The organism is Paenibacillus sp. FSL M7-1046 (genome assembly GCF_038007405.1).
In the GTDB taxonomy this organism is placed as follows: Bacteria; Bacillota; Bacilli; order Paenibacillales; family Paenibacillaceae; genus Paenibacillus_AQ.
On record NZ_JBBOXB010000001.1, the window covers coordinates 1 to 57,671 of the forward strand.

A 57,671-nucleotide genomic window follows, 5' to 3' on the forward strand; every position below is an offset into this window, starting at 1 on the left:
GAAGTAACCCCGCGCTAAGCCGTCCCCCGCTATACATAGTTCACCCGCGACGCCTATCGGCTGCAGCTGCCGCTTGTCGTTCACAATGTACAGCTGCGTATTGGCGATCGGCCCTCCGATCGGCACCGCCGCTTCCGCGAAGGTCGGAGCGCTGTCGTAATACGCGACATCGACCGTGGCCTCCGTCGGCCCGTACAGGTTGTGAAGCGTGGCTCCACTCCCTTCCATTAACTTGTAGAACCCGCTCACATGCTGCGGCTTCAACGCTTCTCCGCTGGCAAATACCCGGCACAAGCTGCCGAGCTTCTCCGGGCTAAACGCTTGCCCGGCCTGCTCCAGGAAGACGCTCAGCATCGACGGCACAAAATGCATAACCGTGACCCCGTGACGCTTGATCGTTTCGGCCAGCAGCGCTGGATCTTTCTCTCCCTGCGGCGGAAGCATGCAGACCTTGGCCCCGGTCATGCCCCACCAGAACAGCTCCCACACCGAAACGTCGAACGTTATCGGCGTCTTCTGCAGAATGACGTCCTGTTCTCCGATGGGGTAGCGATTCTGCATCCATTGCAGGCGGTTGATGACCGCGCGATGCTCAATCATGACCCCTTTCGGGTTGCCAGTGGTCCCCGAGGTATAGATCACATACGCCAAACGCCGGGAATCCGGCTCTAGCGGCGGATTGGCCTCGGATTGCACCCGCCCTCCATGCGTCAACTCGATGACCGTCCCCTCAAATCCGCATGAATCCTGGCCGGGCTGAATCAGCAGTACTGCCGCGCCGCTGTCCCCGAGCATATACCGGATGCGTTCGGCCGGCAGCGCCGGATCAATCGGCAAGTATGCCCCGCCGGCCTTCAGGATGCCATAAAGCCCTACCATCAGCTCCAGCGAGCGTTCCGCCATAATTGCTACAATCGTTTCCGGCCCCACACCTTGCCCGCGCAGCGTCCACGCCAGCTGGTTCGCCCGCGCGTTCAGCTCCGCATAGGTCAGCTGCTGATCCCCGTACACTACCGCCACCTTATGCGGCGTCTTCTCCACCTGCTCCTCGAACAGACCGTGGATCGTTGCTTCCTGCGGATACTCCGCCGCCGTGTCGTTGAACGCATGCAGCAGCTCTTGCTTCTCCTCTGGCGTAACAAGCTCATACGACCCAATGCTTGCTTCCGGCTGACCGGCCATTTGCGACAAGAGCTGCACAAAGTGTATCAGGTACCGCCCGGCTGTCTCCTCGTTGAACAGCACGCTGCTGTATTCCAGCAACAGCTGAAGTCCTTGCTCACTCTCCGCAACGTTCAGCGTCAGGTCAAACTTCGTCGCCCGGTGGTCCAGCTCGACCGGATGTACGTCAACATCCGCCAGGGTAAAGCGCGCCTGCTCCATGTTCTGCAGCACCAGCATCGTGTCGAATAAGGGATTGCGGCTCATATCGCGCCGTATGTTCAGCTTCTCGACCAGTTCCTCGAACGGGTAATCCTGATGCTCGAATGCCGTCAGCGTCCGCTCCTTCACTTCGCGCAGGAAGTCCATAAACCGCTTGTCCCCGGACGGGGCGTTGCGCAGTGCCAGCGTATTCACGAACATCCCGATCATCGGCTCTGTATCACCATGGGACCGCCCAGACACCGGCGTCCCGACCACAATGTCGGTCTGCCCCGTGTACTTGTGCAGCCACACGTTATAGGCGGCCAGCAGCACTATGTACAGCGTGGCTCCGGTCTCTGCGGCAATTCGTTTTAGGGCCTCAGCTACGTCCGCGCTGATCTGCGCATGAACCTGCCCGCCTTCGCTGCTTGGCACTGCCGGACGCGTCCGGTCGGCCGGCAGCTCCAACACCGGCACTTCCTCCGCATAGGCCGACAGCCAGTACGCCTCATGCGCCCCCATCCGCTTCACTCCGAGTGTGCCCTGCTGCCAGACCGCGTAGTCCTTGTACTGAATCCGCAGCGGCGTCAGCTCCTCACCGGCATACGCCGCCATGAGGTCCGACACCAGAAGGTTCAGCGACACGCCGTCCGAGACGATATGGTGCATGTCCCACACCAGCCAATGGTGCTCCTCTGCCAGTCGCAGCAGCCCGGCCCGCAGCAGCGGCGCCTGATCCAACGCGAACGGCCGCACGAAGTTCCGGATGAGCTCCCGGGCTTGCACTTCATCTGCCTCCCGGCATCCCCATTCAAACGACACGTCTTCGTGTACCTGTTGTCTCGGTTCTCCGTCGATCCACCTGAACGACGTGCGCAGCGATTCGTGACGGGCGATGACCGAGCGAATCGCTTCCTCCAGCCGATCCGCATCCACCTGCCCTGTTAGCTCCATGACCCCCGGCATGTTGTAGCGCGTGCTCTCCGGCTCTACCTCATGCAGCACGTATAGCCGCCGCTGCGCCGAAGACAGCGGGTACGATGCCTGCGCCGATGCCGGCTCGATTCGGCCGTAGCCGCTTTCCTCCGTGCTGCGCACATAGACCACCAACGCCTTCACCGTCGGACGCGCGAACAGCTCCCGCAGCGGCAGCTCCACCGCCAGCTGCTGATGAATGCGCGACACCAGCGTCATCGCTTTCAGCGAGTGACCGCCGCGCTCGAAGAACGAATCGCCGATGCCGACTTCGTTTACCCCCAGCACCTCTGCGAACAACTCCGCCAATTGCGTCTCCAGCGCATCCCGCGGCGCTTCATAGCCTTCGCTGTACGCCTCCCGGTCCGGCGCAGGCAGCGCCTTCCGGTCGACCTTGCCGTTAGGGGTCAGCGGCAGCTTCTCCAGCTCCACAAAGTAGGACGGGATCATGTAATCCGGCAGCTGTGTTGCCAGTTGCGCCCGCAGCTCCGGTACCGGAACGACTTCGTCGCTCACAAGATACGCGCACAAGTACGCCTGTCCTTGCTCATCCTCGCGGGCCATGACCACCGCTTCGCGGATATGCGCCTGCACCAGAAGCTGTGCTTCGATCTCCCCGCACTCGATCCGGTAGCCGCGGATCTTCACTTGATGGTCGATCCGGCCCAGGTACTCCACGTTGCCGTCCGGCAGCCATCTCGCCAAATCCCCGGTCCGGTACATCCGCGTCCCCGGCTCGAACGGGTTGTCTACGAATTTCTCCGCCGTCAATTCCGGCCGATTGAAGTAACCCCGCGCCAGACCGTCCCCCGCGATGTACAGCTCTCCAGCGGTGCCCATCGGCTTCAGCTGCAAGTCGTCATCTACAATGTACAGCTGCGTATTGGCAAGCGGCTTGCCGATCGGCACCGCCGCTTCCGCGATGAGTGGCATGCAATCAAAATAGGAAACCTCAGCTGCTTCCGTCGGCCCGTACAGGTTGTGAAGCGTGGCTCCGCTCCCTTCCATTAACTTGTAGAACCCGGCCACATGCTGCGGCTTCAACGCTTCTCCGCTGGCAAATACCCGGCGCAAGCTGCCGAGCTTCTCCGGGCTAAATGCTTGCCCGGCCTGCTCCAGGAAGACGCTCAGCATCGACGGCACAAAGTGCATCACCGTGACCCCGTGACGCTCGATGGTTTCGGCCAGCACCGCTGGATCTTTCTCTCCCTGCGGAGAAAGCATGCAGACCCGGGACCCGGTCATTCCCCACCAGAACAGCTCCGACACCGAAACGTCGAACGTTATCGGCGTCTTCTGCAGAATGACATCCTCTTCTCCGATGCGGTACCAATTCTGCATCCACTGCAGGCGGTTAATGACCGCGCGATGCTCCATCATGACCCCTTTGGGGTTGCCTGTGGTCCCCGAGGTATACATCACATACGCCAAATGCCGGGAATCCAGCTCTAGCGGCGGGTTAGCCACGGATTGTGCATGCCTTCTGGAAGTCAACTCGATGACCGCGCCCTCAAATCCGCATGGATCAAGGCCAGCGTCAATCAGCAGCGCTTCCGCGCCGCTGTCCCCGAGCATGTATTGGATGCGCTCTTTCGGGTATGCCGGATCGATCGGCAAGTACGCCCCGCCGGCCTTCAGGATGCCATAGATCCCTACAATCAGTTCCAGCGAGCGTTCCGCCATGATCGCCACAATACGGTCCGGCCCCACACCTTGCCCGCGCAGCGTCCACGCCAGCTGATTCGCCCGCGCATTCAGCTCCGTATAGGTGAGCTGCTGTTCCCCGTAAACAACCGCTACCGCATCCGGCGTCTTCTCCACCTGCTCCTCGAACAGACCGTGGATTGTCGCTTCCCGCGGATACTCCGCCGCCGTGTCGTTGAATCCAACTGTAAGTTGACGGGTCCCCTCTTCATCTAATAGACGGATATCTTGCATCATGAGACTAGGCTCCCCAAGGATATCCTGAAGCATGACATTAAAAGAGTTAAATATCTGTTCTACAATTCCATCCGAATGGTCAGCTTTGTAATCAAAAGCCAATTCGAGTTCACCAGTCAGAGACCAGTCTTTAATCATAAGCTGAAATGGATAAAATTGATGCCCATTGTAAACCTCGTTCGCTTTTACAGTCAGGTTTGCCAAATTCGTCACAAGTCTGGTGCCAAGATTATTTACAACAACAGAAAATAGCTGATCTATTCCCCTTTTGCGCAGTTCTAATTCTTGCACCAGATTATCGTAAGGATATTTTTGATGAAAGTAACATGACATCAATTCCCGCTGTACTTCCCTGCTAAACGAGTCGAAGCTCTGCATAGCATTGATCTGAACCCGAAGCGGCATTGTACTTACAAACATACCTATTGCAGATTTTTCTTTCGATCCGGAACGATTCAGGACTGGAGTCCCAATTACTAAATCGCTTTGCCCTGTCGTCCGATACAAATAGGCGAGCATTAACGAGACAAACCAGGCGTTTAGTGAAACCCGGTTCTCATCAAGTCTTTCTCTGATCCGGTCAGAGAGCTCTTTGTTCAGCTGGAATGATCTCCGTGTTCCGGCCGAATCGCTGGTGACAACTCTGGAAGTTCCCATAATCGTGGGGGACTCATAGTCCTGATAACGGTTTAACCAAAACTGCTTGTCTTTTATGTACCGGTTAGACGTTAAATAATTTTCATCATGATCTGCAAAATCAAGAAAATTGCTGGACCTGCCAACCGGATTGTTTTCGCCTTTCGCCAGCTTTTCATAAATTGCCAGTGTATCTTGAAGCCATGCTTGCCCTGACCATCCATCAGCAATGATGTGATGTGCCTTGATTAAATATCCGAACTCATCGTCACTGATTTTGAAGAGGGCTACGTAATATAATGGGTTATTCTCGAATTGGAAGGGGATTGCCGCTTGCTGCTGCGTCCAAAGCTCAAGCGCCTCATTAGGGTTATTTGAAGTACTGAAATCGATTAGTGGGAACGGGGTTTTATGATGGGGCACATAATATTGATAGGGCTCACCGTCCTGGTTGCGGGAGATTCGCAATCCAAAGCCTGCGTGGTTGCTAAGATTATAGTGGATGGCTGCTTCAATCCAATCTAAATTCGCTTCTCCTTTAAAAATAAAATACAGCGTTATATTATTGAGCGAAGTGTCAGGATAATGCTGCTCCATCATCCAAATTCTCTTCTGTGCGTGCGTTAATGGAAATGCAGATTTGCTCCCGCTTAACGGTCTCATACAAGTAAGTCCCCCTCATTAATTATGCTGACTCTGAATGAACTGCATGCTTCTGAAGGCAACCGCAAACCAATCTGAGAAAGTGAGGTCGAATTAGGCAGTATGATGATTGGCCTGGATTATAGGTTCTTGTTGTAAAAACACATCTTGCTGCGATTAGCGGAAATTGAGAGCCTTCATAAGAGCCTCTATAACCAATTGCGAATGACTATGAATAAAAAAATGATCTCCATCAAAACCAACATACTTGCAAGCGTTGTCAGAAACTTGGTCCCACTCTTCTATATCTCCTGACAGGGTGTCATCCTTGTAACCGAAGAATATGTAGACGTCACACCCAAGTTTACTGTTTCTTTCTTTGAACATATGAGTCTCTGACAACCGGAAATCCGACCTGATAATAGGCAAAAAAAGATCCATCAATTCCGTATTATCAAAAAACTGCAGCGGCGTTCCGCCTAATTCCATTAAGTGCCGCTTAAACTCTTCATCCGGGAGCGTGTAAACGATAGTTTCATCCTTGTCTGGTACATGCGGAGCAGATCTTCCTGAGAAAAAAACGGCATCAGGCTCCTTATACCCCCTACTTTTCAGTTGATGAATCGTTTCATAGGCAAGAATTGCCCCCAAGCTATGCCCGAAAATCCCATAGGGCTCTCCACTTAATTGCGGCACAATAATCGATGTAATATCTTCAACTGCTTCTTCAAAAGATCGATAAAACGGCTCGTGCACTCTCCTGCCTCTGCCAGCCAACTCCACAGGAATAATCTCAGCGATTCCGTTTAAGTGGCTTGACCATTGACTGTAGAAGAAGGCCGAACCACCTGCATAAGGTATACAGAATAATTTCATAGTCCATCTCTTTCATGTTTTTTAATAATTGAAAGAAAATCCCAATTAACTAATTAGAATAAAATAACCAGGGTAGTTCGAAGTAATACTTACTAAACTTAGAATGAGGATATCCAGACTAGACCCCTCCAGCCCGCATCAGCGGGGTTGGAGGAATCTTGATGTGAGGCAACATGCTGAAATTCCGCTATCCGCTGCCTGCCTGGAAAGATACGCAACTTATTTTGAGGTTCTTCGGAACAACTCTACTGCATTTGTTCCGGACTGTCCGCTTCCGGATTTTCAGCTTGCCCGTGAAAAGATATCAGCGATTGCTTCAAGCTCTCTGCCAGTTCCTCCAGTTGCTTGGACAGCGCCACCAGTTCGCCGCTAACCGTCAATTGCCGGGAAGACATCGCCGCCACTTCTTCCGTAGATGCACTGGTCTGCTGCACCACGGAACGGACACTGCCCATCGACTCGCCAAGGCGCGCCTGGAAAATGGTCAACTCAGAAACCGCAGCCGACGATTGACCCAGGTATTCAATGAAGTCTTCCATTTCCTTGCGTACAGCCGCGAAAATCTGGGACGATTCCCGCACCGAGCCGATCTGCTCGCTGAACAGCGGCACGGCCTCGCCCACCACCTTGACGGTGTCCTCGATACTCCGCCCGATCTCCTCTGTAATTTGCGAGACGGAGGCAATCGATTGGCTGGACTGGCCGGCCAGGGCGCGGATCTCGTCGGCGATAACAATAAAGCCTCTGCCGGCTGCTCCGGCACGGACTGCTTCAATGGAAGCATTAAGCGCCAGAATATTGGTCTGCTTGTTCATGGCAATCATTGGCGCCAGAATATTGCGGATCAGATGAGTGCTTTCCTGCAGCTTGGCCGAATTCTCTTCAATCAGCCGCATCATCTCCACCGTCGACTCACTTTGCGCAACCAGTGTCTTCATCAGCGCCGCTCCCTGCTCGCTGACCGCGATCACTTTCTCCGCTGCCGCATCCATCACCCGGTTAATCTGGTCCACCTCATGCATCTTGCCGCCCATCAGCTCCACATCATGGTTGCTGCTCTCGGCTTCCGCCGCCAGACTGGCAGCACCTTGGGCAATTTCATCCGTGGCTACCGCCAGCTCACGGGCGTGGTCCGAGATCGTTGCCGAAGCATGAACCAGCTGTTCGGATGTCGCCAGAACCTCTGTCGCCGAAGCGCCGCTTTGGCCGGCCAGCCGGGAAATCTGCTCCATCATCCGGTTGAAGCTATGTCCAAGCCGGCCGATTTCATCGCGGCCCTTGAAGTTGGTACGAACATTAAGGTTGCCTTGCTCCCCTTCCTCCATCAGCCGGGCCAGCTTACCGAGCGGCCGGCCAATCAGACGAACCAGCACATAGCCGATCAAGAGAGCAATCAGCGCCGCCGCGAATACTACGAGCAGTGTAATGTACAACAGGCGGTCGGCCGACTTGGTGAAATCACTGACCGGCGCATAGCCAAGCAGTGTCCAACCACCTGTGGTCAGCGGCTGGTACACCGCCAGTTGCTCTATTCCGGCTTCATCGTCTGCCATAAAGAAACGATCCAATTCTTGGCCCGGCTGCGGCTCGACCTCTGCCCTCGACGGCTTGATGAATGAAGGCTGCTCCAGCAGAGCATCATCCTTCGCATACACAACCTTTCGGTCAGCATCAAGGATGCGCAGCTCACCGTCTTCTCCGATGCGCAGATTCGCTAACATGTCATTGAGAGAGCTTCGCTTGATCTCAATCAGCATATAATATTCCGCTTGCGGATTTTGCATATTGCGCAGAAGCCGCCCCATCGTGAGAGAAGCTTCCGAGTATGTATCGAAGAAACCCGTCGGCCGGACCGGGAACCACACTGGATTGCCCTTGGCCTCGTCAATCTGCTTGAATCTCGCCAGAATCCCCTCATCGGTGCGGATCCCCGTAAGGCCCGAGGTTTTATAAGATTCAACTTCGGCGAGGCTACGGGAAACAAGCCGGATGCCCAATAGACGCTCATCGGAGCCTTTGACTGCATCCAGCTTGCTGCGGATACGCCCTTCGGCGGCAACCTTAGCCACGATCCCGATACCGGGATCATTTACCGCCTCCAGATCTGCCTTGAGCGCCTGATCCACGGCAAATTGCCGCGAGAGCGCTTCATACTCGACAAAGAGGAAATCCAGTTTATCAGCGGCCTGGACAATCGCTTGCGATGAAGCAGCAGCTACTTCATCGGTAATAATACCTTTGGCGGCGTAATAAGAAGTCACACCAAGCACGGAGGACAACAACAGAATGGTGCTGAACAGGATTACGAATAATTTGACGCCAACCGATTGCAGATGCAGGCTTCGTTGCCCTTTCATAAGTTTACTCTCCCCATAGAATAAAATAACGCCACATTAGTGGGTTTTATCCTTGAAGCCTAATCAGGTGCCCAGCTGAAGTTCCTGAATAACCCCACAAAGTGGTGATTTGCCTCGATGCCGGTTCAGATTTTTTGCAAGGGCCCCGCTATTAAACCCCATAAATTAAATAAAAATACATAAGACAAGGTACACCCTTCGCAGTCAAATGAAGGCTGTACCTTGTTTTCGTTAAATCACGCAAAGTGGCAAAGGGCTAGATTAACCCTTGCTCGCCCCAGCCGTCAACCCTTCGACGAGCAACTTTTGCAGGAAGGCAAAGAGAATCATGATCGGGATAGAGATCAGTACAGCCCCGGCTGCAAAGGTAGTAAAATTGGTATTCTGGTTTGAATTCACCATATCCCACATACCGACGGCAACGGTCCATTTCTCCTTGGTCCGCAGAATCAGTCGGGCAAAGATAAAGTCAACCCAAGGTCCGACAAATTGCGTAAGTGCCATGTAAGTAATCATCGGTCTCGACAGAGGCAGAATAACTCTCCAGAAGATTCCAAAGTTGCTTGCTCCGTCAATGCGGGCAGCTTCGTCCAGTGAACGCGGTATCGTATCGAGGAACCCTTTCGCGATCAGTGTCCCGCCTAGCGGAGCTCCGGCTGCATATACGATAATCAGAGCCATATGTGTATCCAGCAGATCAAACTCTTTCAGCAGCAAATAGATGGCAATCATACTCATGAAGCCTGGAAACATTCCAAGCACCAGCAGTCCGGACATGGTAGTCTTGCGCGCCTTGAATCTGAACCGGGAAACTGCATAGCTTGTAAGCAATGTCAAGAAAACGCCCAGGAGCATTGAGAACAAGGCAATCTTAAACGTATTAAGCCACCAGGTAGGGAACAGCAGGGTGTTATCATAGAACAGCGCCCGGTAATGTTCAAGCGTAAACGTTTCAGGAATCAGTGTTTTACTGTAAAGGGATTTGCCCGGCCGCAGCGACGATAACAGAATCCAAATGGCAGGATAGAGTGCTGCAACAGACAGAATCAGCAACGTCAAATAACTTAATCCAAGCCGTATTTTTCTTTTAATATTTACTCCGCTCATTGGATCATGTCCTCCTCCTGGAATGATTTCGTCCGCCGGTAATTGTAAAGCGAGAAGCTGGCTACGATCAAGAAGATAATGATTCCGACCGCAGATGCCATGTTATATTTGTTCTGGTCAAGCGTGAGCTTGTAAAGCCACGTCACGAGCAAGTCGGTGGAACCGGCGTACTGATAATCCCCGTTGACGGGACTACCACCTGTTAACAGGAAGATCGCATTAAAGTTATTGATGTTGCCTGCAAACTGGGCAATCAGTGTAGGCGCCGTCGAGAACAGCACCATAGGCAATGTTATGATGCGGAATTTCTGGTAGTTGGTCGCCCCATCCACTTCGGCCGCTTCATACATATCGCGCGGAATCGTTGTCAGAACCCCCATAATCAGCAGCATGGATACCGGAATACCGACCCACATGTTAACCACGATAACCGTTACTTTGGCCCAGAACGGATCCGTTAGCCAAGGAAGGCCACCGAGCCCGAAAAATTTTAGATATTGGTTAATCGGACCAAACTGGCCGTTGAACAGGTTACGCATGAGCAGAAGGGAGATCATCTGCGGAATAGCATATGGAACAATCAGAATGGCTCTCCAAATGCCCTTGAAACGAATGCCTTGCTGGCTGACTAGCATCGCGACCAGCATGCCGAAGAAATAGGTAGTAACCGTGGACAAGATCGCCCAGATAATAGTCCAAGTAAGTACCCCGTAAAAGGTCTGGCTCCATGATTTAAGTGATATCAGATTATGGAATGTTTCAAAGCCAACCCAATCTACCAGCTTGGCCGGAGGCATATGGTTAGGCGCAGAATAGTTCGTAAACGCCAGCATGATCATGAAGATGATCGGCATTACTGTAAATAACAGAATACCTACAGACGGCAGGATAAGAAATGTCTGCGCAAACTTGTAGTCGAGGATATAACGGATGCTCTGTTTAAATGTAGCCGGAGTATGGCCTGCGTCTCGCGCAGCTCCAGTCTTTCGGGCATCTCTAATGTTCATATACCACGCAAGCAGAAACAGAAGAAAGAATATAATCGTAATCAAACTCTGAATTAGAATAAATATAGAATGATCACCTTTGACCAACTTGGCAATCCCTTTGACCTTCTCAAAATGTTGGGAGGTTGTACCCAAGGTAATGATACCCCAGAACGCCCGTCCCAGCTTCTGAATAAAGTAAGTTAAGCTTAATGCCTCTACAATCAAAAAAATAAAACCTTTGATAAATTGGCGGTTATATATTTGTCCCAATCCCATAAACAATGTAGACAGTATCGTTGCTGTTCTAGTATGGTGTCGCTGCATTTCCCTTCCGTTCTCCTCTCCTGGGAAATCAGAGAATCGCCCGCCGCTACCAGGCGGCGGGTGATTTGATTTCATAAATATACTTTTGGAATAGACCTGCAGATGTTTACTTCGAAGCGCCGTTGTTCAGATCTTTGATCTGTTGGGCTGCTTTGTCCATTGCAGTCTTAGGGTCTACGCCTTTGTCCCAGATTTCCGGCAGGGCTGCATTTACAGGACTCCACACATTGCCCATTTCAGGAATGGATGGCATTGGCTGGGAGTTGTTAGCCTGTTCAGCAAAAACGGATACATAAGGGTCATCCTTGATTTGCGGGTCTTTCAGAGCCTCCAAGTTGGTTGGAATCGATCCGACAAGTTTGTTCAGCTTAAGCTGGGCATCCTTGCTGGAAGCAAACTCAGCATAGAGCTTGGCGGCATTTGGATATTGCGTATACGCGTTAACCGCAAAGATCTTGAAGCCGGCCAAGGAGATGGCAGTTTTTCCACCGACAGTCGGCAGCGGTGTCAGTCCCAGATTGTCGCCCAGAGCCTTTTTGTATCCGGCCAGTTCCCAAGGTCCGTTGATATCCATTGCGACATCGCCGGAGTTGAAGAGACTGCGCTTAATATCCGGGTTAATATCGCCACTGTTGATTGGCAGAATTTCTTTCAGTTTCTTAAATTCACTCAAGCCTTGGATTGCGCCGTCGGTATTGATCCCGATATCGTCTTTGTTCGTGCCGTTATCCCCGAAGAGGTAACCGCCGTTGGAAGCGATGAACGGATAGTCGAAATACATGTTGCCGACTTCCCACATGATTCCATACCGGTTTTTAGGTTTGTCGGTGAAGGTTTTACCGAAGGCGAGTACATCATCAAAGCTCTTAGGCGCTTCAGTAACAAGAGACTTATTGTAGTACAAGGCATAAGTTTCAGCTGCACGCGGGTAGCCGTACAGGAGACCGTCATAGCTGGCACCGGTAATCGAGGATTCTGTATTGTTCTTTACTGTTTCTTGCTCGAACACATCGTTTGGAAGCAAAAGTTGTGCGCTTGCTGCTCTGCCCAGGTTGTCATGCGGAATCAGAATAACGTCGGCAGCCAAACCGGAAGGACCGTCTTGGGACAGCTTGGTAACTTGCTCTACCGGTGACAACTCTTCAATTTTTACCGGAACATTGTATTTTTCAGTGAATTCCTTCGCGATTGCGTCTGTAAAGGCTCTTTCTTCCTTACTTTCCCATACGGTCAGGGTTGCGCCATCTTCCGGGGTGATTTGTACGGTTTCGGCGCCAGTGTTGTCTGTGCCTGCGTTTTCGGCCGGAGCCGTGCTTTCTGATGGTGCGTTCGTTGCGGTTGAGTTGCTGCCCCCGTTATTTCCGTTGTTGTTAGATCCGCAGGCAGTAACAGAAAGTGCCATAGACGCTGCGGCGGTAAGAACCATAAGCTTTTTCAACTTCATGCTTTAACCCCTCCTAATTTGTGTACGCTTGCCAACAATGATACTGCAGAACTTGCGCAAACGATTTCAGAAGATCCAAAAAAAAATGTCTGTTTTATTCTTTCAACCTTCTGTATCCGCTTTAGTCAAGTTCTAGAAAGCGCTTCATTACTTAATTTATAATACAACAGGAATCTTAATTGTTAAAACGTTTGCACATGGTATATTCGTCCATTTTCGGCTAATTATCCATGATAACAATACAATATATCCCTTATTCGCAAGATTACTCTTATTTACTTTTATTTTCGTAAATATCGACTCAATTATTTGTTTTCATTAACAATTTATAGCCGCACTTATCTTCTGTAATGAATCTTTTGAAAATTAGGTCACCGTAAAAGCACCTGATCGCAAGTGAATAATTGTGCAATGGTTTGAACAATAGTATTGAACGGCTATTTATTCCGTGCTATAATCCAAACCATTATGAGCAGCTTGATCTGCTGGAAGCAGCAGAAGCATCCGCCCTTTGTTCTTTCATAACTAAAAGGCAATGTTACTTGACACAGGTACAACCTCGGAACTATCTCTTCGGCGGCGGTTGTGCCTCTTTGCTATGGGCGAATGTAAGGGCGATATTGTGCAATCGTGGCACAATGTTTGCGCACCGCGGGCACATGTCCGTATATCACCCCTAAAGTTCCTTATATATCCACTTCATGCAAATTGCGCATAATGCACCGTCTTAGTTCTGCATTGGGATTCCACAACACAAACCAACTTTTTAGGAGGAATTATCATGTTATTGGAAGCAGTATATCACCGTCCGCGCTTGAATTGGTCCTATGCTTATGACCGCCAAACCATTCATCTTCGTCTACGTGCCAAAAAGGGAGATTTGACAGAGGTGTTCGCCTGGGCCGGCGATAAATATGCCTGGGATGCTACTAAAGAATTGATTCCGATGAAGCTTTTCACTTCGGATGCGATGTTTGATTATTGGGAGTGTGAGACGGTTCCCCTGTACCGCAGGCTGAAATACGGTTTCCTGCTGCAAAAAGGTCATGAGCGGATCTGGATGACGGAAAGCGACTTTCAGACAGAACGTCCGGCGAATCCGAACCGGCTGTTTGAATTTCCGTACATAAACCCTGTAGATGTGTTCGCACCGCCGGCATGGGTGAAGGACGCTGTCTTCTATCAGATCTTTCCGGAGCGCTTTGCGAACGGTGATCCCAGTCTGAATCCAGAGAATGTGCAGCCATGGGGCAGTACGCCTACACCGGAAAATTTCTTCGGCGGAGATCTTCAAGGAGTCATTGACCATCTGGATCATTTGACCGAGCTTGGCATTACCGGCATCTATTTCACTCCCATCTTCGCGGCGACTACCAACCATAAGTATGATACAGAGGACTATATGAAGGTTGATCCGCATTTCGGTGATGTGAAGACACTCAAAAAACTCGTCGATGCCTGCCATGAACGCGGCATTCGCGTGCTGCTGGACGCCGTGTTCAATCATTCAGGCAGAACCTTTGCCCCATTCGTTGATGTGCTGGAGAACGGAGAGAACTCCCGCTACAAGGACTGGTTCCATGTCCGCGAATTCCCGCTGCAGGTGGTGGACAACATCCCGAATTATGATTCCTTTGCCTTCGAACCGCTGATGCCAAAGCTGAATACAGAGAATCCTGAAGTTAAAGAATATTTGCTGAATGTAGCTGAATACTGGATTCGTGAGGTAGGCCTTGACGGCTGGCGTCTGGACGTTGCCAATGAGGTCGATCATGAATTCTGGCGCGACTTCCGCAAAGTAGTAAAACGCGCAAATCCCGAAGCTTATATTTTGGGTGAAATCTGGCATGAATCTGCCCCTTGGCTGGAAGGTGATAAATTCGATGCGGTAATGAACTATCCATTCACCGATGCCGTAATTGATTTCTTCGTCTCCGGCACGCTTGACGCCGAAGCTTTTGCCAATGCCATCGGCAAGCAGCTGTCGCGTTACCCGCTGCAGGCCAGTGAAGTGGCCTTCAATCTGCTGGACAGCCATGATACACCGCGCCTCTTGACCTTGGCCGGAGGAGACAAGAACAAGCTGAAACTGGCCACATTGTTCCAGTTCACCTTTATGGGCACGCCGTGCATCTACTACGGCGCTGAAATTGGCATGGATGGCGAAGGCGATCCGGGCTGCCGCAAATGCATGGAGTGGGATCCCGAGAAGCAGGACCGCGAGCTGTTCGGCTTTTTCCGCAAGCTGATTGAGATCCGCGGCAGCCATCCTGCACTCCGCACCGGCGCCCTCACCTTCCTGGAGGCGGCCCCGCAGGGCAGCAAGCTGGCTTATGAACGCAGTCTTGGCGATGATATTATCATCGTACTGATGAACACAGAAGGGACAGGCCAGACTTTCCACATTGGCGTAGAAGAACGTCAATGGGAGAACCTGTTCACTGGCGAATCCTTGCGCGCTGAGCGTGGCAAGCTGTCAATTAAGCTGCCAGCATACGGCTATACCGTCATTAAGGCGGTAGTATAACAAGCTCCATCAATTCAATCCAGACCTGATATCATTCATAAATAAAAAACGGCACTCTTCGCGATGAAGAGTGCCGTTTTCGTTATGTGGCTATTTATTTGCCAAGCAGATTGTAGATCACTTGTGCGCTTTCAGCGCGGGTCATCAGCTCTTTGGGAGCAAACTTATGATCGGCTTTTCCTTGCACTAACCCCAGCTCTGCAGCGGCATTTACATAAGAGCCCGCCCAGGCACTGATGCCGGAAGCATCTGCAAACCGGGTTGTCCCGGAGGCCACCTCAACCTTCTTACCTTGTTTGACTTCCAGCGCACGAATAACCATAACGGCCATTTCCTCGCGGCTGATGGCAGCATTTGGCGCAAAGCTCTCTTGGCTTCGTCCGGTCACAATTCCCCGGCTAACTGCTGTTGCCACGTACGAAGAGTACCAGGCATCAGGCTTCACATCAGCGAATGCAGCCTGACCTTCCACAGTCACACCAAGCGCACGAACCAGCAGTGCGGTAAATTCCGCGCGGCTGACATTGCTCTTTGGTTTGAATTCGGAAGAGGTAACACCCGTAACGATTTGTTTGGCGCTAAGCGATTTAATCGCCGCTGCCGCCCAATTGGCTGCCGGAACATCCTTAAATGTCTTGTCGAGCTCAAGTGCCGCATATTTGCTGAAATGCGTAACTTGTGCCGTAATGACATTCCCGTTCAAGGTTCCACCCGCATATGCCACACTTCCGCTATCGCCCAGAACATAGATACCGAGCAGATCTTTATCCGGATTGCCGGTAATTTTGAAAGCAAGCGTAACCGGCGCTTTAAAGGTCGTAACCGGAATACGGGTGCCGTCTTTTTTGACAATATGCAGTGTAAACTCATATACATCCGATGCAGCGGTCACTCTGGTATCCTGAAGCTTCAGCCCGGCCAGGAAGGTGTCTGCCGCATTGCCTTGAAGCGGACTGGTTGCGAACAGAATGTGCGCACCCTCCCCCTCAGTCCCGGACAAGCTTCCTAGAATCCCGCTCAGCACTGCACTAGGCAGGGTTACAGAAATGCCGCCCATATGAAGCACCAAATCATTTGTTCCGAGGACGCCCGCTGCCTGAATCGGTATGAGCACTGATTGCTTGCCTGCAGCAACCTGCACTTCCACCTTGCCATCCTTGCCGTTTTTCAAACTGTCTACCCCAATGCTTTGCGGATCTGCAGTTGTTGTTGGCGTTGGTGCTGGTGTCGGTGTCGGAGTGGGTACAGGTCCCGGCGTTCCATCAGATACCACCGCCAGAATAACGGTTCCTCCCTCATCTCTGCCCGGGAGCTCAAGCGTTACTTTCCGGTCGGATGATACGGCATAGGTTCTGCCGCTGTACTCATCTATTACAGAAGCAAATGCTGTGTACGGCACTGGAATACTTGCAGTTACAGCCTTCGTGCTGGTGTTGATGAGCGTCACAATATTTTGGGAACCGTACTGCTTGTCAAAAGCCAAATATCCTAGTTCATCCGAACCTGCCAGCTTCGTACGTGTACCCTTAGCATATACCGCAGAGTATTTGGCACGGATATTCAGCAGCTTCTGATAGTGGTCGTGAAGACCCTGCTCAGCAGTAAGCTGATCCCACGGCATATCCGAACGGTTTTCGCTGAATTCTCCCTTCGACATGTCTCCGGCATTTCTGCCTGAACGTCCGAGTTCTTCACCATAGTAAATAACTGGCTGTCCTTTAGCTGTAATCTGCAGAGCGGCAGCGATTTTCAGCTTGCCTTTGTCCCCGTCCACATAGTCAGACAGGAAGCCGTTCTCGTCATGGCTGCTCAAGAACTGAGCCATCATCCGGGTATTGTCAATCTTCGATTCACGGTCCTGAAGGTAAGCATCCACATCACTGATTTTGCCGTTCGTGAAATCTTTTGCCGCATTCTTGAAGCCGAAATCCAGCAAACCGTCCATTTGCCCGGTTTGCAGCATGCCGCCATCGCTGTCAATGGTGCCTCCGTAGTATTCACCGACCAGTTTGAAGTCGGGATCAATTGCTGTCAGCGCATTTTTGAATGCTTTCCATGTCGTATCTTCCACATGCTTAATGGTATCCACACGGAAATAGTCGATGGTATCGCCACGCGCTGTCCGTGCGTTGTCCAGCCAGCCCGTTTGCCACTCAATAATTTTCGCACGAACTGCAGGATCTTCCGTTTTGAAGTCCGGTAAGCCGGCAAGCTCTCCCTTGATCGGGTCAGTATCGGCCGATATACCGTCCGTACGGAGCATGCCCTCAAAGCGCGCTTTATCCTCTGCGGTAACGGCCGGATAGTTATCCTCTGCTTCCAAACCATAGCCTGCATGATTCAGCACAACGTCAACCATGATTTTGATACCCTTGTCATGTGCCTTCTCAATCAGTTCGCGGAAGGTCGCCATATCGCCAAGATGTTCATCCAGTTGGGTGAAATCCTTGGCCCAGTATCCATGGTAAGCATGCTGCGTACCGCCGAAATCAACCCCCTTATTGAAATCAATGTTGTCGACAATCGGCGAAATCCAGAGCGTGTTGATCCCCAGCTGTTGAAGGTAGTCCAGACTGTTGATCATCCCGCGGAAGTCTCCGCCGTGGTAGGCTTCAAGATGTGTTTTATCGACGTTCTCATTGTTGGTGAGGTCACCATCCTTGAAGCGGTCGGTCAGGGCAAAATAGATCCGTGCCTCATCCCAATCGAAATCCAGCTTGGCTCCCGTATAGGTTCTGGCTTTCACTTCAATGGAGGTGCTGCCTTTATGCGTATTTCCGTACTGGTCAATAAGCGTGACCGGAATGGTTTTGATGCCCGCGGCTACGGTATCCTTCACCGCAATGGTCTGTTTCATGAGCCCGGTATCGAGCTTCACTTCGCTTGGACCCCCAATGGCAGTCAGATCCATGAATCCATGCGTATAGGTTACAGCTTCTTCGGAGGCTGCACTGACAGTCACAATGGCATTTTCACTCGATGTGACAGCTTCCGGTTGAACTTTTGCACTGACTGTAACGTCTGGACGATGATATACGGCAACCGATTCACCGTTCACCGTATTTTTCGGATCGGTGAGTTCTTCAGTAACTCCATCCTTAGTGATCAGGAAGGTATACTTATACGTTCCTTCTTCCACACCAGTCAGTTGATAACTGAACCACTCACTCGACGGATCATACACCATCGGGTATTCTTTGCCGTTTACTTTCACTTTGACCTCGCTGATAGATTCCATGTTGCCGCTGCGGAAAAGCTCGTCATCACGGTACTTGAAGGTAATCGTTCCGTCCTTCATGACCGGACCGCTAATAACCGGCTTGATGTCAAGCTCCTTCACCATACTGGTCACAATGACCTTGGTGAAATTTTCACCCGGGGTAAGCGGAATAACACGGTCATCCGGGTAGTCTTGTTTGCCCGTATTCCAGTCCGTTCCTTTGCGCAGTACGAAACCCACGCTTGTGGCATTTGGCGCCACCTCAATCAGAACACTGGCTTTACCATCCTTAAACGTTGTGAAATCAATTTGATCATTTATAACTCCAGTGTTCCATATCCAGAGATTCCAATCCGTATAATCCTTGTCGTCACGGACATAGGTCAATTGGACATAACGTTTGCTATCCACCGGCTCTTTCGTTACCTTCACGGTTACCTTCGTTGTTTTTCCGCCATAGGTAATGGTAAGGTTGGCTGTTCCAGCCTTGAGCCCCTTTACGAGACCTTTGCTTGTAACGGCAGCCACTTCCGGTTTATCGGAAATATAGGTGGCAGTATTCGTAACCGACCGTTTGCTGCCGTCATCATATTTAGCATATACAACCGATTGATGTGTGCTGCCAATTTGCAGTGAGTAGCTGCTGCTGTCCGTTTCCAGAGAACTCAGCACAGCTGCTGCGGCATCCATCTTGATAATTACAGCAGTCAACGGCTGCAGTTCAATGGACGTAGCCGTTAATGCAAAACCGGACTGGGCTGCAGCAGGGATAACTTCAGTACCCGCTTCGTCATCATCGGCCAGTACGCTGCCGCCTGTTAAATCCTCGGAAAGTGTCAGCGTTCGGGATACATTGTCGCCATTCATGAACACATAATAGATGCCGGTGCCATCAGTGGCCTTGTTCTTGTACCCGATCACAAGACCGGTCTCCTTCATTTCCGGCGCCGGAATCAGGCTGACATTAGAATCCACCAGACTCATGTCGCCCAGACGGAATGCATCTGTAGACTTTCTCAGCTTAATGAGGCCTGAGGTATAATCTTTGGTCATGTTCTGCACCGGGAAGTTCACTTCATCGGTTACCTTGGACCAATCGAACATGTTGACCGCATCCGATGAATCATAGGAATCATGAATGAAATACCCGAATGAATTATTGTTTGCGTCCTTTAGCTCTGTAGCTTTTTGCTCAGGAATAGTATCTGCCTTCCACTGCTTGGTGCGTCCATACTCCTGGCCTGCCTGCAGGAAGGAGGTACCCTGGGAAGTGAATATCAGCATGTTACCGAGCCTGATCCGCTTCTGTATTTCCAGCTCGTTCCCGGGAATTGCCGGATCTTTCTTGATGGACTGCGCAATTACATCATGCAGTGTCAGATTGTCATGGGCTTCAATGTACGGCACGATATCCCCCGGATCATCCGCCGGGATATTGGACGGCTGGCCTTTAATATTGTCCAGTATCGTCTCAATGGAACGTGCCCCGCCCGTAATAAACCTCGGTTCACCTTCCGAACCATAACCTGATTTCAATTCATTGCGGAATTCATCGGAGAATACGCCGACACTATCCGTCTTATTCATCCAATCCTGATCCGCGCCTTTACCTGCAAGAGAAGGATCGGAAGCAGCTCCGCCGAACGTTTTCCAGCCCTCGCCGATGAACAGCGCCTGCGGGTTAATGGCTGCTGCGGCATCATAGGCAGCCTGCACAGCATCTGCCGTGGCATCTCCCATCATGTCCCAGCGCATGCCGTCGATTTTGTATTCACTGAACCAGTACTTGACGGAATCCACCATCAGCTTCTCCGCCATCTTATGGTTTGTCGCCAGGTTGTTGCCGAAACCGCCGATAAAGTTGCCGTTTGCATCCTGGAACGCATAATAATTAGGCACGATATCGTTCAAGAATTCCTTCTTCGCCATATGGGTATAGACAACATCCAGAACGACGCCCATCCCGGCCTCATGCACTGCGTCGATAAGCCCTTTAAGCTCCTTGATCCGCAGTTCTGGATCGGCAGGATTCTGTGAATATGCGCCATCCGGGGAGAAGTAGCTATGCGGATCATATCCCCAGTTGTACTGATTATTTTGCGCTGAATATTCACTTTCTCTTTGTCCCATCTTCGTCTCGTCGCCGTTATACCATGCCATTACAGGCATCAGCTGAATATGGGTTACGCCCAAAGATTTAATATAATCCAGCTTCTTCTCAAAAGCGGCATAGGTGCCCCAGCGTTCGCCGCCCAGACTGCTTTCGATTGAAATATCCGACGTGAAATCACGGACATGGACTTCATAGATGACGGCATCCTCGCGTTGTTCATAACCGGCGATATCTGCCTCATGGAAGTTAGCCGGATTGGTCCGGCTCAGGTCAACGATGGCCGCTTTACCCACTGTATCTCCGCCAGCGCCCGCAGCACCTGTGGTATCCACAGTGAACACAGCCATGGACTTGGCGTACGGATCAAGCACCTGCTTCATAACCCCGTCATTGGTAACTTCATATTGATAATAGTATCCGCTTACATCTGACTCCCCGGGAGCGCCTGTTAAATCAGATGCCTTCAGCTTCGCAGACCAAACGCCTTGTTCGCCCTTAGTCAGACTGATATGGCCGACAAGCTTAGTTGCATCACTCTTATCGTACACATTTGCCACAACAGAACTGGCCACAGGAGCCCATAACTTGAGCGTGGCCGATTTCTCAGCCGCATTATATTCAGCCCCAAGGTCGTCCCCTGTATAATTGTACATTTCATCGATCATTCTCCAGCCGCCGGAAGCAGACACCGTTTTACCGGAAAAAGATACACTCAGCGGCGTTTTACCCAGGTCAAAAGCTGCTGTATCCACCTCAATGGAAGTCGGGCTCTTAATGGTTACTGCATTTACCGGGACAGCTGTACCTTCTTTGTCCTTGACGGTAATTCCAGCTTTTAATGCAGCAGCATCTAAACCGTCGGTTAAGGTGAAGCCCAGAAGGATTTTGCTGGTCGATAGTACTTCAGCCGACACGAGTCCTACCGGTTGTTCCCCGAACGGAGAAACATAGACATTGTTATCCCCTTCTTTTACCCACAGCTGATTGTAACGGTCCAGCAGGCTGAAAGCTTTATCGCCGCCGTCCTTGTCCTCGTTTGTCGGGTTAACGATAAGGAAGCCAATTTTCTTGGCATTTTCTTTCAGCGGAATATCGATATACGCACCGAAGCGGTCCACATTCTCAGGGAGAAACGGAGCAGCATCCGACGGCCAGTTAACCGGTGCTGTTGCGACATCATCCCACAGCCATAAACCGTACTGGCTTTGATGATTGTCGCCTCTCATGTAATGAATCCGGACGGTATTCGCAGGAATTACTGCCGGCTCATACGGCGTCACCTGATCCGAACCTTCCTTGATCCAGATTTCATTCGCTTGCGGAGTATTGATTGTGAACAGCTTGTCGCCGCCGTCTTTGGCCTGATTGTTGCGGTTGACGACTAAGAAGGAGACTTTTTTGGCTCCTGCCTTAAGCGGCACGTCAGTATACGCCCCATAAGAATCAGTTTGACCTTCAGGGAATGGTGTGGCACCCGCAGGCCACCCGGAGGAAGGTGCAGCTACATCATCCCAGAGCCATAAACCCTGATCCGTATAATCACCGGCTGTACGTTGGTAGTGAACCCGCATATGCCCATCGGGTACAGGGGCATTGTTACCCGGAACAACCGGAGCCGTAAATTTGGCACTGACAGCATGATCCGCCGCGTTGTATTTGAAGGTGACCGGCAGATCCGCTGGCAGATTCAAGGCCTGTTCATGCTCAGGATAAGACTTATCCTCCTGCGGGGTTGCTCCCGGCACAAAGACGCTGTACGAATAGTCGCCTTTAGGAAGATCAGCCGTCCGCTCATATACATTATCAAAGTTCGGATCGGACAATGTCGTCTTCGCGTCGGCTGGCGAGGAATCGCCCGCATCGCCAAGCTCACTTTGCAGAGTACCCACCAGCCGCGGCAGTCTGTTGTCTGCTATTGGCGAGTAATACGTCGAGTCGGCAATTTTTTGGGTAATCTCGTTGAAATAGAAGGTAACCGTTGTTTCAGCAGCCAATGTAATCACGATGTTGCCGCCGTCATCGGTTCCTTCAGTATGGGTATAACTGCTGTATCCATAGCTTTCGTCCCAGGTGCCGTTAAGGGCTACCTTGTACTTATAGGTCCCTGCCGGCAGCGTGCCTGTAAAGACATAAGTACCATTGTTTGTGTAGGTCATCTGAGTGACTGTTGCATCTGGTGACCAGTCTTCCACTTGCCCTGAACCAGCAGACAATTCTGACTGGAGGTCGCCTACAAGCACAACTTTGGATGTGGCTGCATCCACTTTTGCCGTGTACCCTGTAAAGTAAGAGCACACAAGAATAAGGATCATACTGATGGCAAAAGCCTTTTTACCCCATAAAGCCAATTTCATTCCTTCAATCCCCCCATATTTGCATTCGATTCCTGAACAGAGATAACACTGATTTCTTATTCCTTGATCCAACATTTCATGCTTCTAAAGCCTGATGGAATGACACCCCCTTATAGATTTCAATTTTGAATTCATTGCGCAAACGTTTGCAAAAATAACAAACCTACACATTCACTGCAAACTTTATTTTGTGCAGCAGACATGTTGCACAAAATAAGCGCTTGTAAGCGCTTTTATACCTTGTTTAACATACTAATCTTAGTCTCAACTTGTTGTCAACCAAAAAAATAAATTGCTAAATCACCCGTCAGCCGGGACAGAAAGTTCATACTAATAGGCCTGCAGTAATGCCATTTATTGCACAGATTTGCATCATCAATAATAGAATAAACATATGTAGCGTAAGACTTTTAAAGAAAAACCGTTTGCGCATTGTATGACTTTACATTTCAGCTTACCCGGCAGCATTTTTACATCATATACAAATATTTTTTATATTTTTCCATTTCATTTGTGGAAATGTGCAAATTTAAAGCGAAGGTTCTAGCCCTTATTCCCAAATCGGCTCTAAAGGGCTTTTAGAAAGACTTTGTCTATTTACAATTTACAGCACTTCGATTAATATTACTTTGTAAAGCAAACGGTTCCATGAGGAGGTTTCTATGACAGTTACCATCAAGGACGTGGCTAAGAAAGCGGGAGTTTCTCCCTCCACTGTATCCCGGGTGTTGTCAGGTCATCCCAGAATCAGCCTAGAAACTTCCCGCAAGGTCAAAGTGATTATGGAGGAAATGGGCTACACTCCGAATATGATGGCTAAAAGCCTCGTTTCGAAGACCACTAACAGCATTTGCATCATCTTACCGAAACCGGCTGAGGAGCTGTTCTCCAATCTGTTTTTTATGGAATTAATCAGAGGGATTGTGACTCAATCGAGCCGATCCGGTTATGATGTGTTGATTAGCTCCGGAGCAAACGAAAAGGAAGAGCTTGAGGCTGTTTCCCGCCTATTGAAGGGCCGCCGTGTTGATGGCGTTATTCTGCTGTATTCACGCAAAGATGATGCGGTTATTGATTTTCTGGAATCAGGCGGCTACCCCTTCGTGCTTGTTGGGCGAAGCGACCGCTATGAGGATATTTTATCCGTGGATAATGATAATGTCATGGCCGCTTACGACGCTACAAACCACCTAATCTCCATGGGACATGAACGCATTGGTTTTGTCAGCGGACCGCCTAACCTCATCGTTTCACGCGACCGCCTCGAAGGATACCGCAAAGCCATGCTGAACAGTGGCCTGGAGATGCGTACAGAGTGGATTGTAGAGGGCGAGTTTCTGCAGGACAGCGGATATAGGGCGATGTCATTTTTCATGAATCTCCCGAACCGTCCAACAGCACTTGTTGCAGTGGACGATATGGTCTCTTTCGGAGTATTGCGCGGACTGAATGAACTGAAATACAAGGTTCCGGAAGATTTGGCGATTGTCAGCTTTAACAACATCCCACTATCGGAACTGTCCAGCCCGCCGATCAGCAGCATCGACATCGGAATTTATCATCTTGGCTATACGGCCTCCCAAGTGCTGATCCAAAGCATCAAGAAGCCGGGTATTCAGGCAGGATATACGAACCGTTTTGTCATTCCCCACCGCTTGATCGTTAGAGAGTCATCTATGTATGCTCCAGGGAAGAAATGATCAGGTCACAAGAATAAATGAAGCGAAAGTGCTTCATTTATTTTTTCGAACTTTGTTCAAACGTTTGCGCTACTTATAAACCGCAATATATCCGTCAAAATAGCTAGTCGATTCAAGGAAGCTATGCTTACAAAACTTTTAGGAGGATCAACATGTCAGAAATTAAAGCCTGCCTGTTCGATTTGGACGGTGTGATCGTCGACACTGCCAAATATCATTTTATCGCCTGGAGAGAACTCGCGGAAACCCTTGGGTTTGAATTCACCGAACAGGATAACGAACGCCTTAAGGGTGTCAGCCGCGCCGCTTCACTGGATATTCTGCTGGAAATCGGCGGACTTTCACTGGACGAGGCGGAAAAAGCCCGGCTGGCCGAGCAAAAAAACAACCGCTATGTCGAATACATCGCCAAGATGGACAGCTCGGAGATTCTGCCTGGTGCCCTGGACTTTCTGAAGAAATGCCGGGAATCCGGCATCAAAGTCGCCCTTGGCTCCGCCAGCAAAAACGCGATGACCATCTTGAATAACACCGGTCTGACACCGTATTTCGATGCGATCATCGACGGCACACATACCAGCGCGGCCAAACCTGATCCTGAAGTGTTCCTGCTGGGGGCCCAGGCACTCGCCGTATCCCCTGAGCACTGCGTGGTCTTTGAGGACGCCGAGGCCGGAATCCTCGCTGCCACCCGCGCCGGTATGCGCAGCGTAGGCATCGGTTCTCCTGCAACACTGGGGGCAGCGAACATCGTTGTGCCTTCTCTCCAGCAGATCAGCGTTACGGAATTGCGGGAATCTTTTGCAACGGTTTGACGAACATTAACATCTATCAGCAACCCTGTGAATTGTCTTTTGCCCTACTCTATTTACCTGAACTATATGTGAGAACAAAGTTACGCTGAGCAGCAGTGAAGGCGGACGGACCTTCGAAGAAGACCCTGCGTTCGTCTTTGTCCCCGGATGCTTGCCCAATACCCCCATTTCCGAGCATCCGGGGACAACAGCGATCGTAACATCCATTCGCCCGAGGGGCAGCCAGCACGTAACCTGAATAGTCGAACTCATAGTTCCATTTATATCATCCCCACCTAAAAAGGAGCCGGTAATAATGAAGCAATATTTAAAAATTGATGAATGGTCAATCATTGAAGAATCCTTCGATCCCCAGACCCAAGAAATTTCTGAGAGCGTATTTAGCATCGGAAACGGATATATGGGCGGAAGAGCCAACTTTGAAGAGAAATACAGCGGACACAGCCTGCAAGGCAGCTACATGGCCGGTGTGTATTATCCGGACAAAACCCGGGTCGGCTGGTGGAAAAACGGCTATCCGGAGTATTTTGCCAAAGTGCTGAACAGCACCAACTGGATTGGCATTAACATCGACATCGACGGCACACCGCTGGATTTGGCTACCTGCACCGTTACTGAGTTCCGCCGGGTGCTCAACATGAAGGAAGGCACACTTTCCCGCAGCTTCACCGCCACTCTTGAGGACGGCAAGGAAGTTAAGGTGGAAAGTATCCGCATCGTCAGCATGGCCCGCCGTGAGATCGGCGCGATCCGCTATTCGATCATTCCGGTGAATTTTACCGGAAAGCTTACCGTTACGCCTTACCTTGACGGCGACATCAAGAACAAGGATGCCAACTATGACGAGAAATTCTGGAACGAAGTGGAGAAGAAAGGCGAGCCGGACGGCGGATACCTCACCCTGAAGACGAAAAAACTTGATTTTCACGTCACCTCGGCATTTGTCTTTGATATTCTGGTCAATGGCGAAAAGCTTACTGCAGAAGCTGAAGTCACCGAGCAGGAGAAATATGTGGGCAGTACGGTAACTATCCCCGTGCAAACCGGCGATCAGGTTGTCATCTATAAATATGCTGCCAATGTCACTTCCCGCAATTACGGCCTGGGACAGCTGGTTGATGCTGCGCAGACGGCACTGCAAAGCGCCCAGGAAGCCGGATTCGTTGCACTTTTGACCGAACAGGCTACTGCGTGGGGAGATAAATGGAAGGAAAGCGACATTATCATTGAAGGTGATGTGTCGGCACAACAGGCGATCCGTTTTAACATTTTCCAGCTTAACCAGACCTACACCGGTGAAGATGACCGTCTGAACATCGGACCCAAAGGCTTTACCGGGGAAAAATACGGCGGCAGCACCTATTGGGATACAGAAGCTTACTGTGTGCCGTTCTACTTAAGTACAGCGGATTCTTCAATCTCCCGCAACCTGCTGATTTACCGTTACAAACATCTGGAAAAAGCCAAAGAAAATGCGCTTAAGCTTGGTTATAAAAAAGGTGCACTGTACCCGATGGTGACGATGAACGGTGAAGAATGCCACAATGAGTGGGAAATCACGTTCGAAGAAATTCACCGTAACGGCGCGATTGCCTATGCGATTTACAACTACGTTAATTACACCGGGGACAAAGCTTATCTCGGCCAATATGGTCTTGAAGTGCTTGTGGAAATCTCCCGCTTCTGGGAAGAACGCGTTCACTACGTGGCGCACAAGGACAAATATGTGATGCTCGGCGTAACCGGACCTAATGAATACGAGAATAACGTCAACAACAACTGGTATACAAACCGGATTGCTGCCTGGACGATGGAATACACGCTGGAAGCATTGGCATATCTGCAGGAGAACGAGGCTTCCCGGTATGCAGAGCTTGCCGATAAGCTGGGGCTTCTGGACAGCGAAACCACACAATGGAATGAAATCATCGCCAAAATGTACTATCCGGCCGATGAAGAACGCGGCATCTTCCTGCAGCAGGACGGCTTCCTCGATAAAGAGATCATTCAGGTGAAGGATGTTCTGCCAGAGAATCTGCCGCTGAATCAAAAATGGTCCTGGGACCGCATTCTGCGTTCCTGCTTCATTAAACAGGCCGATGTGCTGCAAGGTTTATATTTCCTTGGCGACCGTTACGATCTGGACACCAAGAAACGGAATTTCGACTTCTACGAGCCGATTACCGTGCATGAATCCTCCCTCTCCCCATGTATCCATGCGATTCTTGCCTGCGAGCTGGGGTATAAGGATAAGGCTTATGAAATGTACCTGCGGACTTCGAGACTGGATCTCGACAATTACAACAATGACACGGAAGACGGCTGCCATACTACAAGCATGGCGGGAACCTGGATGTCGATTGTACACGGCTTCGGCGGACTGCGCGTTCAGGAAGACCGCTTGATCCTTAAGCCTTCCAACCCGGGACACTGGACTTCGTATTCCTTCAAGATCATGTTCCGCGGTTCGCGGCTTAAAGTCATTGTTACCGATGTACAGGTTACGGTTGTCAATGAAACCGATATTCCGGCGTCCATCACGATTCACGGCAAGGAGTATACTGTGAACGGACTCAGCAGCGTCACTGCTGAAGGCTCCACCGTCACGGCATAATTCCTATAACCGGCCCCGGAGGCTTCAATCTCCTTCGGGGTTGTTTTTATAGGTTAAACTCAAAAATCTGCAGAATGGGCTTACGCCGTATCTCCGGGGAATGTTTGGACTTCCGGCCGCTGTTATGTTTGGATTTCTTGATGCTGCCCACTAAGATCTTTTTAAGTTCATCCTATATCTTTTATTATTCATTATGGTTTCATTATAAAATCACTCAAAGGAGTCGTTTAAAATGAAAAAAGCCTTTTGGAAAGAAGCCGTAGTCTATCAAATCTACCCTCGCAGCTTCCAGGACAGCAACGGAGACGGAATCGGGGATCTGCAAGGGATTATCTCCCGCCTCGATTATTTGCAGAAGCTCGGCGTCGATGTTGTCTGGCTGTCCCCGGTCTATAAATCCCCCAACGACGACAATGGTTATGACATTAGCGATTACGAGGATATTATGGATGAGTTCGGCACTTTGAAGGACTGGGAGGAGCTTCTGGCCGGACTTCATGAACGCGGCATCAAGCTGATGATGGACCTTGTGATCAACCATTCCTCAGATGAACACGCATGGTTTGCCGAATCCCGTTCCTCCCTGGACAACCCTTACCGCGATTATTATATTTGGCGGCCCGGCGGACCAAACGGCGAACGGCCCAACAATTGGAGCTCCGTCTTCAGCGGTCCGGCCTGGGAGCTGGATGAAGCTACCGGAGAATATTATCTTCATCTGTTCTCCCGCAAGCAGCCGGATCTCAACTGGGAGAATCCGCAGCTTCGCGAAGCCCTCTACAAAATGATCGCGTTCTGGCTCGACAAAGGTGTCGATGGCTTACGGATGGACGTCATTAATATGATCTCCAAGGTGGAAGGCCTTCCTTCCGCTCACAGAGAGGGTCTGGCTCCGGGAGAGCTGGCCGGTGGCGGCGAATATTTTATGAACGGCCCGCGGGTCCATGAATATTTGCAAGAAATGAACCGTGAGGTTCTCTCCAAATATGAGGTGATGACGGTTGGCGAAACTCCAGGGGCCAGTGTAGAGGATGCAATTCTGTACACTGCCGAAGACCGGCAGGAGCTGCAGATGGTGTTCCAATTTGAACATATGGATGTGGACTCCGGGCCCGGCGGCAAATGGGATGTCACCCCTTGGAGCCTCAAAGGCTTGCGCGACATTCTGCATAAATGGCAGGTTGGCTTAGCCGAACGCGGCTGGAACAGCCTGTACCTGAATAATCATGACCAGCCGCGGATGGTCTCCCGGTTCGGCAATGATGGTGAATACCGTGTTCTGTCGGCCAAAATGCTGGCTACACTGCTGCATACGCTGAAAGGCACCCCCTACATCTATCAAGGCGAAGAAATCGGCATGACGAATGTGAAATTCCCTGTGCTGGAAGATTATAAGGATATCGAGATCCTGAATATGTACCGGGAAAGGGTCACGGAAGGCGGCGCGGAGCATGAGACGATCCTACAGGCTATCCACACGAAAGGCCGGGACAATGCCCGCACTCCGATGCAGTGGGATGCCTCCGCAAATGCAGGTTTCACTCAGGGCGCGCCATGGCTGAAGCTTAACCCGAACTACCAAGATATCAATGTAGAGCAGGCACTGGCTGATCCGGATTCCGTGTTTTATTATTACCAGAAGCTGATTAGCTTGCGTAAAGAACATCAGATTATGGCTTACGGCGAATATAAGCTGCTGCTGACGGAGCATGAATACATTTATGCCTATACCCGGACGTTAGACGATGAACAGTGGCTTATTCTGCTGAATTTCAGCGCTGACCCGCAGCCGGTTGATCTTCCTGCTGAGCTGGCGGCTGTAACCAGCATCATTATCGGCAACTATCCGGGAGAGCCGGATGCTGCCAGCCTTGCAACCTTGCGGCCTTATGAAGCCCGGGTCTATCAAATTCGTCTATAGCATACACCCGATTTGTGTTAACCTGTCATTAATGAGCAGAGAATAACAGGCTTGATTGACTGGCTCATGATAGTATAAATGCAAAAGGGAGATGGCAAACGTGGAATGGCTGATCCGAATGAAAAATGCCTTGGATTATATGGAGAGCAAAATGACCGAACCCCTGCGCATAGAAGAAGTGGCTAAGGTGGCTCATGTCTCCCCTTTTCATTTCCAGCGCATGTTCGGCATGCTGACAGGGGTAACGGTGGCAGACTATATCCGCAAGCGCAGATTGACTTTGGCCGCCCAGGAGCTGGCCATTTCCAAAATCAAGGTGCTGGATGTAGCGCTGAAATATGGATATGACTCCCCGGAAGCCTTCGCCAAAGCGTTCCGCAAAGCGCATGGACTGACCCCCTCCGCCGCGCGTGAACCGGGTGTACAGCTCAAAGCATTCCCCCGCCTCTCCTTCCATCTATCATTGAAGGGAGATCAGGAAATGGAATACAGAATCGTGGAGAAAGACGCATTTACCGTCATCGGCAAATCAATGGAGGTTACGACCAGGGAAGGAGAGAATTTCCGCAGAATCCCTGAGTTTTGGAATGAATGCAATGCAGACGGCACTTCGGATAAGCTGATTGAAATCGGCACAGGCAAAGATTGGCTTGGCATCTGTATGAGTATGGACATGGAGAAAGAGCTGCTATCCTACTGGATCGGAGTGGAAGGGACGCCGGATACGGATCCCCAAGGCTATGAAACCGCGGTGGTTCCAGCCGCAAGCTGGGCCGTATTCACCTCAGTCGGCCCCATGCCGCATGCGATTCAAAATGTGTGGCAGCGGATTTTCCAGGAGTGGTTCCCGGGTACCGGCTATGAGCATGCAGGTGGTCCGGAATTCGAGCTTTATCCACCAGGCGACCCGGGTGCAGAGGATTATGTCTGTGAAGTGTGGATTCCGGTGATGAAGAAATAAGCAACTGGGCTACCCGATTAGGGTAGTCCTTTTTGTTTAAACCTTGCCGGAAGCAGCCGTGTAAAGAGATTGGCATATTTTCCAGCTCCTTCTCTATTAATTTTCATTTTGAGAATTGGCAATAGCTTGGTATAATAAACAGATTATATGGCTTATTCTATTATGTCATATTGTCATCCGAGATTCGGTGAAGGAGAATTTCATGTCTATCGTAAAAATCTTTTCAGACAGCACTTCCGATTTGCCGCAAGGCTGGAAGGAAACGTATGATATTGGCATCGTCCCGCTGTATGTAGTATTTCAAGACGGTACCTACAAGGATGGTGTAGACATTACACCTGAGGAAGTGTATCGTCGTGTCGCCGCAAATGGAGCACTGCCGAAGACCGCTGCACCTTCGCCCGCCGACTTCATGGCCGCTTTTGGGCCAGTCATCAGCAGCGGAGGAGACGTCGTCTATATCAGTCTTTCCTCTTCTTTATCCTCTACATATCAGAATGCCCTGCTGGCTGCAGGGGAGTTTCCTGAAGGACGCGTACAAGTGGTTGATTCCCAGACGTTATGCGGAGGGATTGCGCTCCTAGTGATGAAAGCGGTTCGCGCCGCAGCCAAAGGCCACAGCAGCAGGGAAATTGCCGCTATGCTGAAGCAATGCCGCGACCGAGTGGAGACAGAATTTGTTGTGGATACACTGGATTACTTATATATGGGTGGACGTTGTTCAGGTATGCAGAATTTTATCGGCAGCCTGTTGAAGATCCGGCCTGTGCTGCGGCTGATTGACGGTGCGATTGTACCGGTGAGCAAAGTTCGCGGCAAGAAAGAGAAAGCTGTGGAACAAATGCTCCAGCATGCCCTTGCCAATGCCGGGGAAATGGATAAGGAGCTGCTCATCGTAGCCCACACACTGGGTGAAGAGGATGCCAACTTTTTGGTGGCGGCGCTGCGTGAACAGACCGATGTTGAAGAGATTGCCGTCATTCATGCCGGCTGTGTCATTGGCAGCCACTGCGGACCCGCTACAGTAGGCCTCATGTATATGCACTAACTGTTGAACAGCCAAGTGGAAACGGCTTCGCCGTCCTCAAAAGGACGGTATCCGTTTCAGCGGGAAATAGAAGGATAATTTATAGCGCGAAGCATATAACTTCTTATATTTTCAAAAAAACCAGCAATGCCCCGATAACCGGAGCTTGCTGGTTTTTGTTATGTCTGTGTTTAATCCAGTTCGAACATTCAATACAAAGAAGGCTTGTTCACAGGTAGGGCGTGATTCCCGCTTCTGCTTCTGATTCAGCTTCTTCATGGACGAATGGCAGCATAAAGCGGAAGGTCGAGCCCCGTTCTTCTTCACTCTCCACAAAAATCGTTCCGCCCATCAGCTCGACGAGCTGCTTGCAGATGGCCAGTCCCAGTCCCGTTCCGCCATATTTGCGGTTAATGAACGGATGCAGCTGCGAGAAGGATTGAAAGAGCAGATTCAGCTTGCTGTCGGCAATTCCCACTCCTGTATCACGGACAGAAAATTCCAGCAGGTATTCCGGTGAACCCGGTAGCGGAATATTCTTCACCGACAAGGTTACGCTCCCACTTTCCGTGAATTTGAGCGCATTACCGACCAAATTGACGATGATTTGGCGCAGGCGGCTGGGATCGGTCTTCACTATGGCCGGAACGCTTGTATCCGCCCACCAGCGCAGCGCCAGATTTTTCTCTTCAGCTTTGGGGGTGAATAAATCTATAATGTTCTCCAGCATTTCGCGCAGATCAAATTTCTCCGACAGCAGCGGCATTTTGCCGGCTTCCATTTTACTGAAATCGAGAATGTCATTTAGAATTTGCAGCAGACTGCAGCTGCTGCTGCGCAGAATCTCGGCGTAGCCGCGCTGCTCCTCTTCCAGCTCTGTTTCCAGCAGCAGATCGGCCATGCCGATCATTCCGTTCATCGGGGTACGGATCTCATGGCTCATCATCGCCAGGAAATCGGACTTAGCCTGAGCCGCCTGCTCTGCTGATTCCTTGGCCCGGAGAATCTCCCGTTCATTGGTAATATCACTGAAAGAGCCCACTACACCGCAGATGATTCCTTTATGCAGAAGCGGTGCAATCCGGTAGCTGACAAAAAAGCTGGTGCCATCCTTCCGCCAGAAGATTTCATCCCCTCTACTGCGGGTGACACCATCCTGCAGGGTCTGCCAGATCGGACATTCATGCTGCTGGTACCTTGACCCGTCTCCACGGATGTGATGGATCACATCCATCAACGGAAGCCCCCTCAGCTCGTAGGGCTCATAACCCAGCATTTCTGCTCCCTCACGGTTGATAAAGAAGGTCCGGCCCAACGTGTCGAGCCCGAAGATTCCGGCTGCAATAGAATTGAATATCAGGCTAAGATGCCTGTCCTCTGACATCTCCAGCACCAGCTCTGCCTTCTGCTGCTCCTCTACCATAGCCAGTTCTATAAGCTCCTCTTCACGCCCCGGTGTCCGCTCATCCGTCCATTCCATGGGAGAAACTTCCCCGGTCAGGAGCCTGCCGAACCATTCCTGAAGCAGAAGAGGAAGAACACGGCTCTGGTCATATCGGATAATGGCGAATACGCCTGCGATCCCTTCTTCAGCTTTTACCGGCACATACGTAACCGCAGCCGGGCTGCTTCCGCGGCTCTCATCCGCCTCCAGTTCAAAGCCGGAGCCGATACCTCCGAGCGCTGCAGCAAAATGTTCTTCTCCGGGAGGTTCTGGCCGCAAACCAGACGATGGCTCATGAAGTTCCGGATCTGCGCCAGCGGCAACTTCAAAAGCACGGTTGCTGTCCACATAATATCCCTGCCTGTCCAGCACAATAATCAGGTCGGGGTGATGATCGTATAACGCTTTATAAGCACCTTCTTCCGAAAGCACCCGATCCAGAATAAAAGACCATTGTTTAGTCATAGCCCACCTCCTCTGCTGCTTCAATCCTGTATCTTCATCTATTCATTAACTGCGGATAAACTGTAGCCATAACTTCAATCTGTACTCCGCTCGAAAATTGCTGAATTAAGAACTATTATAGCAAAAAAACCGCAGTTGGTCGCCATCAAAACATTGATGCCAAACGGTTTTGCAGCAAAAAAGTCCCTCCGGCAGATAAGCAAGAACGGTTGAACCATCCTTAACCTCATCGCAGAGGAACTTAGGAAATGAAAACACTCAAAGCTGTACTTCCGGTTACCTTCAGGCAATATCCTTCTGTTCAATATTCCGGATCGACAGGTAAGCAATGGCTACGCCAAGCAGACTGAGGAAGATGGAGAACCCTACCAGATTACCCGGCTGGAAATTACCAAAATCGGAGGCACTCACGCTGACAAGCAACACTGCAGTAACTATGGTGGCTGGTACGGATTTCTTGCGCATTCCGATATATAAAGGAATTAGTCCAATCCCTGCCGCATATGCCGCATCTGCACCTATCCGGATCATCTCTCCAGGAATCACAGCCAAATCCAGCTGTCCCGGAATCGCATGGGTGAAAGAGTTAAGTCCGATCAGAAGAGCGCTAATCAGAACATCCGTTACAAAAATACTGATCAGTGTAAAGAGGAAAACGATGATAATTTTGGCACCTAAGAGCTTTTTACGGGAGATAGGGTACATAAAGAGCAAAGTAATGGTATTGTTCTTATACTCATCAATAACCAGCTTGCTCAGTACAACCGAAGCAAACACCACAAAGGTCGCCTTGACCAAAACATACAGGCCGGAGAACATCTCTGCATAAGTCTTGAATTCCCCGCTGCCGCTGCCTTCAGAATCAACGTAAGTAAGCAGCAGCATAAAGGCAAAAATTGCGAGGTTGGCGATGGCAACGCCTTTGAGCATGCCTGCCAGTTTGTTTTTACGGATTTCCAGTTGTATCAGCTTAAGCAATGCCCTCACCCCCCATCAGTTCCACAAAATGATCTTCCAGCGAATGATTCTTTTTACTCAGGCTTTCCAGCTCCACACCCGCTTCTACTAGTGCTTTATTCAGTTCAAGCTGCTGTATGGCATCGTAAATGCGGATCGTCCGCGGGTCGAGCACCTTGAAGTTGGTGAGGCCCAGCTTGTGCTCCAGAACATACACCGCTTTGCTACTCTCTCCGGTAATCAGTTCGATGTATTGCGTGTTCAGGCTGCGTATCGTATCCATCGCCACTTCCTCCAGCAGAATTCCGTCACGGATCATGCCGATGGTGTCGGCGACCTGTTCAACTTCACCCAGAATATGGCTGGAGATCAGCAGTGTCATTCCGTACTCACGGCTCAGCATGCGGAACACCTCACGCAGCTCCTTGATGCCCATGGGGTCCAGCCCGTTGATCGGCTCATCCAGAATGAGCAGCTCCGGTTTCGTCATGACTGCCCGGGCAATGCCCAGCCGCTGTTTCATCCCCAGGGAAAACTGCTTGACCGGCTTTTTGTCCACACCCTTCAGCTTCACCAGCTCCAGCGCTTCTTCCATGGCCTTGGCATCGTAGTAACCCATATACTCCCCGTGCAGCTGGAGATTTTCTCTTGCCGTCAGCTTGTCGTAGAATACCGGATATTCAATAATGCAGCCCATACGTTTCAGCATTTCATAGGAACGGTTTGTCATGAACTCGCCAAAAAATTCAATCTCCCCCGCCGTCGGCTTCACCAGATTGGTGATCATTTTCATCACCGTAGTTTTGCCCGCACCGTTAGGTCCCAGGAACCCGTAAATTTCGCCTTGCTTGATATTCATATTCACGCCTTTGACAGCCTCTTTGCCTTGATACTCCTTGGTTAAATCCCAAGTACGCAGTATGGTGGTCATTTCCGTTATCCCCTTTGGCTTCTTCGTTTGTCTTCCTGGTTCTTATTGTACACAGCGGAATTTTCTTTTTTATTACCTGATTCTTACGAAAATCTTAAGCTGCAGCCGTAAGTACAGGTTAAGCCGCCGGACCAGTATAGTTTTTAGAAGGTCAGCCTGCGAAAAGAAAGCGTAAATACCGTTTTGACGTAAGGTTTGCTGCGTAAGGTAATGCTGCCGTTCATCTGCTCCGTCAACCGTTTGGTGATGGTCAACCCAAGGCCGCTCCCCTGATAGTCACGGTTGCGGGAATCCTCCAGCGTGTAGAGCCGTTCGAAGACTTTATCCTGATGCCCTTCGGTGACGCCTTTGCCCCGGTCCCATACGTCTATGCACACCTGGTCTCCGGCGCTGTAGAGGGTGAGTCCAAGCACACCTCCGGCATCCCCGTAATTGATCGCATTAGACAACAGATTGGACAGCACCCGGTCCAGCGCCTCCTCGTTGCCCATCATGTACATCGCCTCATCCGGAATCCCAATCTCCACCTCACTGCCCTTGGCATTCAGGATATCGTAAAAGGAAAGAATGTTCCGCCGGCAGACCTCGCCCAGCTCCACCCGCGACAGCGCGATCTGCTTATCCCCGGACTCCAGCTTGGCCAGATCAAAAAAGCTGTTCATCAGCCGGATCACCTCTTCTGCCTTGGCATGAATCATCCGCAGAATATGCGCCTGCTCCTCTTCCGTTATATTCCCGTCATGGAGAATCGTTTCAATATAGCCGAGCACTACCGTCAGCGGAGTCTTCAGATCATGGGAGATGTTCGCCAGCATGCTGCGCATAGACTTCTCCAGCTTGGCCAGCTCGACCGCTCCCTTGTGATTGACGTCCAGCAGCCGGTTGAGATCAGTTAGCAGGGTTTGCAGATGAGGGTTGCTATTGAACAGAAGCAGCCTTTCGTGCGAGCCCCGGTCAATAATGCTCGTAAGTTTGGTGTGGATATAATCGAGCTGGCGGGAATGCTCCCGCAGACGCAGGTACTGCCAGAGGATCACGAGCAGCAGCAGCAGGATAGCCACACTCAAAAAAGCGATCATTCCAGCACATCCCCCAGCTTATAGCCAATGCCCCATAACGTTTTGATGTATTCCGGCTTTGACGGGTCATCTTCAATTTTTTCACGCAGTCTGCGCATATGTACATTAATGACATTCTCATCCCCGTAATAATCGTCTTCCCAGACGACGCTGTAAATCTGCGCTTTGGTGTACACCCGGCCGGGGCTGCTCACGAACAGCTTAAGAATCTGGAACTCCTTGGCCGTCAGCTTGACCTCTTCCCCGTTCTTCAGCGCCGAGAAATTATCGAGATCGACGGTGAGTCCACGCAGTGCTATCGTGTTGGCGCGCTCCTGAACGGCAGCTGTTTCCTGAACAGGACTTCCAGCAGCGGCATATCCTGCCCGCCGGATCGCCGCCTTCACCCGTGCCGCCAGCTCGATCATCGAGAACGGCTTCGTAATATAATCATCCGCGCCGAAGCCAAGGCCCAGCGCCTTGTCCACATCACTGTCCTTAGCCGACATGATCAGCACAGGCACCAGACTGTCCCGGCGAATCGTCTGCAGCACATCGTTGCCGCTTCGTTTTGGAAGCATCAGATCCAGCAGAACCAGATCATAGGTGCCGCCGCGATGAAAAAGCTTTTCCGCTGCCTCACCATCAAATGCAGTCTCCACCTCATAGCCCTCTTTTACCAAATAAGAAAATACCATTCTACTAATATCTTCATCGTCCTCAACCAGCAGTATACGATGCGTCATGACTGAACCTCCCAGCAGCTCTAATAACCGTCTTGTTGTTAAAGTATAGCAATAGATTCCTTGATACAAAAGCTAAAATCAGCGGTTCCCTCAATCGCATCATCGTTTATTCATAACCGCCTTTAGCCTCCGGCAAGCCTTTATAGCTCTCTCCGGACTCTACAATCTCAATAATGAACTTTGCGAGTGCGGTCATTTCTGTGCCATCCCTGCTATTATCGCATTCACTCCAAATGTAATGCTGTTCCCGGGCGTTGATTGCCGTCCCCAGTTCATAGCTTACATAAGGGGCAGGAGCCATTTTAAGGGACGGACTGGATTCATAGCCTTTACCTTCTTTATCATTGCTGGAAATGGCGGGGTCTCTGTTAAAGTATACCAATTGTCCGGTGCGGTTACTATTTCAGTTTCACTAAAGGTAGCCCCGGTATGATGACCTTAACAACTTACATGATGAGGTGATGGTTCAATGATGAACATGCGAAAAAAACAACCCTGGAGTTTCAAACGCAAACTTCTGATCGTGATGATCGTGGTCCTCCTGAGTCTCGGCACGGTGATCTATAGCCTGGCAGACCGTTACTTGATCGAACATGTCGAAGTCGTCGTAGCCGATGACACAGCCACAGCCGGCGTAAGCACAGCAGCAACCACAGTTGCAGCCGAGGTTAACGCGACTTCCGACGACTGGAGTTATTCCAGCGATGATATCCAGATCCAGATCGACCAGGTACAGACCGGGTCCGGTTCAGACCAGATCACTTATTTTGTCGCCGATGTCGTGCTTAAGGAGGCAAGCAGCCTGCGCTCTGCTTTTGCCGACAGCAGCTTTGGCACAAACATCATAGAGGACACCTCAGAGATTGCCTCCAGCAACAATGCGGTCTTTGCAATCAACGGCGATTACTATGGCTTCCGCGAGGATGGGGTCATTATCCGCAATGGAACGGTGTACCGGGATGATCCGGTGCGGGATGCGATGGCGCTGTTCGATGACGGGACCATGAAGACGTATGACGAGGAAGAGATTTCTTCGTCCGATCTGCTGGCGCAGGGAGCCACCAATACCCTCTCCTTCGGGCCGATTCTGATTCAGGACGGCAACATCGTCAGTGATTTCAGCAGTGTCAAAATCGACAGCAATTTCGGCAACCGTTCCATCCAGAATGCGAATCCCCGGACCGCTATTGGCATGATTGCACCAAACCATTATGTGTTCGTTGTTGTGGACGGGCGCAGTGAAGGCTATAGCCGGGGCATGACCCTTGCCGAGCTTGCTGATGTGATGTCGGATCTCGGAGCCACCGAAGCATACAATCTGGACGGCGGCGGTTCATCCACAATGTATTTCATGGGACGGGTCGTGAATAATCCGCTGGGCAAAAATCAGGAACGCGGCGTCAGCGACATTCTTTATATCAAGGAGGGCGTAACCTCATGACGATCCTTATTCCGGCCTATGAGCCAGATAAACGACTGCTGGAATTAATTGTGCAGCTGCAAGAATATCAGCTTGGACCGATCGTCCTTGTAGATGACGGGAGCGGCCCGGCTTACCGCGGAATCTTCGACATGGCCGAAGCCTTCGGCTGCACCGTCCTGACGCATGAGGCCAACCTGGGAAAAGGACGCGCTCTGAAGACAGGCTTCCGGTATATCCAGGAGAGCGGACTGTCCGGCTATGTAGTTTGCGCGGATAGTGACGGCCAGCATCTGCCTCATGACATTAAGCGGATTGTCGAGGTTCTCCAGAACCAGACCACTCCCGGAATTGTGCTGGGCAGCCGCCGGTTTAGCGGCACCATTCCCCTGCGCAGCCGTTTCGGCAACTCGGTGACACGGGCAGTCTTTTCCCTCACTACAGGCACCAAAATCTATGATACACAAACCGGCCTGCGCGGCTTCTCCTTCCCGATGCTTGACTGGCTCTGCCAGATTCCCGGGGAACGGTTTGAGTATGAAATGAACATGCTGCTGACTGCCCATAGGGAGGGGTATACCCTTACCGAAGAATATATTGATACTGTGTATCTGGAAGATAATAAATCGTCCCATTTCCGGCCTCTGGTGGACTCCTTCCGGATTTATCTGCCGATTCTAATGTTCAGCACTTCATCGCTGCTGTCGGCCCTGCTCGACTTCACGCTGTTGTTCCTGTTCCAGAGTCTCGGCCACAACCTGTTCCTGTCAGTCGCCGCCGCGAGATTGTGCAGCTCCATCTTCAACTATTCCATGAACCGGAAATATGTGTTCACCGGTGGCAAGGCATCCAGGCTCCAGGAGTCGCTGCCCAAATACTTCGCGCTGGTCATTCTCGTGCTGCTGTTCAATTACGGGCTGCTCTATTTCTACAATGAAAAGCTGATCATCCCGCTTGTCGCCGCCAAGCTGCTGACCGAGGTTTCGATCTTCCTGTTCAGCTACTGGGCGCAGCGGAGGTTTGTGTACTGACCTTAAGTGCTACGAAAAGACTCCATTAGGAATTGGCCGTAACTACGTGGAATGTTTGGACTTCCGGCCGCTGTTATGGACCAATTTCCTGATTTCAAACCGCTGATCGCGGTAGAAATTGGTCCATAAAGGCGGACGCGTTCGCTCCTCCAGTTCCAAACTTCCCCTCCGTCACTTTCCCTTTTGGTTGGGTTTCAGATCTAATTCAAAATCAAAATTCAAGTTCAAGCTCAAAGTCTGCGAGTCATATCGTCGGGTGTTCAAATAAGCTCTCAACGAACGAAATTGTACAACTGATCGCCTGCGCGTGTGATCGGGGCGACTAACGGAAGCCAGTATGCGGAGATTATTGAGGTGCGGGTTTACGAGTAACTGGGTAAAGAAGATAAAATAGCCTAATCCTTTGGCGTAAATGCTCAAGGATTAGGCTATTTGTATCCAAGAAGAGATGAATAAATGAGCTTACGCAGGGTTTATTTTAAAGCTTCATACAAGGCAATAAGAGCCAAGGACTGTCCGTATGCCATTGGCATGAGGGTAATGTTCTTGTAATGATCTTTATCCAATCCCATACCGGTTCCGGCCGACACATTCAGTACGGTTCCATCTCCGCTAATATTTTGACATACCGACTGAATGGCCTTGTCTGCCGCAGCCTGATATGAGGAATCCAGAATACCGGCTTTAATGCCTTTTATAATACCTGCGGCAATTGCGGCCGATCCGGATACCTCTTCATAGCTGGCCCGGTCCTGCAGGACTGTATGCCAAAGACCGGAAGCCGCCTGGAGTGAAACCAAGGCATTGACCTGAGCTTTATACGTATCAATCAGAAATTTCCGGATACCCGGGCTAATCGTATCCTGGCAAGTTTCCAGGTAATCGACGATACCATAGGTGAACCAGGAATTGCCGCGGCACCAGAAGATACTGCCGAAATTATCATTGCGTTCGAAACTCCAGCCGTGGAAGAACAGGCCGGTATGTTTGTCAAACAAATACTTGATATGGAGCAGAATCTGGTGTTCAGCTTCATGCTCCCACTCCGGCCGGTTAAACTTGCGCCCGGCCTGGTTCAGAAACAGAACCGCCATAAAGAGCGTATCAATCCATAACTGTCCATTGTGCAAGTGAACTCCATCCCGATTGCCAATGGCAGTGACCGTATGCTGAAAGCCTTCTTCTTTGGTTTTGGGCAACTCATGAACGAGCCAATCCGCATGTTCCCGGCATAGCTGTTTCAGTTGGCTGGAAGGCTCAAGTTGATCCAGGAGCAGAACCAAAGCCAAATAAGGAGCTGTCGTATTAATGTTTTTTGAAGGCAGTCCAACCTCTAGATTACGGGAATACCAATTTTGAAAAAATTCCATATAGCGGTGATCGCTGTAATACTTCTGCAGCTTGTAAAGACCATAGAGACCGACGCCCTGAGGCCAGTCCCATTCTTCAATTCCGAAATCCCGTTGCACAATCCCTAATTTTGTATCGGCCTGAACCACGGTTTTATCCTTTTCATAGTCGCTACCGCCCAGATTCATAAGCTTGTCTACTACCAGTTCAATTTTTTGAAGCAGTATTTCATTTGTCATGGATTCATAAACTCCTTATCATTAAATATGTTCCGAAAGCAAGCTTGTGCATTCTTCCCTATGACTGTATATACTAAACTGTCCGTAGATGCCATTGACTATTAATTTCTTTAATTAACGACATATCGCATTTGGGTGTTCGATCATATGCCAATAGACCGTTAATTTCCTGCTCAACATCTGTTAACTGCGTATAACAATAACCATAAATAATCTTAGAAGCGTATACAGCCTTCATAATTCTTTCATATTCTAGAACAAGATCCTCTGAAGATTGTGCACTGGTATATCCCCAACCATCGTCAGCGCCAGCCTTATAGCTTATACCACCAAATTCAGTTAACAAGATTGGCTCTCCCCGATGTTGGTAACCATCTGCATATACATTGCGAGCTGATGGCTTTGAAGCAAGCATCGTTTCCTTCGTGGAAAGAATTCGCTTAAATTCTTCATACTTATCGGGCTCATCTGCTCTGCCATGCTGATAATTGTGTAGCGCACAAATGTCAGTTTGTGTCATTTCCCATCCATCATTCGATATCACTAATCGGGTATCATCCAATGAATGAATAAGACTATACATGGCTAAGCTGTGATACTGCTGCTTCTTATTCGATTTCACCATCGGAATTCCCCAGCTTTCGTTTAGCGGAACCCATGCAACAATAGATGGATGATTGAAATCACGGTCAATAATTTCAATCCATTCTTTGGTTAACCGGGCTACAGCATCACTATTAAAAGAGGCGTTGGCAGCACATTCTCCCCATACAAGGAACCCTATTCGATCTGCCCAGTATAAAAATCGCGGGTCCTCTACCTTTTGATGCTTACGGCAACCGTTAAACCCTAATTCTTTAGCTAATTCAATATCTTTCCTCAGGTGTTCATCCGTTGGCGCAGTAAGTAATCCTTCCTGCCAATACCCTTGGTCCAATACAAGCTTTTGATAATAAGGTTTGTTATTCAGATAGACCATACCATTCTCTGTATGAACTTTCCGCATGCCGAAATACGATTGTATACAATCCACCTCAACCCCATGATCGTAAAGCTTCATTTCAACATCAAACAAATTAGGAGTTTCCGGAGTCCATGTCCAGCCGGCATGATGAAAGTTTGTTCGAAATATATTCAAACCAAATAGATCTACCATTCTACTTGTTATTGGTTGCAACAATCGTACTTGATCCTGAATAACAGGTACTCCTCGAAAAGAAATACGAATATCCAAATCTAATTCTTCTGATCCATATCCCTCAGATTTAACTTCTATTCCAATGCTCCCTTGATCTAAATCGGGCTCAAACTTCACCTGATGAATATAAACAGGGTTTACCGCCTCCAGCCACACTGTCTGCCAAATCCCTGTCGTGCGGGTATACCAGATGCTAGCTGGCTTCTCTAACCAGAACTGTTTTCCCCGAGGTATAGTTTCATCCTTTGAAAGATCCTCAACATGAACAGTTACCTGTTCCTCCTGTCCGGTTAATGCATGCGTAATATCAAAAGAAAATGGAGTGTGTCCTCCCTCGTGCATGCCGATATAATGACCATTCACATAAACCCAAGCTCTATAATCTACCGCACCAAAATGTAATACAACACGCTTCTTATACCAACCTGGATCAAGTGTAAAATTACGCTTATACCAGACATAGTCATGAAAAGAGGTATCGTGTATTCCACTTGCAGGGGTTTGAAAAGCAAATGGAACTTGAATGGTCTGACTAAAATTTTCACTTGGATCAAACCATCGCTGTGCAGCTCCAACATTCCTGTCATCAAATTCAAATTGCCATACTCCATTTAAGTTAAGCCATGTGTCTCGAACTAACTGTGGACGCGGATACTCCATCCTATGTGACATCTATCTTCATCTCCTATCCTATTCATTCATATCTTGCTGCATTGGTCAGTTCTTTATCTGTTATCATCCTTTAATTCCGCCTGCTGTAGAACCGCCAATAAAGTGCTTTTGAGCAGAGAAATATACAATAATAGAAGGTATTAACCCTATAATTGACATAGCAATATTTTTATTCCAGCTAAAATCAACAGATGTCGTATCCATCGCCATTCGAAGCGCAATTGAAACAGGATACTTCTCGACTGAAGAAATATAAATTAAAGGACCCTGAAACTCAGTAAATGTCCACATGAACTGGAATAAAGCTACTGTAATAAGGGTAGGTTTAAGAATAGGGAGCAATACTTTAATTAAAATATTAAAAGAGTTACACCCATCTATTGTTGCTGCCTCGTCCAGCTCCCCGGGAATCGTTCTTAAAAATTGAACCAACATATATACAAAAAATGTATCACAAGCAAATGCAGAATTGGCAATTAGAGGGATATAAGTGTCCAATAGATCTACATTCTTCCAAAAAATATACATTGGTACTCTAGTAACGATTCCCGGAAGAAAAAGAGTAGCAATCATAACCGGAAATAGCACTTTTTTCATAGGAAAGTTAAATCTTGAAAATCCATATGCAGTCAGAATACAAGAAATCAAAGTTAATAACACTTTTGGAATTACAATCAAAAAAGAGTTTAAAAAGTAGGTTCCAAATGTATACTGGCTAGAAGTCTTCCATCCTTCGATATAAGGTGTGAAATCAAAAGACTTAGGCATAAACCATATTGATTTAAAAATCTCTGTATTACTCTTAAAAGATGCCCCAAATAACCAGAGAATCGGATAAAGCATAATTAAAGTCCCTATTATCAAAAAGAAATATTTGAAATATTTTCTCATTGCTTGCTCCATGTTATTTCCCTCCGTCAGCATAAAACACCCATTTACTTGACGTTTTGAACAGGATGGCCGTGAATATCATAATCATAATAAATAACACCCAGGACAAAGCACCAGAATATCCCATTTCAAAGTTTTTAAATGCACTATCGTATATATACATTGGTAATAGGTAGGTGCTCTTCATTGGACCTCCGCCCGTAACTAAGAATGGCCCCTCAAATTCTTGGAAGGCTTGCACAAGCTGCAAGATTAAATTAAAGAATATAATTGGGGTTAGTTGGGGTATTGTCACTGAAAAAAACTGTCTAAACTTTGAAGCTCCATCAATGGATGCTGCTTCATATAATTCTTGCGGGATTTCCGACAACGCATTCAAAAAAATTACCATTGCAGAACCAAACTGCCAAATACGTAATAAAACAATAGTAAACATTGCTCCACTTGCGCTAGAGAACCACCCGATGCTTTCCAGACCGATCATATTTAACGCCATATTGATTAACCCATCACTTTTAAATAAGAACTGCCATAATACTGCAATAGCTACATTGGCACCTAAAATAGATGGAATATAATAGGCGGTTCTAAAAAATCCAATTCCCTTTAATTTAGCATTCATAATATAGGCAATAAGCAGTGCAAATGTTAATTTAAGAGGCACGGTAAAGAATACAAATTTGATCGTGGCTTTCACCGATATCCAGAAGGTGGGGTCACTTGTAAACATCCGTGAATAATTATCCAGTCCAATAAAAGCAGGCTCATCCAGCAGGGAGTAGTCTGTAAAGCTGTAATACAATGACATGATAAATGGGTAGATTACAAAGAAACAAATCCCTATTAACCATGGTGTTAAATAGAATAAGCCTGTATACCTATTTTTATTCATGGCTATTCGCATTCCTCTCGTGACATTTAACGCCCAAAACTGGAATAAACTTATGCATAAAATTTTGGGCGGTAAATGATTGTTGTGCATTTATGTTTACTTTTTAAAGCTTTGTTCTTGTTCCTTGTAAGCCGCATACAGTTCCTTTGCAGCTTCTTTCGTATCGACCTCACCATAATCCAGCTTAGTGATTACATCCAGTGACACATCATTCAACTTTGCTGTATCCCATTTGAACATAGTAGAAAGCTTGCTATCATTTTTTTCATCGCCTAATTTTGTGATTTCAGCTGTTAGCGGAGTAATCAGATTGTTTTTTTCAAGCACCTCTTTTCCCGCTTTGCTGTCGGGAACACCATTTTCAAGCATTTGAATTTTATTTGCTTCTTCACTATTCATTAAAAAGTTAATTAGCTTCGCAGCACTTTCTTTGTGTTTTGTTTTTTCAGGAATGGAATATACCATGGCAGGCTTCGTCCAGACACCAGTAGATTTTTCATCCTTCATTGAAAGAAAGCCAGCTACCTCTAAATCAAAGCCTTGTTCTTTTAGTTGATTTTGAATGGTATTCGTATTCGATGTAAACTCAAATAAGCTAACCCACTTCCCTTCCATTATTTCTGTTGCTGTCGCACCTTCTATTGACCCTGAGTTATCCACTTCTTTTTTGGATGGCATAATTCTTTTCTCTACCAATTCGCGATAGAAAGATAGCATGTTCTCAAAATCAGATTCTTTATAATTTAAATTTCCATTATCATCAGAAAGCGGAAGTCCAGTTTGCTGTGCGAAAATTGAGAAAAATACGATCGGGGACGCATATTTTGACCCTACCAAATTCGCCATCGGATAATGATCCTCTGGCAACTTATCTCTCATTGCAAAAAGATCATCCCAAGATTGGGGTGCTTCAATTCCATATTTATCAGTCACCGTTTTGTTATATAGTAACGGTCTATAGACAGTTGAAAGGGGGAGCCCTAACAGTTTACCGTCTTTTTCTAAGGGCGCGAGCACATTTTGTGAAAAATTAGAAAGACCCAGTTCTTCACCCAACTCTTTCAAATCTGATAATTGATTTTCATATTGATCAACCCACATGGAATCTAAACGAATAACATCAGGAGCAGTCCCTCCAGACAATTGGGTAGTCATTTTTTCTTGATAACCAGCATATCCGGCGAATTCTGCCTTAACTTTAATATTAGGATTTTCTTCTTCAAATTTACTTATAGCTTCTTGCACAGCTTTATTGCGCGAATCCCCTCCCCACCAACTGATGCGAAGTTCTTCTTTTCCGCCACTTTTTTTTCCACCATTACTAGCTGAATCACTGGTTTTCCCACACCCTGAAAGAAGTGAAACTACTAATAGTCCCGCAACAATAATAGTTAACTTTTTCGTGTGTTTCATAGTAAACCCTCCTCAAAATAACTTATTTTTCTTTGTTTCACTTGTCCAAGCAAGCAAATACTATCATGATGAAAACGCTCTTTCAAGCTTGTCTCAACGTTATTCCTGATTTTCAACTTTGTGGTATACAAAAAAAAATCACCGCTTAACTAGATCATTTATTGTAAACAAAAAAGTTAACAATATGTTATACACTTAACCGGTAAGCTGATACGGAAAGTATTGGCGGGGTACGAGATGTGAGTTATAATGTTCAACAGCCGCTAGAAGCTAGATTTATGAGGTAGTAAATCCGAGTGAGGAGGTACATATGTTCTTAGAACTCGATGAGAATGGTATTTCTGTTTTGAAAGCACTGGCATCTGACACAAGAGCTTCAATTCTCAAATTATTGTTACATACGCCTCTTAATGTCAGTGAGCTCGCCAAAAAACTAAAATTAAGCAAAGCTATCGTTTCACGCCATATCCGGTTACTAGAGGACGCCAAGATAATCAAGCTCCAGGAAAACTTAGAGGTTACCGATAGCAGAAAGAAGAATTTTATTCTTGCTGTTGATCATATTGCCATCAACTTACCAAAAAAACTTCATCTTCCTTTTAATGTAATTACTAATGAAATCAAGCTTGGATACTATTCTAATTTTTCAGTCACCCCTACATGTGGATTAGCTAGCCAAACTAAAGTAATCGGAAAGTTAGATGATCAACGGGCATTCGTATCCAATGACCGGATCGATGCTTCATTACTTTGGTTTGCGGAGGGCTTTGTTGAATATATTATTCCGAATGATTTCAACAAAAATTTCACTGCAGAATTATTAGAGTTATCCTTAGAACTTTCTTCAGAGTTTCCTGAATCCAACAATAATTGGCCAAGTGATATCGCTTTTTATATAAACGATGTTTTTTTAGGCACCTGGACTGCTCCAGGAAATTTTTCAGATGTGCGCGGAAAATTAACACCAACCTGGTGGGATAACAAACTAAGCCAGTACGGCCTTTTAAAACATTTAAGAGTCACCAAGAAAGATACTGGAATAGACGGTCAAAAAATATCATCGGTTTCACTTGCCAATTTAAAGATCGAAGATTCCCCCTTCATCAAGTTGAAGATAAGTATTGATGATAATTCTAAAAACAAAGGTGGACTTACTATTTTCGGGGAGCACTTTGGAAATTATTCGCAGAATATTCTACTTAAAATATTCTACACCGAAGCAGAATAATGAATATTACATTGTGAGTGAGACAAATTAGCAATTAACATACTTGCCCATAATCCTTGTTACGTCAAATACAAGCTGATGGAGTTTCTGACTTCCCTGGTTTTGAGTTTAACGGATACTACTGGGTGTATGCCGAATAGCCTACCCATTAGCGTATATCGCGTATGAGCTAGGCTTTTTCTATATCCTAATTTTCCCCAAATCATATCTGGCCCGATTCTAAGTATAAAAACAACCGGACAAGAATATATCCCGCCGGCTGATTGTATTTGTTGTTATAAACTATATAACGTGTTCATTGGAATTTGTAAATCTTTAAAGACGATGGATTTAATCGATTCCTGCTCCGTAGCTAATTTCTGCTCGGCCGTACAGACAAGTTCAATATCCCACCATCATACTCCCTCCACTCCGCCCATATACATAAGAAGAACGGTTCACAAGCTGGAAGGAGAGATGGATGCATGCCCGGTGATGAGATTAAAGCGCTGGAACGGGCGATTGCCGAGATTACAGAGATTGCTACCGGCTTCGGCCTCGATTTTTACCCGATGCGTTATGAAATATGTCCTGCCGATATTATTTACACGTTCGGTGCTTATGGAATGCCTACCCGATTTGGACATTGGAGCTTCGGAAAAACGTTTCACAAAATGAAATCGCAATACGATTTCGGACTTAGCAAAATCTATGAGCTCGTCATTAACTCCAATCCCTGTTATGCCTTCCTGCTGGACGGAAACTCGCTGATCCAGAACAAGCTGATCGTCGCGCATGTGCTGGCGCATTGCGATTTCTTCAAGAACAACATGCGTTTCTCTATGTCCAACCGGGATATGGTCGAGAGCATGTCAGCCACAGCCGACCGGATTGCCGGCTACTCGGTGACCTACGGAACGGATGCCGTGGAGAGCTTCATCGACTCCGTGCTGGCGATACAGGAGCATATCGACCCCAGCCTGATCCAGCCGCGCAAGCTGGGCAAGACCCATCTGCTGGAAGCCAAGATGAAGGAACGCAAGAATGCCCCAGCCGGTGGTAACGATGCGCCAAGTCCTTACAGCGAGCTATGGAATCTGGATCCGGCTGCAGCAGAGCCACAGGCAGCGGAAACCGCAGGGAAACGGGCCTTCCCGCCTGAGCCGGAGAAGGATATTGTCTGGTTCATCCAGCAGTATTCGACCGTGCTGGAGGACTTGCAGCGCGACATTATGACGATGCTGCGTGACGAAATGCTCTATTTCTGGCCGCAGATGGAGACTAAGATCATGAACGAAGGCTGGGCTTCGTATCTCCAAGGTGCTTACGCAAAAAGGCTCTCCATGAACAATGTTGCATCGTTCTGGAGAGCTTTTTTATGTCCAATAATCTGATACAATAAAAGGACAAACGGAACTGGAGGTGTCAGCCATGCAATGGGAAGAAGTTCGTAAGATTTATCCCGATCAATACGTTAAGCTGCAAATCCTTGCATCACATACCGAAGGTAACACCAAGTTTGTGGATGAAGTCGCACTGATCCGTGCTATTCAGGACCCGCAAGAAGCGACCAAAGAATTGCTACAGTCTAAGGATGGCGTGATTGTGTCGCATACCGCAAACGATGAGTTGAAGGTTGAGATTCGTACTCTTCGTGGGTTGCGGGGATGGTACCCCATGAAAATTGAATACGTAGATGAACTAATGCAAAACGTCCTTAACCTTGAATTATAAAGAGCGAACTTTAAATTACTATCGATTTAATCATTTGGTTTATTTATGCCATGTTCTTCACGTAATGCCCCCTGCCCTAAAGACTTTAGTTTTATCGTCAATACGGCTATATCTTATATAATTTTTGTTATCAGGTGACAAGCCTGAACTTTTGAATATCCCGGCAAATCTGTAACGTTTTATTCCTAAACTATCTCTATAATTTGCAAAAACTGCCCTTTCCTTATTTAACCTGAAGTCATCTTTAATGAGAGCCATTCTTTCGTCTTCAGTTTGATTTTCATGTGACTCATCAATATAAGTCCAATCATCAGATAAAAAATTTAACCATCCTCTTGCAGCGGACTTAGCATCTTCATCAACAATAACAGATAGCTTTGGACACCAAACCCAAAGTGTATCGGACACTCGGAAACCACTTCTTTGAAACCCTATATAACCTTTATCAAAAACATTGTTGGCTATATCTGTTATTTGTTTAAACGACACATTATCATAAATAGATAAGTACTCTTGCTGTTTGATTTGGCTCAGTTCTTCTTCATATGTCAACCACTTTAATTGTATCCTTGACGCTTTGTTTTTAATAATTGAAACGACTTCAATAATTCGTTTATTAATCGCTTCTATTGGCTGCGATGCATCGATTCTTAAGCAGATAAAATCAGTATTTTCATTTTCATTTTCATTAACTGCTGCAATTATGTCATCCATACGTAATTTGTCTGCCTCTTGATTATTTTTGTGATAAGATTCATCCACTTCTATCGCTACCTGGAGTTGTGAAAAGTAGAGATCCATTAGTGCATAACCGCCATCTTTACGCTTTACATATTGTTGACTTACAGGTTTCAACTCCATATTATCAAGCTTATGCCAAATCGCATTGATAATGTAGTTTTCATAATCCTTTCTCTTAGTTCGCGATAAAGTTTTAACTAAATAATCCCGTTTATCCACTTCCATGTACCTCCAGTTTTATTCTTAAATGTGTAAACTTTCGGCTCTGAGCAACTGATTAACTCTTAGTGTAAATTAATACTGAATGAAGATAAACCTTATATGGGTACAGTGATAGAACTCAATAAATTCAATTAAATAAAACATTAGCGGAAACAGACTTAAAGTAAACATTTAGTGGAATTCTGTATTCCATCCTTTAAAAAAGGACTTCAAAGATTCGATGTATTTTATGAAGTTCTTTCTTGTAATAAGAATACATTCGATGCAATCAAGGATATAAAAGTTATGTTGAAAATCCTTATAAATCTGATGTGTATTGAAGTCCTAAAGAAATAAACAGAGGCCTAATGATTGGCATCTGTTTATTAAGTCACCACTGGAGCTTTGGAAAATCGAAATCCAGCAAACTATTTATTAACTTGCTTACAATATGGCATCATTTCTTTAATTTTTCCAACTATCCTTTTCTGTTCAGCAAGTGGCGGTAATGGGAATGCTACCTTTGAAAGAATATCAATATTAATATTTTTTTGCGCCGTTGAACGTGACATTTTATCAAGTATATCTTTATAACACATTAACGCATATAAGAAATACATATTTGTATCAATAGGGTGATATGCATTAAACCCTACAACACTATCAGGAAAACATGCATCAAATCCCAAAATTGCAACATCGCCAATATTAGCTGCAATCGTCAAACAAACTGTTCCTTTTTGCCATACCCTACTCTGTGCAACACCTAATTCGTTATACATAGTAGTATACTGAGTAATAAATTCATCGGCTCTAGCAACATCTCCAGTTTGTATCATAGGGAATGTACCGTTTTCAAATATCTTAACATCGTTCCTAGGTCTGTGTTTTGATTTTCCTCGGCTCAATTCTCCAATTTCTTGTAATCTCACCCACTTCCAACTCTCGGGAATTTCGAAAGGTATCTCATCCTCTGTTATTGCTGGCAGGAGCTTTTCCTTATTAATCTTGCCTTCCTTAATAAGCTTTGCTTTTTCTTCTTGAATCTGCTGATACAGTTCTTCGGCATTACCCTCTTCAACTCGTTGTTCAACCAGTTTTCCTTGGATAGCATATTGCAATATGGATTTCTGAATATCCTCTGGAAACTTCTTATTAAACAACTCAAGTTTAGAGTGGGCTTCACCGTATTTTTCAACATAAGGCATTAATGCTTCAATCTTGGCAACGATTCGCTTTTGTTCTTCGAGTGGAGGTAGGGGTACTATATAGTTCCTTAAAAAGGATAGAGATACAAAAGATTGAACACCGCCTGAAGCTTTCTTCTTCATTAAACCCTGTTCTAGCTGCAAGTACCACAATAAGTATTCCATGAAAAATAAGGTGATGTTGATTGCTTTAAAAAGAGCCATATTTTTTATTGAAAATTCTCGATCCTTTTTTACCAAAACAGGATTTCCTATTGAACCAATCATTGCAAATAATATATCGCTATCTTCTACAAGAGAGCGTTTATTAATCTTATCAGCATCTTCAATGGATATTAATTTAGCAGTATCAAAATCGATTTTACCATTAATTAAATTCTTACTAGTTACTAACGGAATACCTTCATTTACATACCTTGGTGTATCATGAGTGCCATCTCTAACATCAATTACTTCTCCAAACCGCACCCACTTCCAGCTCTCTGGAATATCAAATGGAATTTCATCTTCAGTAACTTTATTCAATGGTTTTTCTTTTTTTATCTTACCTTCCTTAATAAGCCTTACTTTTTCCTCTTGAATCTGCTGATAAAGCTCTTCAGTAGTTCCCTCTTCCCTTCTCTGTTCAACCAGTTTACCTTGAAATGCCAGCTGAAGGATGCTGTTTCTCAAACTCTGTGCATTCATCCTAATTACCTCCAAGCATAGAAGTAATCTGCTCTAGCACATGATCGATCTCAGCATTGAGTGAGGCTCTTTTTTCTTGATACTGATGAATCAAATCCATTGGCTCTAAAATCACTTCTTCCTCATGGGGAAATCCACACAAGTCAATGTTATAGTTTAAGGCCGCTATTTCACTAACTGAATATTTCTTTGCTTTTAGGAATCCTCCGATTTGGATTTCTTCTCGTTTGTTCCACCAAGTTAAGGCTGGCTCAAAATGCTCCAGTTTCATCGGTTTCGTCTTCGAGAAGTTCTTATAGCCTTCTGGCATATCCAGGCGAAAAAACCAAGTTTCCTCTGTTGGATGCGTGTTGTCGAAGAACAAAATATTCGTTGTTATCGACGTATAGGGAGCAAATACGCTATGCGGCAACCTCACAACAGTGTGGAGATTGAACTCCCCGAATAATTTCTTTTTGATATTAACTTTGGCATTATCCGTCCCAAACAGGAATCCATCTGGAAGAATGATGGCACATCTTCCGTTTTTCTTAAGTCTGTACATGATGATGTTGATGAATAAGTCGGCAGTCTCAGAGCTTCTAAGGTCTGATGGGAAATTGACTTTTACGCTATCCTTTTCATTGCCACCATAAGGCGGATTCATAAGGACTACATCAAACTGCTCCATCTTCCTGTATTCCTTGTAATCTGTTTCTAATGTATTGCCATGAATGATGTTTGGGTTGTCAATATCATGCAGCAGCATGTTGGTAACACATAGAATGTGCGGTAGTGCTTTCTTCTCCACTCCATAAACAGAGTTATTGTAAATCTCCCTGTTTTCAAGGGAGTTGCCAACCTGCTTCTCTAGGTCATTTAGAGCAGAAACTAAGAATCCACCTGTACCACAAGCAAAGTCCCCAATTCTTTCGCCTAGAATCGGCTTAATCACTTCTACCATAAAATCGGTTACCGCTCTTGGAGTATAGAACTCCCCTGCGTTACCTGCACTTTGCAAATCTTTTAAGAAAGATTCGTAAATCGTACCAAAGGTATGGCGTTCTTCGTATTCTGTAAAATCAATCTCACCAATGATATTTATAACTTGCCGCAGTAACACGCCATCCTTTTGATAGTTGTTGGCATCTTCAAATGCATATTTCACAATGACCTGGTTCATAGGTGTTTCATCATCAATTTCAAGATTTTTAAGGTTCGGGAAGAGCGTGTTGTTAACAAAGGTTAATAAAGAATCGCCAGTAAGTGCTTGACCATCTTTCTCATCTACAGCCCAATCTCTCCACTTTAAGCCCTCGGGAATGATTGATTTGTAATTATCATCGTACAGTTCCCATGCTTCTTCTTTTGCATCATAAATTTTTAGAAATAGAATCCAGACGATTTGTTCAATTCGTTGAGCGTCGCCATTAATCCCTGCATCATTTCTCATAACGTCTTGAATTCTTTTAACAAAATTTGTTACTGCCATTCTTGTTTACCTGCCTCGTCGTGTTGGTTTATGGTGTTATGCGTAATAAATCTCATTCTCTAATTCCTGAACCGCCTTCTGGTAAGCCTCTTTTCCACCGAAAGCCCTGACTATTTTCATAGGACTCCCGAATTTGGAAAATTCCTTAAGTTGGAGCACTTTGGTTTCTTCAATTTCTTTGATGCCTTCATCGGCATACTTATCAAGCAATGTCTCTAATACTTGCTGTGCCAATTCAGAATACTTATAAAGATAATGACGTTTCTTTACGTTGTTTGCTCTTTCAGCTTTGGTTAGAGGTGGTTTATCATAGGCTAAATGACAGATTAAATCGAAATCATCCAGTTCAGTTTTACCTAATTCTTCTCTTACCGCATCCAGTAATACGCCTTCATCCTTTAATTCGTCAATGATGGCTTGTTTTTTTTGAGCTTCTGTCCATCTTCTAATAAAATCATCTAGCCTTGCGTACTGTTGCAGGATATTTTTCTTAGTATAATCTATAAGACTCTCGGTAATAAGCTTACCATCCTTATCCAGATATTGAACCCTTTCTGAAAGGACCTTTACGACAACATCACCAATATAATACTTTTTAGGTTTGTCATTATCATTAAAACCGTCGGTAATGTAATCCCCTTGTGTCTCCCTAACACCCATAATATCAGTGACATGCGCTGTTTCATCAGGACTATCTGCAATTGGCTCGATTACTGGCTCATCACCATTAATATCTAACACTACTTCTGGCTTTCCATCAAATGCGGGATCAGCAAATAATCTGCTGGCATTACGAAAATCCATAATCGTGAAATAGGTCTTTCCGTATTCTTCGAGAAGCCTCGTTCCTCTTCCGATTATTTGTTTGAACTCGGTCATTCCATTATCACCAAAATTGTTGTCCAGCACAATCAATTTACACATTTTCGCATCCACACCAGTGGTCATTAATTTGCTGGTAACTGCAATAACAGGGTATGTACTTTCTTCGTCAATGAAATATTCCAGTTGTGCTTTCCCTTCGTCATTATCCCCTGTTATACGCATAATATATTTATCATTTGCAGCATACAAATCCTTGTTTGCATTAATTAGAGCTTGTCTCATTCGCTCTGCATGTTCAATATCCACACAGAAAACAATCGTTTTGCTAAATCTGTCTGTCTTCTTTAAAAACTCAGTAATCTTTGCTGCAATCACCCTCGTCCTGTCATCAATAACCAAGGTTCTGTCATAATCCTTGATATTATATTCTCTATCCTCAATTTCATAGCCATGTTTATCGACTTTCCCAATCTCTGGTCGATACCCTTCAAGGTCTTTATCAAGGCCAATTCTTATCACTTTATATGGGGCTAAATAGCCATCATCAATCCCTTGCTTTAAAGAATACTCGTAAATAGGCTCACCAAAGTAAGCTTGGCTTGAGGTTTCCTTCGTTTCAATAGGTGTAGCAGTACATCCTACATGAGTGGCTGATGAAAAGTAGTCCAGGATTTTTCTCCATGCAGAATCTTCTTTCGCACTGCCTCGATGACACTCATCAATAACAATCAGATCGAAGAAGTTCGGTTGAAATTGCAGATAGGCTTCTTCTCCGTCATCACCTGAAAGCTGCTGATACAGAGCAAGATAAATCTCATAGGAACTGTCTAGGGTTCTGTTCTCAACCTTTGTCATCTTACCGCCAAATGGCTTGAAATCACCTGATATCGTTTGGTCAACCAATACATTTCTGTCCGCTAAAAATAATATTTTCTTTTTTAAGCCAGCCTTCCAGAGTCTGTATATGATTTGAAATGCCATAAAGGTTTTACCCGTTCCAGTGGCACATACCAATAATAAACGATCTTGTCCCTTTGCTACTGCATCCACAGTTCGATTAATAGCTACACGCTGATAATATCTAGGGGTCTTATAATTAGGCACATAATAATAAGGTTCAAGAAGCACCTTTTCTTCTGCATCGGTTACATTCTTACCCTTTAGGTATCTTCTATATAAGTCCTCTGGCGAGGGGAACTCCTCAAGGCTTAGTTCACTTACTTCACCTGTAATTAAATTTTGCTCAACAAATCCATCCCCATTGGAAGCATATACATAATAGATGTCGAGTGCTTTTGCATAGACAATGGCTTGCTGCAAACCTGCACCGACTGAATGATTATTATCTTTTGCTTCAATGACCGCTAGAGGGAAGTTGTTCTTATAGAACAGAACATAATCTGCTCTTTTTCTCTTGCCTCTGGTTGTAATATTACCACGAAGTATAATTCTACCAGCGGTAAATGCATATTCCAGACGAATTTGTTTTTTTAATTCCCATCCTGCATTAGTGATTGCTGGTGTGATATATCTGGCTTTGATATCTTCCTCAGATAAATTTTTCTTTGCCATTTGCTCAGTCCTTCCTTCTGATTTTATCTGGATGAATATTATGAATTCTTATCAACCGTTGTTATGTATCCTAGCTAACTATCGGAGTTGGTTCACGCTGTTCAATACGACAATCCAGTTTTAATTTAGTTCTATGGACTTGATCCACATCCCGACTAAATAACCCTTTATCCGACAGTGATTCCTTGCTGTTCGTCATCCCTTCACCTTTGGAGAATTAATCTTAAAATGAAAAATAATACATAGGTAAAATTTCCTACCTCTATATTAACATGTCTAAATACAAGGAGAGTATAAAAAAATAAGGACTCAAGTTGAGTCCCGCTTAAATGATCTCATCAATACGTCTAAGCCAGGCATCGAAATAACTTCTGCTGAGGTTCTCCACCCAATGATTACATAATAGATAATCATAACCATAAATCAAATACGGATCAGCGTAGAATCTTGGTCGTCCGTTTATATTCCGCTGTTCGGTCAAGGATAGGGTAGTGTCGACCTTCTTCAATACAGGATAAGTGATATTAAATGTTTTCTTCGAGTAGTCCAGTCGCTGCAACCGCTCAATCTCTTGCACAGTTAATACATCATTCGCAATCAAGCGTTCAAAACTGGATCTAACCAAAGCACCAATCTTTATTTCCTCAGATCCTTTAAAATCGGCTGGCAATTTCTTAATCTTAACTGTGCTTATCGACTGCCCTATACTCTGCTTATCCTCTGCAAAAAGATTGTACATTTGTATGCTTCGCATAAACAGCTCTGAAGTATCAGACACAGAATTGGATAAGGCTGTAACCACATTGAAGATTTTCTCCTTGAAGTCTTCATTGCACAGAAGCTCAAAACGAAAATCTAAACCTTTTGCATGGAACAGCTCCTGGAGTTCGTCTACGTAGAGTTGCAGCGGTTCACGTATTGCACCATATATTTTTGGAGCAGCAAATATAATATTTCCAGCATTCAAATTGAAATACCCATGAATTTCCATAGCAGTGCGAATCATTTTCTTCAGTACTCTGGAAATGGTTTCTTCCTTGGAGCCGTAATTCAAGCCATACTCATGAAAAGCTACATCTATTCCGTATATATTCTCAACACCATTTGGCCCTCCAACTTCCATACCCAAAGCATCAATCTCAGCCTGTTGGAGCAGTTGGGAGAATGAACTGTTTTGTTTAAACAAATCAAGGCTGTATTTCTGTTTAAAATATTGGTCTGAATCTTTCATCATACTTTCGACGACAGCTTCGTTATGAATCTCCCACGACTTCACCGATGGCTTCCAGTTCAACTGAACAAGCTGACAATTCTTTGCATGTCTCAGCCATGAGAGCATCAAGGATTCTCCGATTTCTATTTTCAACAGAGCTACACCTCATCACCTATTTTTCTGAAAACAGTCTTCTC

35 protein-coding genes and 1 pseudogene (1 of these 36 running past the window's edge) are annotated in these 57,671 nt (G+C 47.2%); 12 read left to right on the forward strand and 24 right to left on the reverse strand.

What is annotated here, in order from left to right:
• The 6 genes from NYE29_RS00005 to NYE29_RS00030 all read right to left on the reverse strand — a co-directional run.
• A partial coding sequence (locus NYE29_RS00005; RefSeq protein WP_340893683.1) for an amino acid adenylation domain-containing protein occupies positions 1 to 5,580 on the reverse strand: 5,580 nt, incomplete at its 3' end.
• Positions 5,581 to 5,736: 156 nt separating this feature from the next.
• Complete coding sequence (locus NYE29_RS00010; protein ID WP_340893686.1) at positions 5,737 to 6,435, reverse strand: thioesterase II family protein; 699 nt, start codon at positions 6,433 to 6,435, stop codon at positions 5,737 to 5,739.
• A 245-nt stretch (positions 6,436 to 6,680) separates the two neighbouring features.
• The gene (locus NYE29_RS00015; RefSeq protein ID WP_340893687.1) at positions 6,681 to 8,792 is read right to left on the reverse strand and encodes a methyl-accepting chemotaxis protein; all 2,112 of its coding nucleotides are present in this window, start codon (positions 8,790 to 8,792) and stop codon (positions 6,681 to 6,683) included.
• 261 nt (positions 8,793 to 9,053) lie between these two features.
• On the reverse strand, positions 9,054 to 9,899 hold the full coding sequence (locus tag NYE29_RS00020) for a sugar ABC transporter permease (protein ID WP_340893688.1): 846 nt from the start codon (positions 9,897 to 9,899) through the stop codon (positions 9,054 to 9,056).
• Positions 9,896 to 11,212, reverse strand: a complete 1,317-nt coding sequence (locus tag NYE29_RS00025; protein ID WP_340893689.1) for a carbohydrate ABC transporter permease — start codon at positions 11,210 to 11,212, stop codon at positions 9,896 to 9,898. Before NYE29_RS00025 ends, NYE29_RS00020 begins: the two co-directional genes overlap by 4 nt.
• Positions 11,213 to 11,318: 106 nt before the next feature.
• Positions 11,319 to 12,656: a sugar ABC transporter substrate-binding protein gene (locus tag NYE29_RS00030; protein ID WP_340893690.1), complete on the reverse strand. Its 1,338-nt coding sequence runs from the start codon at positions 12,654 to 12,656 to the stop codon at positions 11,319 to 11,321.
• A 781-nt stretch (positions 12,657 to 13,437) separates the two neighbouring features.
• On the opposite strand from NYE29_RS00030, the gene NYE29_RS00035 reads away from it, so the two are divergent.
• Positions 13,438 to 15,183, forward strand: a complete 1,746-nt coding sequence (locus tag NYE29_RS00035; RefSeq protein ID WP_340893692.1) for an alpha-glycosidase — start codon at positions 13,438 to 13,440, stop codon at positions 15,181 to 15,183.
• A 94-nt stretch (positions 15,184 to 15,277) separates the two neighbouring features.
• On the opposite strand, the gene NYE29_RS00040 is transcribed toward NYE29_RS00035, so the two are convergent.
• On the reverse strand, positions 15,278 to 22,870 hold the full coding sequence (locus tag NYE29_RS00040) for a pullulanase (protein ID WP_076113089.1): 7,593 nt from the start codon (positions 22,868 to 22,870) through the stop codon (positions 15,278 to 15,280).
• A 662-nt stretch (positions 22,871 to 23,532) separates the two neighbouring features.
• Here NYE29_RS00040 and NYE29_RS00045 point away from each other — a divergent pair.
• The 6 genes from NYE29_RS00045 (at position 23,533) to NYE29_RS00070 (ending at position 31,929) form a co-directional block, all read left to right on the forward strand.
• Positions 23,533 to 24,570, forward strand: a complete 1,038-nt coding sequence (locus NYE29_RS00045; RefSeq protein WP_076113088.1) for a LacI family DNA-binding transcriptional regulator — start codon at positions 23,533 to 23,535, stop codon at positions 24,568 to 24,570.
• Between the two features lie 152 nt (positions 24,571 to 24,722).
• On the forward strand, positions 24,723 to 25,385 hold the full coding sequence (gene pgmB / locus NYE29_RS00050; RefSeq protein WP_076113087.1) for a beta-phosphoglucomutase: 663 nt from the start codon (positions 24,723 to 24,725) through the stop codon (positions 25,383 to 25,385).
• 295 nt (positions 25,386 to 25,680) lie between these two features.
• The gene (locus NYE29_RS00055) at positions 25,681 to 27,999 is read left to right on the forward strand and encodes a glycoside hydrolase family 65 protein (protein WP_076113086.1); all 2,319 of its coding nucleotides are present in this window, start codon (positions 25,681 to 25,683) and stop codon (positions 27,997 to 27,999) included.
• Positions 28,000 to 28,231: 232 nt separating this feature from the next.
• A complete protein-coding gene (locus NYE29_RS00060; protein WP_340893693.1) occupies positions 28,232 to 29,920 on the forward strand; it encodes a glycoside hydrolase family 13 protein in 1,689 nt (562 codons plus the stop codon).
• Between the two features lie 118 nt (positions 29,921 to 30,038).
• A complete protein-coding gene (locus tag NYE29_RS00065) occupies positions 30,039 to 30,881 on the forward strand; it encodes an AraC family transcriptional regulator (RefSeq protein WP_340893694.1) in 843 nt (280 codons plus the stop codon).
• Positions 30,882 to 31,083: 202 nt separating this feature from the next.
• Positions 31,084 to 31,929, forward strand: coding sequence for a DegV family protein (locus tag NYE29_RS00070; RefSeq protein WP_038588465.1), 846 nt, complete (start codon positions 31,084 to 31,086; stop codon positions 31,927 to 31,929).
• Between the two features lie 208 nt (positions 31,930 to 32,137).
• Here NYE29_RS00070 and NYE29_RS00075 read toward each other — a convergent pair whose 3' ends face one another.
• The 6 genes from NYE29_RS00075 to NYE29_RS00100 all read right to left on the reverse strand — a co-directional run bounded on the left by NYE29_RS00075 (position 32,138) and on the right by NYE29_RS00100 (position 37,891).
• Positions 32,138 to 33,817 carry an ATP-binding protein gene (locus tag NYE29_RS00075; protein ID WP_340893701.1) on the reverse strand — a complete coding sequence of 560 codons (1,680 nt, stop codon included), beginning with the start codon at positions 33,815 to 33,817 and terminating at the stop codon, positions 32,138 to 32,140.
• A gap of 282 nt (positions 33,818 to 34,099) precedes the next feature.
• Positions 34,100 to 34,795 (reverse strand): ABC transporter permease, encoded by a 696-nt coding sequence (locus tag NYE29_RS00080; RefSeq protein ID WP_340893704.1) that lies wholly within the window; start codon positions 34,793 to 34,795, stop codon positions 34,100 to 34,102.
• Positions 34,788 to 35,705, reverse strand: coding sequence for an ABC transporter ATP-binding protein (locus NYE29_RS00085; protein ID WP_340893706.1), 918 nt, complete (start codon positions 35,703 to 35,705; stop codon positions 34,788 to 34,790). Before NYE29_RS00085 ends, NYE29_RS00080 begins: the two co-directional genes overlap by 8 nt.
• Positions 35,706 to 35,848: 143 nt before the next feature.
• Positions 35,849 to 36,784, reverse strand: a complete 936-nt coding sequence (locus NYE29_RS00090; RefSeq protein ID WP_340893707.1) for a sensor histidine kinase — start codon at positions 36,782 to 36,784, stop codon at positions 35,849 to 35,851.
• Entirely contained in the window at positions 36,781 to 37,509 is a 729-nt protein-coding gene (locus tag NYE29_RS00095; RefSeq protein WP_076113080.1) for a response regulator transcription factor, read from the reverse strand. The genes NYE29_RS00090 and NYE29_RS00095 overlap by 4 nt, the downstream gene beginning before the upstream one ends.
• Positions 37,510 to 37,615: 106 nt before the next feature.
• Positions 37,616 to 37,891: a hypothetical protein gene (locus NYE29_RS00100; protein WP_340893709.1), complete on the reverse strand. Its 276-nt coding sequence runs from the start codon at positions 37,889 to 37,891 to the stop codon at positions 37,616 to 37,618.
• Positions 37,892 to 37,987: 96 nt separating this feature from the next.
• Here NYE29_RS00100 and NYE29_RS00105 point away from each other — a divergent pair, with 96 nt between their 5' ends.
• Both NYE29_RS00105 and NYE29_RS00110 read left to right on the forward strand, forming a co-directional pair.
• The gene (locus tag NYE29_RS00105; RefSeq protein WP_340893711.1) at positions 37,988 to 38,950 is read left to right on the forward strand and encodes a phosphodiester glycosidase family protein; all 963 of its coding nucleotides are present in this window, start codon (positions 37,988 to 37,990) and stop codon (positions 38,948 to 38,950) included.
• Complete coding sequence (locus tag NYE29_RS00110; RefSeq protein ID WP_340893712.1) at positions 38,947 to 39,960, forward strand: bifunctional glycosyltransferase family 2/GtrA family protein; 1,014 nt, start codon at positions 38,947 to 38,949, stop codon at positions 39,958 to 39,960. Before NYE29_RS00105 ends, NYE29_RS00110 begins: the two co-directional genes overlap by 4 nt.
• Positions 39,961 to 40,433: 473 nt before the next feature.
• On the opposite strand, the gene NYE29_RS00115 is transcribed toward NYE29_RS00110, so the two are convergent.
• The 5 genes from NYE29_RS00115 to NYE29_RS00135 form a co-directional block, all read right to left on the reverse strand.
• Positions 40,434 to 41,549, reverse strand: coding sequence for a glycoside hydrolase family 88/105 protein (locus tag NYE29_RS00115; RefSeq protein ID WP_340893713.1), 1,116 nt, complete (start codon positions 41,547 to 41,549; stop codon positions 40,434 to 40,436).
• Between the two features lie 73 nt (positions 41,550 to 41,622).
• Positions 41,623 to 43,419 carry a glycoside hydrolase family 2 protein gene (locus NYE29_RS00120; RefSeq protein WP_340893714.1) on the reverse strand — a complete coding sequence of 599 codons (1,797 nt, stop codon included), beginning with the start codon at positions 43,417 to 43,419 and terminating at the stop codon, positions 41,623 to 41,625.
• 63 nt (positions 43,420 to 43,482) lie between these two features.
• Positions 43,483 to 44,322: a carbohydrate ABC transporter permease gene (locus NYE29_RS00125; protein ID WP_340893715.1), complete on the reverse strand. Its 840-nt coding sequence runs from the start codon at positions 44,320 to 44,322 to the stop codon at positions 43,483 to 43,485.
• A gap of 1 nt (position 44,323) precedes the next feature.
• Positions 44,324 to 45,202 carry a carbohydrate ABC transporter permease gene (locus tag NYE29_RS00130; protein ID WP_076113073.1) on the reverse strand — a complete coding sequence of 293 codons (879 nt, stop codon included), beginning with the start codon at positions 45,200 to 45,202 and terminating at the stop codon, positions 44,324 to 44,326.
• Between the two features lie 96 nt (positions 45,203 to 45,298).
• Positions 45,299 to 46,615, reverse strand: a complete 1,317-nt coding sequence (locus NYE29_RS00135) for an ABC transporter substrate-binding protein (RefSeq protein WP_340893717.1) — start codon at positions 46,613 to 46,615, stop codon at positions 45,299 to 45,301.
• A 310-nt stretch (positions 46,616 to 46,925) separates the two neighbouring features.
• Here NYE29_RS00135 and NYE29_RS00140 point away from each other — a divergent pair, with 310 nt between their 5' ends.
• The 3 genes and pseudogenes from NYE29_RS00140 (at position 46,926) to NYE29_RS00150 (ending at position 49,556) form a co-directional block, all read left to right on the forward strand.
• On the forward strand, positions 46,926 to 47,843 hold the full coding sequence (locus NYE29_RS00140) for an ArsR/SmtB family transcription factor (RefSeq protein WP_340893720.1): 918 nt from the start codon (positions 46,926 to 46,928) through the stop codon (positions 47,841 to 47,843).
• Positions 47,844 to 48,307: 464 nt separating this feature from the next.
• Positions 48,308 to 49,168 (forward strand): annotated as a pseudogene (locus tag NYE29_RS00145) (SpoVR family protein); the annotation flags it as partial.
• Between the two features lie 85 nt (positions 49,169 to 49,253).
• Entirely contained in the window at positions 49,254 to 49,556 is a 303-nt protein-coding gene (locus NYE29_RS00150) for a hypothetical protein (protein ID WP_340893724.1), read from the forward strand.
• Positions 49,557 to 49,613: 57 nt separating this feature from the next.
• Here NYE29_RS00150 and NYE29_RS00155 read toward each other — a convergent pair whose 3' ends face one another.
• From NYE29_RS00155 to NYE29_RS00180, 6 genes are all read right to left on the reverse strand, one after another.
• A complete protein-coding gene (locus tag NYE29_RS00155; RefSeq protein WP_340893726.1) occupies positions 49,614 to 50,516 on the reverse strand; it encodes an AbaSI family restriction endonuclease in 903 nt (300 codons plus the stop codon).
• A gap of 410 nt (positions 50,517 to 50,926) precedes the next feature.
• Positions 50,927 to 52,393 (reverse strand): restriction endonuclease subunit S, encoded by a 1,467-nt coding sequence (locus tag NYE29_RS00160; RefSeq protein WP_340893727.1) that lies wholly within the window; start codon positions 52,391 to 52,393, stop codon positions 50,927 to 50,929.
• A 1-nt stretch (position 52,394) separates the two neighbouring features.
• Positions 52,395 to 53,864, reverse strand: a complete 1,470-nt coding sequence (locus tag NYE29_RS00165; protein WP_340893729.1) for a class I SAM-dependent DNA methyltransferase — start codon at positions 53,862 to 53,864, stop codon at positions 52,395 to 52,397.
• 36 nt (positions 53,865 to 53,900) lie between these two features.
• Complete coding sequence (gene hsdR, locus NYE29_RS00170; RefSeq protein ID WP_340893730.1) at positions 53,901 to 56,261, reverse strand: EcoAI/FtnUII family type I restriction enzme subunit R; 2,361 nt, start codon at positions 56,259 to 56,261, stop codon at positions 53,901 to 53,903.
• Positions 56,262 to 56,586: 325 nt separating this feature from the next.
• The gene (locus NYE29_RS00175; RefSeq protein WP_340893732.1) at positions 56,587 to 57,627 is read right to left on the reverse strand and encodes a hypothetical protein; all 1,041 of its coding nucleotides are present in this window, start codon (positions 57,625 to 57,627) and stop codon (positions 56,587 to 56,589) included.
• 5 nt (positions 57,628 to 57,632) lie between these two features.
• Positions 57,633 to 57,671 carry the 3' end of a DUF7662 domain-containing protein gene (locus NYE29_RS00180; RefSeq protein ID WP_340893733.1) on the reverse strand. It continues 762 nt past the right edge of the window, so only the last 39 of its 801 coding nucleotides appear in the window; its start codon lies off the right edge, out of view; the stop codon is at positions 57,633 to 57,635.

Coding starts and splice junctions, on each gene's coding strand:
- NYE29_RS00090 (WP_340893707.1), bottom strand. CDS start 36,784: ATGATCGCTTTTTTGAGTGTGGCTATCCTGCTGCTGCTGCTCGTGATC.
- NYE29_RS00065 (WP_340893694.1), top strand. CDS start 30,039: ATGAAAAATGCCTTGGATTATATGGAGAGCAAAATGACCGAACCCCTG.
- NYE29_RS00130 (WP_076113073.1), bottom strand. CDS start 45,202: ATGAATAAAAATAGGTATACAGGCTTATTCTATTTAACACCATGGTTA.
- NYE29_RS00020 (WP_340893688.1), bottom strand. CDS start 9,899: ATGAGCGGAGTAAATATTAAAAGAAAAATACGGCTTGGATTAAGTTAT.
- NYE29_RS00165 (WP_340893729.1), bottom strand. CDS start 53,864: ATGGCAGTAACAAATTTTGTTAAAAGAATTCAAGACGTTATGAGAAAT.
- NYE29_RS00085 (WP_340893706.1), bottom strand. CDS start 35,705: ATGACCACCATACTGCGTACTTGGGATTTAACCAAGGAGTATCAAGGC.
- NYE29_RS00025 (WP_340893689.1), bottom strand. CDS start 11,212: ATGCAGCGACACCATACTAGAACAGCAACGATACTGTCTACATTGTTT.
- NYE29_RS00015 (WP_340893687.1), bottom strand. CDS start 8,792: ATGAAAGGGCAACGAAGCCTGCATCTGCAATCGGTTGGCGTCAAATTA.
- NYE29_RS00055 (WP_076113086.1), top strand. CDS start 25,681: ATGAAGCAATATTTAAAAATTGATGAATGGTCAATCATTGAAGAATCC.
- NYE29_RS00060 (WP_340893693.1), top strand. CDS start 28,232: ATGAAAAAAGCCTTTTGGAAAGAAGCCGTAGTCTATCAAATCTACCCT.
- pgmB (WP_076113087.1), top strand. CDS start 24,723: ATGTCAGAAATTAAAGCCTGCCTGTTCGATTTGGACGGTGTGATCGTC.
- NYE29_RS00105 (WP_340893711.1), top strand. CDS start 37,988: ATGCGAAAAAAACAACCCTGGAGTTTCAAACGCAAACTTCTGATCGTG.
- NYE29_RS00010 (WP_340893686.1), bottom strand. CDS start 6,435: ATGAAATTATTCTGTATACCTTATGCAGGTGGTTCGGCCTTCTTCTAC.
- NYE29_RS00095 (WP_076113080.1), bottom strand. CDS start 37,509: ATGACGCATCGTATACTGCTGGTTGAGGACGATGAAGATATTAGTAGA.
- NYE29_RS00150 (WP_340893724.1), top strand. CDS start 49,254: ATGCAATGGGAAGAAGTTCGTAAGATTTATCCCGATCAATACGTTAAG.
- NYE29_RS00045 (WP_076113088.1), top strand. CDS start 23,533: ATGACAGTTACCATCAAGGACGTGGCTAAGAAAGCGGGAGTTTCTCCC.
- NYE29_RS00135 (WP_340893717.1), bottom strand. CDS start 46,615: ATGAAACACACGAAAAAGTTAACTATTATTGTTGCGGGACTATTAGTA.
- hsdR (WP_340893730.1), bottom strand. CDS start 56,261: ATGGCAAAGAAAAATTTATCTGAGGAAGATATCAAAGCCAGATATATC.
- NYE29_RS00140 (WP_340893720.1), top strand. CDS start 46,926: ATGTTCTTAGAACTCGATGAGAATGGTATTTCTGTTTTGAAAGCACTG.
- NYE29_RS00125 (WP_340893715.1), bottom strand. CDS start 44,322: ATGGAGCAAGCAATGAGAAAATATTTCAAATATTTCTTTTTGATAATA.
- NYE29_RS00070 (WP_038588465.1), top strand. CDS start 31,084: ATGTCTATCGTAAAAATCTTTTCAGACAGCACTTCCGATTTGCCGCAA.
- NYE29_RS00035 (WP_340893692.1), top strand. CDS start 13,438: ATGTTATTGGAAGCAGTATATCACCGTCCGCGCTTGAATTGGTCCTAT.
- NYE29_RS00075 (WP_340893701.1), bottom strand. CDS start 33,817: ATGACTAAACAATGGTCTTTTATTCTGGATCGGGTGCTTTCGGAAGAA.
- NYE29_RS00040 (WP_076113089.1), bottom strand. CDS start 22,870: ATGAAATTGGCTTTATGGGGTAAAAAGGCTTTTGCCATCAGTATGATC.
- NYE29_RS00115 (WP_340893713.1), bottom strand. CDS start 41,549: ATGACAAATGAAATACTGCTTCAAAAAATTGAACTGGTAGTAGACAAG.
- NYE29_RS00160 (WP_340893727.1), bottom strand. CDS start 52,393: ATGAATGCACAGAGTTTGAGAAACAGCATCCTTCAGCTGGCATTTCAA.
- NYE29_RS00120 (WP_340893714.1), bottom strand. CDS start 43,419: ATGTCACATAGGATGGAGTATCCGCGTCCACAGTTAGTTCGAGACACA.
- NYE29_RS00110 (WP_340893712.1), top strand. CDS start 38,947: ATGACGATCCTTATTCCGGCCTATGAGCCAGATAAACGACTGCTGGAA.
- NYE29_RS00030 (WP_340893690.1), bottom strand. CDS start 12,656: ATGAAGTTGAAAAAGCTTATGGTTCTTACCGCCGCAGCGTCTATGGCA.